Source organism: Jannaschia seosinensis, from assembly GCF_001408515.1.
In the GTDB taxonomy this organism is placed as follows: domain Bacteria; phylum Pseudomonadota; class Alphaproteobacteria; order Rhodobacterales; family Rhodobacteraceae; genus Jannaschia; species Jannaschia seosinensis.
The window spans coordinates 1-56,448 of the sequence record NZ_CYPR01000055.1; the positions used below are offsets into that span (position 1 = coordinate 1).

Genomic DNA, 56,448 nt, shown 5'->3' on the forward strand with positions numbered 1-56,448 from the left:
GTTTTTCTGACGCTTGACGAAGGGCCTGACGTATTGCGGCGCGATAAGTTTCGCTTCATGGCCGAGCGATTCCATCTCCCGCGCCCAGTAACTGGCGCTACCGCAAGCCTCGAACACGACAATGCACGCGGGCTGCTCGAACATGAACCGCCGGAACTGCTCCCGCGTCAGCTTCTTCCGGAACTTCACCTGCCCCGTCATCGAAGCTCCGTGCACTTGGAAAACTCGCTTTGCCAAGTCCACCCCGATCATCGTATCCTTCATCTCGCCGTCCTCCTCGCTGCGTGGCGTTGAACACCACGACCATGGCACATTGCGATGCCGTCTGGGGAGGGCGGCAACCATCCCATCTCCAAAGATGTAGGCCCAGGCGTAGCGGCAGTCCTTCGGTGCCCGCGGGCGCGTCCCCTGTTGGCCAACGCGCGCCTCATCTTGGAACCAGACCTCCAGAGGCTTTTCCTTTGCCTCCTCAGGCAGGGCCGTGCGCACCAGTTCTGGAAAGTTTTTTATATAGCTCCTGGGCGTCTGGATCGCTCTGCGGATGACGCGGCCGCGCCGACAGCTTCACGAAGCCGAGCCGGCGGAGGATCGAGCTCATCGTCCGCTCCGCCACGCGAATGCCAAAGCGGCGCTCCACCACTGCGCACAGATCGACCCGCCGCCAGCGCACAACTCCGTCCATCTCCGGGTCCGGCCCCGCTTCGACGATCGCCGCCAGCTCGCTCATCTGCTCCGTGCTGAGCATGGGCGTCCGGCCCGGAAGAGGACGATCGATGAGACCCGACAGCCCCTCCGCATTATAGCGATGAACCCAGTCGCGCAGGGTCTGCCGATCCATCCCGCAACTCTCTGCCGCCTCCGTCCGTGTCCGCCCGTCGAGCACGAAGGCCAGCGCAAGCATCCGCCGCGACGCCCTTGCGTCCTTCGCCCGCGCCGCCTCGCGCCGTAGGTCCGCCGCCGACAGCTCCCTACGCGTGATCTCCACCCCCATGCTGATCCTCCCTCACATCCCAGAGAGAGTGAATCAGCAACTGACACACCTGGGAAGCCCTCACAGAGTCAAAGCCTCCGGCCGTTGGTATAAGTGCTCCGGACTGAACAGGTCACTCGGCAGCTAGCCTGGTGATAAGGACCGTCACTTCCGGCCGCTTGCCGACCTCATCCTGCGCGATCTTGCGGACGCCCTTGACGATCAGATCCTCGAGCGCCTCATCGTCGTCGGCGACCTTCCGGCTTATCCGGGCGAGGGCACCGGCAAGATGCTCTTCCATCATGTCGGACAGGGAGGCGGAGCCGCGCACCTCTTCGGGGATACCGCGGATATCGACCCAGGTATCCTCAAGCACGTCGCCATCGTCGTCCACCATCACGGCGACCACCACGAGACCGTTCAGCGCGATGCGCAGACGGTCGCGAATGACGCCGTCGAACTGTCCCACCAACGCGGAGCCGTCGAGATAAGTGCGGCCGGTTTCGACATGGCCCACCACTTCCGGCTTGTTGCCGGCCAGGTCCAGCATAGTGCCGTTTGGCGCGACGATCCCGGTCCGGCCGGTCGCTTCGGCCAGCTTGGCGTGCTCGCGCAGGTGCCGGTGTTCGCCATGCATCGGAATGACGACCTGCGGGTTGGTGATCTCGTGGATCCGCTCCAGGTCGGGGCGGTTGGCGTGGCCCGAGACGTGATACAGCCCGTCATCGTCGGTCACGACATCGACGCCCATCTCCGAGAAGTTGTTCATGATCCGGGCGACTTCCTTCTCGTTGCCCGGGATCGTCTTGGAGGAGAACAGGAACGTGTCGCCCTCGCGCATTTCCATGCCGAAATACTTGCCGCGCGAAAGCTGTGCGGAGGCGGCGCGCCGCTCCCCCTGGCTTCCGGTGACGATCAGCATCAGGTTCTCACGCGGGATATCGGCCGCTTCCTCGGGGCTCACGGTCGGCGGGAAGTCGGTCAGGAGCCCCTCCTCCGTCGCGGCCTCGGTCATGCGGCGCATGGCGCGGCCCATCAGGCAGACGGAGCGGCCTGCCGCCTCCCCCGCCTTCGCCAGCGATTGCAGCCGCGCGACGTTCGACGCGAAGGTCGTGGCGACGAAGAGCCCCTTGGACGCGGCCACCAGCGGCCGCAAGTTCGGCGCGACCTGCGCCTCCGACCGGCCGGGATGTCTCGAGAACACGTTGGTCGAATCGCAGATCAGCGCCCGCACGCCCGGCTTCGCCGCCTCGGCCCAGAGGTCGGGGTCGAATGCCTCGCCTACGATGGGCGACGGGTCGAGCTTGAAATCGCCGGAATGGATTACCCGGCCCGCGGGGCTGTCGATGACGAGCGCGGCGGATTCCGGGATGGAGTGGGAGATCGGCAGGAAGCTCACGGAGAACGGTCCCGCCGTCACCGTCTCGGGGAAGGCCGGCGCGGTCCGGACCATTTTCGGGTCCTGCCCCTTTTCGGAAAGCTTGCGGCGCGCGAGATTGGCGGTGAACTTGCGCGCGTGGATCGGCTTCTTCAGCTGCTGGAACAGGTGGCCGACGCCGCCGACGTGGTCCTCGTGGCCGTGGGTGATGAACACCGCCTCCAGCCGGTCGAGATTGTCCTTGAGCCACGAGATGTCGGGCAGGATGACATCCACCCCCGGCGTCGTGTCCATGTCCGGAAAGGCGATGCCCAGATCCACGAGGATCAGGCGCTCGCGCCCCTCCGCGCCATATCCGTAGACATAGGCGTTCATGCCGATTTCGCCCGCGCCCCCGAGGGGCAGATAGATCAGACGGTTGCGTCCGCTCATGTGAAGTCCTTGTTGAATTCGTGAATGACGGTCAGGCCATGCATCGTGAGGTCGTCTTCGAAGGCGTCGAAGAGGCTCTCGGCCTGTTGGAAAAGCGGGGCGAGCCCCCCGGTGGCGATTACTTTCATCGGCCGGTCGCGTTCCGCGCGGATCCGGGCCGAAAGTTCCTTGATGAGGCCGACATAGCCCCAGAATATTCCCGACTGCATGCAGGCGACGGTGTTGGTGCCGACTACGCGCTGCGGCTGGGTGATGTCCACATGCGGCAGCGCGGCCGCGGCCATGTGCAGCGCCTCGAGCGACAGGTTCACCCCGGGCGCGATGGCGCCCCCAACATACGCGCCGTCATGGTCCACGACATCGAATGTAGTGGCCGTGCCGAAATCTACAACGATCAGATCGCCGCCATGCCGATCGAAGGCGCCCGCCGTGTTCACCAGCCGATCGGGCCCGACGGTCGTGCCCGCATCGACACGTGGCGGAACGGGCAAGGCGCAGTCGGGCTTGCCCACGACAAGGGGACGGGTGTCGAAGTAGCGGTCGCACAGGACCCGCAGGTTGAAGACCACGCGCGGCACGGTCGAGGAAATCACGCATTCGCGGATCGTCACGTCGATATCGCGCAGGTTCATCGACGTGCGCAGCCAGGCGTAATATTCGTCGGCGGTGCAATGCGCATTGGTGGCACGGCGCCAGGACGCCACGAAGGTGGTGCCGTCCCAGACGGCGAAGACGGTGTTGGTATTGCCGCAATCGATCGTCAGGAGCATGTCGCCACCCCTTCAAAGAACACATCTCCCGCAGCGACGCGGCGTGGCCCCGCGGAGGTGCCGAGCATCAGGCAGCCATCAGCGTCGAGATCGTCGAACGTGCCCTGCATTGTCTCGGCCATCGTCCGCACCGTGACCGGCGCGTGCAGATTGGCGGCGCGCGCAAGCCAGTCGGCGCGAGTGCGGTCGAAGGGCTGCGCCTCGCGGGCGGCGAAGGCGGGAGCGAGCGCATCGAGCATGGCTTCGGGCGTGACTCGCAGGCCGGTCGCCTCCATCAGGGAGACGGGGCGGAGGGCGTCGGGCTCGACCGCTTCGGGTCGCGGAGCGGCAAGCAGATTGATGCCGACACCCAGGACGAGGACGCCCGGCTCGGGGCATTCGAGGAGGATGCCAGCAAGTTTGCCCCCCTCCAGCAGAACGTCATTGGGCCATTTCAGCGCAAGGCCCTGCACCCCTAGTGCTGTCAGCGTATCGTGAAGCGCCAGCGACGCGGTGAAGCTGCGCAGCGCCATCCGGGCGGGCCCGTCGCCCGGTCGCCAGATCAGCGAGGCGGCGAAATTGCCCGATGGCGTGGACCACGCCCGGCCACGGCGACCGCGCGCGGCACTCTGGCGATGCGCCAGGATCCAGGTCGGCTGCGTGGGGGTACGGCGCAGGGCCTCCGCCGAGGTGCTGTCCACCTCGTCCAGAACGACCCGCGCGATGCCGGCGGGCCAGTCTGTCACACCCCGACCAACGTGATTGCGGCCACGGCCGCCAGCCCCTCGATCCCGAACATGTTGATGACGCCCAGAACCATGATCAGCGCGGAGACGACCATGGCGAACCACTGCACCGGCGGCATGTCACGGTCGAGATGCGTCTCTGCCTCGCCGAAATACACAAGGTAGACGATGCGGAGATAGTAGAACGCCCCGATGACCGTCGCGATGACACCCGCGATGGCAAGCCAGGCGAGCCCCGCCTCGACAGCGGCCTGGAGCACGTAGAGCTTGGCAAAGAAGCCGACCATCGGCGGGATGCCGGCAAGCGAGAACATCAGAACAAGCAGGCAGAGCGCGGCGCCGGGACGGGCCTTCGAGAGTTGATTGAGCGAGGCGATGTCGGTCGTCTCCCTGCCCTCGCGGCGCATCGACAGGATGAAGGCGAAGGTGCCGATGTTCATCACCACGTAGATCGCCATGTACAGGAGCATCGCCTGCACCCCGCCGGCCGTCCCCGCGGCGAGGCCCATCAGCGCGTAGCCCATATGCGCAACTGACGAGTAGGCCATCAGCCGCTTGATGTCGGATTGTCCGATCGCGGCAATCGATCCCACGAACATTGAGGCTAGCGAGAGGAAGGCGACGATCTGCTGCCAGTCGCCGACGATACCGCCAAAGGCGTCGAACACGATTCGCGCGAACATCGCCATGGCCGCGACCTTGGGCGCTGTGGCGAGGAAGGCGGTGACCGGTGTGGGCGAGCCTTCATAGACGTCCGGCGTCCACATGTGGAACGGCGCGGCCGAGACCTTGAAGGCGAGCCCCGAGAGGATGAACACGAGACCGAAGAGCAGGCCGAGCGGCGTCTCGCCCGATGCGGCGAGAATGACACCGCGGAATTCCGTCGTCCCGGCAAAGCCGTAGGTCAGCGAGATGCCGTAGAGCAGCAGACCCGAGCTGAGCGCGCCCAGCACGAAGTATTTGAGCCCGGCCTCCGTCGAGCGGATGCTGTCGCGGCGCATGGAGGCGACGACGTAGAGCGACAGGGACTGAAGCTCCAGCCCCATATAGAGCGTCAGCAGGTTGCCGGAGGCCACCATCACCATCATGCCGATCACGGACAGCGTGATGAGGATCGGATATTCGAACTTCATCAGGCCGGCGCGACGCATGTAATCGTGACCCAGCAACAAGACCGCCGCAGCCGACAGAAGGATCGTCACCTGCGCGAAGCGGGAGAACCCGTCCTTGACGATCATGAACGAGAAGCCGGTGCCGACATCGGGGGAGACGCCGATCCAGAACGCGATGATCGTGAACAGGGCCGCGGTGGTCCACAAAAGCGGCTTCGCCAGCGCATCCTTGCCCGTGTAGACGGCCACGAGCAGGGCGCCCATGGCGTAGATCGCCAGGATGATCTCGGGCAGGATGATTGTCAGGTCGGCGCTCATGGGCACGTCTCTCTCAGTGGTCGGCGCCCGCAACGTCGTGCTGGAGCACGAAGTTCGCGGTGGCGACGTCGTAGGTCTCGGCGAGCAACGCGGTCGTCGGGCCGATGATATCGGTGACGAGGCTCGGATAGACGCCAAGAAGGATGGTGGCGATGACGAGCGGGGCGAAGATCGCCTTCTCCCGTCCATTCATGTCGGTGATGGAGCGCAGGGACTCCTTGATTAGATCGCCGAACACAACCCTGCGATAGAGCCACAGGGCGTAGCCGGCCGACAGGATCACCCCGGTACAGGCCACGAAGGCGACCCAGGTGTTGACCTGGAACACGCCGACGAGGGTCAGGAATTCTCCGACGAAGCCGGACGTGCCGGGCAGGCCGACATTGGCGAGGGTGAACAGCATGAAGACGGCGGCATAGGCGGGCATCCGGTTCACGAGCCCGCCATAGGCGTCGATGTCACGCGTATGCATCCGGTCGTAGATCACCCCCACGCACAGGAACAGCGCGCCGGAGATGAATCCGTGGGAAAGCATCTGGAAGATTGCGCCGTCGATACCCTGCCGGTTGGCGGCGAAGATCCCCATGGTGACGAAGCCCATATGCGCGACCGACGAATAGGCCACGAGCTTCTTCATGTCCTGCTGCATCATCGCCACGAGCGAGGCGTAGACGATGGCGATCGCCGACAGCCACAGGACCAGCGGGCCCATGACCTCGGACCCGATGGGGAACATCGGCAGCGAGAAGCGCAGGAAGCCGTAGCCCCCCATCTTGAGCAGGATCGCCGCCAGAACGACGGAGCCCGCCGTCGGCGCCTGGACGTGCGCATCGGGCAGCCAGGTGTGCACGGGCCACATCGGCATCTTGACGGCGAAGGACGCGAAGAAGGCCAGCCAGAGGACGGTCTGCAACCCGCCCACGATGTTGAGGCCGAGCACCCGCATCGGCACCGACGAGAATTCGTGCGCGAGCAGAGCCGGAATATCCGTCGTTCCCGCGTCGAGATACATCGCGATCATCGCGATCAGCATCAGGACGGAGCCCAGCAGCGTGTAGAGGAAGAACTTGAATGCTGCATAGATCCGGTTCGCCCCGCCCCAGATCCCGATGATCAGGAACATCGGGATCAGACCCGCTTCGAAGAACAGGTAGAACAGGATCAGGTCGAGCGCGCAGAACACGCCGATCATCAATCCCTCAAGCACGAGGAGCGCGATCATGTAATCCTTCACCCGCGTCGTCACCTCCCAGCAGGAGGCGATCACCAGGGGCATGAGGAAGGTCGTCAGCATCACGAACAGGACCGAGATGCCGTCAACGCCCATCTTGTATTGCAGGCCGAGAAGCCAGTCGCGCTCTTCGACGAACTGGAAGCCGGGATCAAGCGGCTCAAACCCGAAGAGCACGAAGAGCGACACGATGAAGGTGAACGTCGTGGCACCCAGAGCCAGCCATTTGGCATTCCGCCGGGCCGCCTCGTCGTCGCCGCGCAGGAAGAGCGCCAGGATCCCGGCCGCGATGAGCGGTGTGAACGTGATGATGGAGAGAAGGTTGGCCATTCTTTAGTTCCCGGCGGCGATCGTCGTCCAGGTGATGAGGATCACGATCCCGATGACCATCGCGAAGGCATAGGTGAAGATGTAGCCCGACTGCGCGCGGTTGAGCCATTTGGTGGCGAAGGGCACGAGCCCCATGGCGAGACCGTTGATCGATCCGTCGATCACCGTCCCGTCGCCGCGCTTCCACAGGAAGGTGCCGAGGCGCTTGGCGGGACGAACGAAGATGGTGTCGTAGATCTCGTCGAAGTACCACTTGTGCAGCAGGAACCGATGCAGCGGTCCCAACTGGCCGACCCACTGGCCCGGCAGAGCGGGCTGCCGGATATAGGCGAGCCAAGCGGCGGCGAAGCCGATGAGCATGGCCACGAAGGGCGAGACCTTGACCCAGACCGGCACGTGATGCGCATCGTCGATGATGTTGTTGTCGGGCCCCATGTAGATCGCGCCCGCGCCGGGCGGCGCGTAGGCCACGGGTTCCGACGTCTCGGCCTCGCCGAGTTCGGTGATGTCGCCTGATCCCTCGCCGTGGCCCGCCGCCTCGGCGACGGTCTCGGTTGCGGGGATGCCGAAGAATTCCTCGATTGCGTGGTCGTCGCCGAAATAGCTGTTGTACCAGACCATGCCCGCGAGGACGGAGCCGACCGCGAGGACGCCGAGCGGCACCGTCATGACGAGCGGGCTCTCATGCGCGTGATCGTGCGTGTGCCTGTCGCCGCGTGGCGTGCCGAAGAAGGTCAGGAACATCAGCCGCCAAGAGTAGAAACTCGTGAGCATGGCCGCGATGACCAGCAGCCAGAACGCCGCCGTGTTGCCCGCGAACGCCACCTCGATCACGGCATCCTTGGACAGGAAGCCCGCGAAGCCGATATGGGTCAACGGAATGCCGACGCCGGTGATGGCGAGCGTGCCGATCATCATCGCCCAGAAGGTCAGCGGGATTTTCTTCCGCAGACCGCCATAGTTCCGCATGTCCTGCTCGTGGTGCATCGCATGGATGACCGAGCCGGCCCCGAGAAACAGCATCGCCTTGAAAAACGCGTGCGTGAACAGGTGAAACATCGCGACCGAATAGGCGCCCAGACCCGCGGCCACGAACATGTAGCCAAGCTGTGAGCAGGTCGAATAGGCGATCACGCGCTTGATATCCGTCTGCACCACGCCGACGGTTGCCGCGAAAAACGCCGTGAGCGCCCCGAGCACGACCACGAAGGTCATCGTCGCATCGGCAAATTCCATGATCGGCGACATGCGGCAGACGAGGAACACGCCCGCCGTGACCATCGTCGCCGCGTGGATCAGGGCCGAAACCGGGGTCGGCCCCTCCATCGCGTCGGGAAGCCAGGTATGCAGGCCGAGTTGCGCCGATTTGCCCATGGCGCCGACGAACAGAAGGAAGGCGATCAGGTTGGCAGCGTTCCAGTCGGTCCACAGGAACCGGATTTGCGTCTCGGCTATGGCGGGAGCGGCGGCGAAAACCTCGTCGAAGCCGATCGAGTCGGTCAAATAGAACAGGCCGAAGATGCCGAGCAGGAAGCCGAAGTCGCCCACGCGATTGACGATGAACGCCTTCATTGCGGCCGCGCCGGCCGACGGCTTGCGCCAGTAGAAGCCGATCAGGAGATAGGAGGCGACACCAACCCCCTCCCATCCGAAGAAGAGCTGCAGCAGGTTGTCGGCCGTCACCAGCGCCAGCATCGCGAAGGTGAAGAAGGACAGGTACGCGAAGAAACGCGGCTTGAAGGTCTCTCCCTCGCGCCATTGCGGATCCTGATCCATGTAACCGAAGGAATAGAGGTGCACGAGCGCCGAGACGGTCGTGATCACCACCAGCATGATCGCCGTCAGCCGGTCCAGGCGGATCGACCAGTCGGTGGCGAGCGATCCGCTCTCGATCCAGGACATGAGGAAGATGCGCTGTGTCACGCCATCATGGGACAGGAAGACGATCCAGGACAGCAGTGCCACAAGAAACAAGATCGCAGTGGCCGTCACGATGGCGGCCTTCTCGCCGATCACGCGCCAGCCGAACCCGCAGATCAGCGCGCCGACGAGAGGGGCGAGGAGAATGATGGGTGTCATGGGTTCAGCCCTTCATCCTGTTGACGTCTTCGACGTCGATGGTGCCGCTGTTGCGGAAGAAGCATACGAGGATGGCCAGCCCGATCGCGGCCTCGGCGGCGGCGACCGTCAGGACGAACAATGTGAAGACCTGCCCCGTCAGATCGCCGAGAAATCCGGAGAAGGCGACGAAGTTGATGTTCACCGCCAGCAAAACAAGCTCGATCGACATCAGGATGATGATGATGTTCTTCCGGTTCAGGAAGATACCGAAGATGCCGATCACGAAGAGCGCGGCGGCCACGGTAAGGTAGTGTTCGAGTCCGATCATCGTCTTCCTTTCGGGGCTGCCACCCGCTTGCGTTCTCTTGCGGCCCGGACGCGGCTCCGCGCGATCCCGGTTAGAGCCCCTGCCCCGGCTTCACGTCGTGCATCTCCATCGCCTTCTCCGGATCGCGCCACATCTGGTGAAGCACGTTCTGCCGCTTGACGTCCTTGCGGTGGCGCAGGGTCAGGGCAATCGCGCCGATCATCGCGACGAGCAGGATCAGGCCGGCGAGCTGGAACATCAGGAAGTACTGGTCGTAAAGCACCAACCCGAGCGAGACGGTGTTGACCGTGGGCGGCACGGGCACGGTGGCGAGACCTTCTGCCATGAGAACGCCCTCGGCCGTTTCCCACACACCGTAGGCGATGGCGAGCTGCATCAGAAGGACGATCGCGATCAGACCGGCCAGCGGCACGTAGCGCGCCATCTCCGCCTTCAGCTCCGCGAAATCCACGTCGAGCATCATCACCACGAACAGGAACAAAACCGCGACCGCACCGACATAGACGATGACGAGCAGCATCGCCACGAACTCCGCCCCGAGCAGGACGAACAGGCCCGCCGTCGACAGGAATGTCAGGATAAGCCACAGCACGGAATGGACCGGATTGCGCGAGACCACGGTGAACAGGCCACCGGTCACGGTGACGATCGCGAAGAGATAGAATGCGAAGTCGAGCACGGTCATGCGTCGTCCCCCAGAGCATCGTCGGCGAGTTGCATCGCCTTGTTCATCGCCGGCAGGCCCGCGAACATTCCCATCAGCCCGATCGCCTCGGCGATCTCCTGGCGCGTCGCGCCCTGCGCGGCGGCCTGACGAACGGTCATGCGAATCTGCGCCTCGGCCTGCGCACCGAGCATGGTCAGCGCGGCCAGCGTCAACAACATCTTGGTCTTGGCGTCCAGCCCCTCGGGGCTGACCCCCTTGCCGGCGAACTGCTCCATCATGTCGGCGGGCATGGTCGGCCAGAGCTTTTCGAACCCCTGGGGCGTGAAGTTCTCCAGCGCCGGGTTCATCGTCTTGGCCATGTCCTGCATGTGGGTCATCCAGGCGGCGAAGGGATTGGCGGGATCGGTCATCTGTAGGGCGCGTCCAGTTCGATATTACGCGCCAGAACGGCCTCCCAGCGGTCGCCGTTATCGAGAAGCTTCTCCTTGTCGAAGAGCAACTCCTCGCGGGTTTCGGTGGCGAATTCGAAATTCGGGCCCTCGACGATGGCATCGACCGGGCAGGCCTCCTGACAGAAGCCGCAATAGATGCATTTCGTCATGTCGATGTCGTAGCGCGTCGTCCGGCGGGATCCGTCCTCGCGCGGTTCGGCATCGATGGTGATGGCCTGAGCCGGGCAGATCGCCTCGCACAGTTTGCAGGCGATGCACCGCTCCTCGCCGTTGGGGTAGCGGCGCAGGGCATGTTCCCCGCGGAAACGGGGCGATTGCGGCCCCTTTTCGTGCGGATAGTTCAGCGTCGCCTTGGGCGCGAAGAAGTATTTCAGGCCCAGTTTCAGCCCTGCGAACATATCCGTCAGCAGGAAATACTTGACCGAGCGGGTCCAGTCGATCTGCGTCATATCAAATCCCCAGCATCGTCCAGCGGGCCCAGAACCCGCCGAGAACCTCAAAGCGCGCGAGGAAGGCCACGATCACCACCCAGCCGAGCGAAAGCGGCAGGAAGACCTTCCAGCCGATCCGCATGAGCTGATCGTAGCGGAAGCGCGGGACCACGGCCTTCACCAGCGCGAAGAGGAAGAAGAAAAAGGCCATCTTCGCCACCATCCACAGCGGCGAATCCGGAATGAACGGGATCGGCGACAGCCAGCCCCCGAAGAACAGCAGACTCGTCACCGCGCAAAGAAGGAAGATCGCGATGTATTCGCCGGCCATGAACAGCAGGAACGGCGTCGAGGAATATTCCACCTGATATCCGGCGACGAGCTCCGATTCGGCCTCGGGCAGGTCGAAGGGCGCGCGATTCGTCTCGGCCAGACAAGAGATGAAGAACAGGAACACCATCGGGAAGTGCGGCAGCCAATACCAGCCGAAGAAGCCCCATCCAGTATCCTGCGCGCGCACGATGTCACCGAAGTTGAGCGATCCCGTCGACAGGATCACGCCGATGATGACGAGGCCGATCGAGACCTCGTAGGAAATCATCTGCGCCGCCGAGCGGAGCGACCCGAGGAAGGGATATTTCGAGTTCGACGCCCAGCCGCCCATGATCACGCCGTAGACCTCGAGCGAAGAGACGGCGAAGACATAGAGGATGGCCACGTTGATATCGGCCAGAACCCAGGTGTCGCCGAACGGGATCACCGCCCAGGCCACCATCGCCAGAACGAAGGAGACGAGCGGCGCCAGCAGGAACACAAACCGGTCCGCACCCGCCGGGATCACGATTTCCTTGACGACGTATTTCAGCGCGTCGGCCACCGATTGCAGCAGGCCGAAGGGCCCGACGACGTTCGGACCCCGCCGCATCTGCACGGCTGCCCAGACTTTCCGGTCGCCATAGACCAGAAAAAGCAGCGAGATCATCACGAACGCCACGACCGCAAGGCATTGCGCCAGGATCAGCAGGGTGATGCCCAAAGGGGATGCCAGAAATTCCGCCATGTCGCGTCCTGTTCACGTCCTCATACGGTCGGGATGCCCCGCGCGCGACAGTCCTCGACCGCCACATCGGCATCGATCGTCCTCAGGCCACGGGGGGTCGAGGACGAGACGGTGTAAACCGCATCCGCGCTCCAAACGCCACCCCGTTCCTCGACCTGCGTGCGTACTTGTCGCGCAAAAGCAAATCCGCGGTCATGCGCGTAGCCCGATACGGCGCATTCCGCATATTCCAGAACGTCCCGGCGGTCGCGCGCACCCTTCATCTCGACGACGACTCGGATCAGGTCCTCCGCCAGAAACCGCGCCTCGACGACTCCGCCGTAGTACGGGTCGGGCGCAACGCGTCCCGGCCGCTCCTCGCCGATGCAGGCCCCGAGGAGCAAAAGCACCACCAGCGGCGCGCAGCGGCGCATCCGGTCACTCCGCCGCGATCGGCTGCTCCGCACGGACCTTCGCGAGTTGTGACAGCTCCGCCATGAGTTGCGAGGCGCGGGCGATCGGGTTGCTCAGGTAGAAATCGCGCACCGCCAGCCCGAAATCGCCCGACTCGAGTCGCGGCAATTCGCCCGCCGGCGCGAAGTCGTTGACCGGCAGCGCATCGAGTTCGGCCAGATGCGGCGCCGCCTCGACCAATGCGCGACGCAGTTGCGGCAGACTGTCATAGGGAAGCTGATATCCCGCCTCGGCCGACAAAGCGCGCAGGATGGCCCAGTTCTCCTTGGCCTCGCCGGGCGCGAAGGATGCGCGCAGGGCGAGCTGCGGACGGCCTTCGGTGTTGACGAACAGGCCCTGCTCCTCGGTCCAGGCCGCGCCGGGCAGGATGACGTCGGCGCGATGCGCCCCGCGGTCGCCGTGGCTGCCCTGGTAGATGACGAAGGGCCCATCGGGAATGTCGATCTCGTCGGCCCCGAGGTTGTAGATCACGTCCGCCGAGAGCGCGGCATCGATCCCGCCCTCGTTATACGCCCCCGCATCCATCGCGCCGACACGTCCGGCCGCGTTGTGCAGAATCAGCAGCCCTGCATTCGTTCGCTCCGCCAAGGTGCGGGCATGGGCCAGAACCGCGGCACCGTCCTCGCCGACTAGCGCGCCGACGCCCAGGATCACCAGCGACGGAACCTCGACGTCGTCCGACGACACTCCCTTGCCCATGAGATCGGTCAGCGCGTCACGCCCGGTGCCCACATGCGTGTGATCGTAGGTCAGATCGACCTCTTTCCCGATCAGCGACACATCCGCACCGCGCAGCCACGCCTTGCGGATGCGCGCGTTCAGGACGGGCATCTCGACCGCCGGATTCGTTCCGATCAGAATGATGCGCTTCGCCGTGTCGATATCCTCGATCGCTGCGGTTCCGGCATAACCTGCGCGCTCCGTCGGCAGCTTGGCACCGTCGGTCCGGCATTCGGTCACGCCGCCCATCGCATCCATCAGGTTGCGCAGGGCGAATGCCGCCTCGGTCGGGGCGAGATCCCCGACGAGGCCCGCGACCTTGCGATCCCGCATTGCACCGGCGGCGGCATCGAGCGCCTCGGGCCAACTCGCCGGGCGCAGCTTGCCGTTCTCGCGGATATACGGCCGGTCCAGCCGCTGGCGCCGCAGACCGTCCCAGACAAAGCGGGTCTTGTCGCTGATCCACTCCTCGTTGGTGCCGTCGTGGTTGCGCGGAAGGATGCGCATGACCTCGCGTCCCTTCGTATCCACCCGGATGCTGGAGCCGAGGGCGTCCATCACGTCGACCGTCTCGGTCTTGGTCAATTCCCAGGGCCGGGCGGTGAAGGCATAGGGCTTGGAGACCAGCGCGCCCACGGGGCACAGGTCGATGATGTTGCCCTGCAGGTTCGATTTCAGCGTCTCGCCCAGATAGGACGTGATCTCGCTGTCCTCCCCGCGCCCGGTCTGGCCCATCTGGGACACGCCCGCCACCTCGGTGGTGAAGCGCACGCAACGGGTGCACGAGATGCAGCGGGTCATGTGCGTCTCGATCAGCGGCCCGAGATGGAGGTCGACCGCGGCGCGCTTGGGTTCGCGGTAGCGCGAGAAATCCACGCCATAGGCCATGGCCTGATCCTGCAGGTCGCATTCCCCGCCCTGATCGCAGATCGGACAGTCAAGCGGATGGTTGATGAGCAGAAACTCCATCACCCCCTCGCGGGCCTTCTTGACCATGGGAGAGTTCGTCTTGACCTGCGGCGGCTCGCCATCCTTGCCGGGGCGCAGATCGCGGACCTGCATTGCGCAGGATGCGGCGGGCTTGGGCGGGCCGCCCACGACCTCCACGAGGCACATGCGGCAATTGCCGGCGATCGACAGGCGCTCGTGGTAGCAGAAACGAGGGATCTCGATCCCCGCCTGCTCACAAGCCTGGATCAGCGTCATCTCGGCGGGCACCTCGATTTCGGTGCCGTCGATTACGATTGTCTTGAGGTCGGCCATGGGGCTCGCTCCGGTCGTCTGTCAGCGCGTTCGGATCTCATCTAGCCCGTGCGCGTGCCGGAAGCCAGCACCCCGGGCATTGATCGGGGCGACGGATCAGCGCGGCGCGAGAAGGCGACCGACCTGCGTGTCGCCCGCGACCTCGCGGCGGCCGACCGCGCAATGCGCCGCCACGTCCCCGCGCGGCGCCCCCATCCGCGCCAGCCGGTCACGGGCGATGGCCTCCAGCCGGTCCTTTTCGGCGTCGTCGTCGATAAAAGCGTCGATCTCGGCGGCACTGTAACCCATCTCCGCCGCAGCCCCCCGAAGCGCCAGCAGGTAGCGCAGGCCGCGGATCCGGCGCGGCCCGATATCGGGACAGACTTCGGATATCTCGTAGGCGATGCCGACGTTGATCAGCCCCTCGGTGATCCCCCGCTCCTGCGCCAGATCGGCAGCGGCGGGCAAAGCCAGAGCGGAGAGGAGAGCGGCAAGGCGAATGGAAGACATCTGACATTCCCGTCATAGGTGCGTGCCGACACAGGTCGGCCCCCAAGACGCGACATTCAATATCGCCCACGCACCTGACGGCTGGTCACCCGATATCAGCGCGTCACGCACTGTCCCGAAAGGACGATCGCACCACGCTGATCGACGGCGATCTGTCCAAGCGGCCGGTCGGGCCCCACGAACCACGCGATGTCCGAACCGCCGAACCGCTCGAGGCAGAAGGCAATCGCCTGTGTGCGACCGGCTTCGACGGCCAAACCGAAGTTCTGCCCGACGGGTGTCACCGCGGTAAAAGCGCGCGGATCGTCGTCATCCGCGCGAATCCGCGTGCGAAACTGCATCCCGTCGATCGTGGTCGGCGTTCCCCGCAGGCCCCCGCCCCCGCGAAACGGAGAGGTCACGGCCGAAGACAGGCTGGCCAGCCGGTCGCAACCAGCCAGCGCCACAATCAGGCCGAGAGCCATCGGCAGGGCGATCTTCATGCGTGTGCCTCCTCAAGGCCGGACGGATGCGGCCGCAATGTCGCGCGCGCGGCGCCGGCAGACAAGAGGCGGACCCGGATGACGTCGATCACCGCGTTCTGGTCATTCCGCCGCGACCGGCACCACCTTCGGGCGCTTGTGCTTGATGCGGTCCTCAATCTCGTCGCGGAAATGGCGGATCAGGCCCTGGATCGGCCATGCCGCGGCGTCACCCAAGGCGCAGATCGTGTGCCCCTCGACCTGCTTCGTCACGTCGAGAAGCATGTCGATCTCCTCGACCTCCGCCTCGCCGCGCACAAGCCGGTCCATCACCCGCATCATCCAGCCGGTCCCCTCGCGACAGGGTGTACACTGCCCGCAGCTTTCGTGCTTGTAGAAGGCCGCAAGCCGCCAGACCGCCTTGATGACATCGGTGGAGTTATCCATCACGATCACGGCGGCGGTGCCGAGGCCGGATTTCTGCTCCCGCAGATAGTCGAAATCCATGATCGCCTGCCGCATCTCGCTGCCGGGAATCATCGGCACGGACGATCCGCCGGGAATCACCGCCTTGAGATTGTCCCAGCCGCCGCGGATGCCGCCGCAATGCTTCTCGATCAACTCCTCGAAGGTGATCGACATCGCCTCTTCGACCACACAGGGCCGGTTCACGTGACCGGAAATCGCGAAGAGCTTGGTGCCGGCATTGTTCGGGCGCCCGAAGCCCGCGAACCACTCGGCCCCACGGCGCAGGATGGTCGGCACGACCGCGATGCTCTCGACGTTGTTGACCGTGGTGGGGCAGCCATAGAGCCCCGCGCCCGCCGGGAATGGCGGCTTCATGCGGGGCATGCCCTTCTTGCCCTCGAGGCTCTCGATCAGGGCGGTTTCCTCGCCGCAGATATACGCGCCGGCGCCATGCGTCAGATAGAGATCGAAATCCCAGCCCGACTTCGCGGCGTTTTTTCCCAGAAGCCCCGCGTCGTAGGCCTCGTCGATGGCGTTCTGCAGCGCTTCCTTCTCGCGGATGTATTCGCCGCGGATGTAGATGTAGCAGGCATGCGCCCCCATCGCAAAGGAGGCGATCAGGCACCCCTCGATCAGCGTGTGCGGATCGTGGCGCATGATCTCCCGGTCCTTGCAGGTGCCGGGCTCGGATTCGTCGGCATTGACCACCAGATAGGCAGGACGGCCATCGCTTTCCTTGGGCATGAAGGACCATTTGAGCCCGGTCGGGAATCCCGCGCCGCCGCGCCCGCGCAGACCGGAATCCTTCATGATCTGCACGATCTTGTCGCGGCCCAGCCCGATCAGATCCTTGGTGCCGTCCCATTGGCCGCGCGCCTGCGCACCCTTCAGCGAGCGGTCCTTCATCCCGTAGATGTTGGTGAAGATCCGGTCCTTGTCCTGCAGCATGTTCGTCACTCCTTGTCGCGGCGCAGCCGCCAGATCGTCACCGTCTCCCAGATCGCCCAGCCCATCACGGCCAGCATGGCAATCTCGAACAGGCCCATCCATCGTCCCGGCACCGCATAATACGCACCGATCGCCTCGCCGAGCACGAAGATCAACGCCCCCGCGATGAGGACGATGGCCACCCGGCGGGACCGGAGAGCAAGGGCGATATCTTGGTCGGAGGGCACCTTCATTCCGGTGCCCTTCAACAGAGAGGAGGCCGGGCCGTCAAGCGGCCCCACCGTCGCAGGGGGTCAATGCAGGTTCCTGTCATCGCCCTGCCCGGCCGCGTTCGTATCGTCGCCCGAGGCCAGCGCGCGCGCCTGCGCGACCCAATCGTCGCGGCTGACACGGCCCTTGAAGCCTTCGAGATGCCGGTCCACCCAAGCGACTTCATCCTCGCTCCAGTTGGCGATCTGATCGAAATGCCAGATCCCCAACTCGTTGCATTCCGTCTCCAGCTTCGGTCCGATCCCCTTGATGCGCTTGAGATCGTCGGCCTGTCCGTTGCGGGGGGCGTCGAGCGTGACGGGTTTCTGCCCGGGCCCGTCGGTCACGGTTTCGGCAGCGGGCGCAACGGGATCACCGGCCGGGGTGGCGCGGTCGCCGGCGGCGGTGCGCGTCGCAGGCTCCGACAATTCGCTGTCGGAGGCGCGCTTTTCCCCCTCACCCGACTCGGCGGCCCGGATCATCTCCGCATCGGATGCGGGCAACCCCGTATCGTCGTTCCCGCCATAGGGCGTGTGGGTTGCGTCCGTGGCGCTCGCGTCTCGCGCGGCATCGGCGGCGCGAATGGAGGTGGGCGAAGTCGGCGTCACAGGCGCACCCGTTCCGCGCAGCGCGTCGTCAGGCGCCACCGCACGCGTCTCGGGCGCGACCGGATCGTCCGGCCCCCGCGTCGCGTCGGGTATGTCGTCGGCCAGCGCGGCGGGCGGCGCCTTGTCGGAGGCGGGCCCCTCGCCGACCGGCGTGCCGGTCATTGCCTGCGAGGTCGCGCCGGTGGCCCCGCCACCGGCGGCTGCGCCCCCTCCGGCAACAGTCGGCGGAACCGTGCTGCCGGATGTACGCGCGCCGTCCGTGGCCGACGCGGGCCGCTCCACGGGCTTGGAGCGGTCACTGTCCTGCCCGTCCGACCCGATCATGCCGATCAGCAGCAGAAGCAGGGCAAAGATCACGATCCCGCCCAGCAGAGACCAGAAGAAGCCCCAGCCGATCAGCAGGAACAGAATGAAAGCGACCGCACCTCCGCCGCCGGCATAGGCCCAGCGGTTGCGATGCGCGGTCTCGGCAAAGTCGGCCATGACGTATCTCCCCATATCGTCCGGGGTGAACCGTCCGTGGCCTCCCCTTGATCCTTACCGGGAAGACTAGCTCTCTTCCCCTTCGAAAAGCACCTTAGCTTGTTTGACCCATTCGTCACGCGTCACGCGACCCTTGACGCCTTCGAGTTGCGCATCCACCCACGCCGCTTCGCGGTCCGACCACGAGGCAATCTGGTCGAAATGCCAGAACCCCAAGTCGTTCAACGTATTTGCCAGCTTCGGGCCGATACCGTTGATGCGCGTCAGATCGTCCGCCACCCCGCCATGCGGCGCATTAAGCGCCGCGGGCTTGATCGCATCAGCCGGGACGGCCAGCGATTCGGGCGCGGTCTCGGTTCCTTCGGGCTCGCCATCCGAGTCGGTGGTGCCGGTCACGACAGGGTCCCGCGATCCGGCGTGGAAGTCGCCTTCGCCCTTCTTCTCGGGCGCAACCTCGCCTTCGTCCGGCCGGCCCTTCGCGTCGCCCTCCGATCCGCGCACATTGGCATAACCGTCCGACGAATCGCCCCGCTCGCGTGGGGCCGGCTCGTCGTCGAGTGTGCGCCCGCCGGGCCGCCCATCGGGGCCGTCGGGCTGTCGTCCTGCCTCGCGGGCTGCCGTCTCCGGATGCGGATCGGCCTGTTCGGCGCCCCGCCACGGGGTGCGAAGCGGAACCTCGGTGCCATCGATCCGCTTCAGCGTGTCGCCGATCTCGGTGGCGAGCGAAACGGAGGCATTGGATTCGTGGTCGCGGTCCGTCGCCTGATCGGTCAGCGCGGTCAGGCCGCCTTCCGGCTCCGAGGCCCAGCGGTCGTTCTGCGGGCCGGGCGTGGGCACCTCGCCCGCGCGCATCCGCTCCAGCAGGTCGCCCAAGCCCTCTGCGGTCAGGTCCTCGTAGTAATCCTTGCCGATCTGCGCCATCGGCGCGTTCGAGCAGGCCCCAAGACATTCCACCTCTTCCCAAGAGAGCATGCCGTCCCCGGATATCTCATGCGGACGCGCCGCGATCTTCTCCTTGCACACCGCCACCAGATCCTCGGAGCCGCGCAGCATGCAGGGTGTCGTCCCGCAAATCTGGATATGCGCGGCCCGCCCCACGGGCTGAAGCTGGAACATGAAGTAGAACGTCGCGACCTCGAGCGCGCGGATATAGGCGAGGCCCAGCATTTCCGCGATATGCTCGATCGCCGGACGCGTGAGCCAGCCCTCCTGCTCCTGCGCGCGCCACAAAAGCGCGATGATCGCCGAGGCCTGCCGCCCCTCGGGATATTTCGTCATCTGCGCCTCGGCCCAGGCCTGATTGGCGGGGCTGAAGGCGAAGGTTTCGGGCTGATCTCGGTGGAGGCGGCGAAGCATCGGACGAATCTCGTTATATCTGGCTGAAAAGGGGGCGGCGCCTGATCGGCAGGCTCTCGAAACATGACCGTACCACGGGCGGTTCGGCACGCGCGCTCAATGCGGCATCCGAACCGGGCAAGTCGCTACCTCCGAACGGGATGACGATCGTCATGTCCCGCGCGGTGGCCGGCATGAAAGCGGGCCACGCAGCGGCCCGCCCGCAAGGAGCATCCGGCATCACCGGTCAATCTCTCCGAACACCACGTCGAGCGTTCCGATGATCGCGGCGACGTCGGCCAACTGGTGGCCCTTGGACACATGATCCATCGCCTGAAGATGCCTGTAGCCCGGTGCGCTGATCTTGGCGCGGTACGGTTTGTTCGAGCCGTCGGAGACCAGATAGATGCCGAACTCGCCCTTGGGATTTTCGGTCGCGGCATAGACCTCGCCCGCCGGAACGTGGAACCCTTCAGTATAGAGCTTGAAGTGATGGATCAGCGCCTCCATCGACGTTTTCATGTCGCTCCGCGAGGGCGGCGTGACCTTGCCGCGCGCCAGAATGTCCCCCTGCCCCGCCGGCTCGCGCAGCTTGGCCACGGCCTGCCGCATGATCGACACCGACTGGCGCATCTCCTCCATCCGCACGAGATAGCGGTCGTAGCAGTCGCCGTTCCGGCCCGTGGGAATCTGGAACTCGAACTCGTTGTAGAGCTCATAGGGCTGCGCCCGGCGCAGATCGTAGGCCAAGCCCGAGCCGCGCGCCATGACGCCGGTGAAGGCCCAATCCATCACCTCCTGCTCCGAGACGATGCCGATATCGACGTTGCGCTGCTTGAAGATACGGTTCTCGGTCAGCAGTTCGTCGATGTCGTCGAGGACCGACGGCACGTGGTCGCACCAAGCCTCGATCTCGTCGAGAAGACCCGCCGGCAGGTCCTGATGAACACCGCCGGGGCGGAAGTAGGCCATGTGCATGCGCCCGCCCGAGGCCGCCTCGCAAAAGACCATCAGCTTCTCACGCTCCTCGAAGCCCCAGAGCGGCGGCGTCAGCGCGCCCACATCCATCGCCTGCGTCGTGACGTTGAGCATGTGCGACAGGATCCGCCCGATCTCGCAAAACAGGATGCGGATCAGCGAGGCCCGGCGCGGCACTTCGACCCCGGCCAGCCGCTCGATCGCGAGGCACCACGTATGCTCCTGGTTCATCGGCGCGGTGTAATCGAGCCGGTCCATGTAGGGCAGGTTCTGCAGGTAGGTGCGGCTCTCCATCAGCTTCTCGGTCCCGCGATGCAGCAGGCCGATATGCGGATCGCACCGCTCCACGATCTCGCCGTCAAGCTCCAGCACCAGACGCAGCACGCCATGCGCCGCCGGGTGCTGGGGGCCGAAGTTGATGTTGAAGTTGCGGATTTTCTGCTCGCCGGTTCGGGCGTCTTCATATCCGCGCGGGTTCAGATCGCCGTCCATCATGTCGTGCTCCGCGTTTTCGGTTCACTGAATGCGAGGATCCAGATCAGGATGAGCGCCCCGAGCGGAATGATCGCCACGAGAGAGATCCAGGAGGAATAGCCGAACTTCGGCAAGAGCTTCCAGAACGGAACGACCACAAGCGCCAGCATCACGATCAGGAACAGCAGGCCGGGCACACCCATCATGCCCACATTGTCCGTCATCATCATCTACTTGCCCTCGCCTTTCTCGTCGCCGGGAAGCACGTATTCCGCACCCTCCCACGGAGACATGAAGTCGAACTGGCGGTATTCCTGCGTCAGGTTCACCGGCTCGTAGACGACGCGCTTCTGCACTTCGTCGTAACGCACCTCGGTATAGCCCGTCGTCGGGAAATCCTTGCGCAGCGGATGACCGCGGAATCCATAATCCGTCAGGATGCGCCGCAGGTCGGGATGCCCGGAGAACAGGATGCCGAACATGTCGAACACTTCCCGCTCGAACCAGTTGGCCGCCGGATAGACCGGCACGATCGAGGGGACGATCTCCTCCTCACGCACGAAGGTCTTCACGCGAATCCGCTGGTTTCTGTACATCGACAGCCAGTGATAGACGACGCAGAAGCGCCGCTCGTCGCCCGGATAGTCGATCGCGGTGATGTCGATCAGCGTGGTGAAGCGGCATTGCTCGTCGGTCTTCAGGAATTCCGCCAGCGCAGGCAGATCCGAAGGCGACGCTTCGATCGTCAGCTCGTCGCGCACGATATGATGCCCCGAGACAAGCTCGGGCTGGCGCAACTCGATATGGGCGGCAAGTTCTTCGAGTTGTTCGTTCATCGCACCAGGGTCCCCGTCCGCCGGATCTTTCGCTGCAATTGCAGCAGCCCGTAAAGCAGCGCCTCCGCCGTCGGCGGGCAGCCCGGCACGTACAGGTCTACCGGCACGATCCGGTCGCAGCCGCGCACCACGGAATAGCTGTAGTGATAATAGCCGCCGCCATTCGCGCAGGATCCCATCGACAGGACGTAACGCGGCTCGGGCATCTGGTCGTAGACCTTGCGCAAGGCCGGCGCCATCTTGTTGGTCAGCGTCCCGGCAACGATCATCAGGTCCGACTGGCGGGGGGATGCGCGGGGCGCCGTGCCGAACCGCTCCATGTCATAGCGCGGCATGGCGGTGTGCATCATCTCGACCGCGCAGCAGGCCAGCCCGAACGTCATCCAGTGCAGCGAGCCGGTGCGCGCCCAGTTGATGATGTCCTCGGTGGAGGTCAGCAGGAAGCCCTTGTCCTGCAACTCTCTGTTGAGAAGCTGCGTTCCATGCTCCTTGTCCGCCCCGGCCGTGTTCATTCCGGTTTGCACGCCCATGATGTCCTCCTGGCAGGTGCCGCCGCGGGCCGGTACGCTCGCGGCCTCACTCCTGCAACGCATCTAGACGCGCCCGGGCCGGATATCAACGCGACGATCCGCGCGTCGTCGCCTGCGGCGGGAGCCGTGGAGCAGGTCTTGATCAGAGCCTGCGCATACGGGCGCGGATCGCCACGAGATGCCCTTAGATCGTGTGAGGGCGCCACAACAGATCGATCACGGCCCAAAGCACGTCACAAAATTGCGGGCGCTGACGATACGCCCGCGCCTCCCCCGCGCGGAATTCTCGCCGAAAGAATGACCAAAGCTTTGGAGCACAGACGTCGCCACATCAGCGAGACAGCCAAGATCACTCAGCCCCCGAAAGGACCGCGCGCCATCTCAAGCCTCTGGCCTCACTCCCAGTCGAGCGCGCCCTTCTTCCATTCGTAGGCGAAGCCCACCGTCAGGACCGTCAGGAAAACCATCATCGACCAGAACGCCGCATCCGTCAGACCGGCGAAGCTGACCGCCCAGGGAAACAGGAACGCGATCTCGAGGTCAAAGATGATGAACAGGATGGCGACGAGGTAGAAACGCACGTCGAACTTCATGCGTGCGTCGTCGAACGCGTTGAACCCGCATTCATAGGCCGACACCTTCTCCGGATCGGGCGCGCGCACCGCGATCAGCGCCGCCGCCGCGATCAGCACGAGGCCGAGACCCACGGCCACGCCAAGGAAGATCATGATCGGCAGGTATTCGATCAGCAGGAATTCCATCGCGGCCTCCGCATTTCGTGCCCTTCGGGTTCTAGGAGGATGCGCCGGGGCGGTCAACGACCCAAGGCGGACGCGGCCCTCAGGGAATGTCGATCCGCCGGATCCCCATCAGCGTCATCTTGACCCATGCGCCGTCGCGGCCCGACCCGTCGAGCCGGCACCACGTCTCCGCCACGTCGCAGACGTCGATACGCCCCCCCTCGCCGGGTTGCAGCTCTCCGACCGTCTCGTAATCCGTTCCGGGCCCCGCCCGCAGATTGACGATCCCGGGCGTGACGTTGCGAAATGCCTGCGTGGTGGAGAACATGCGCGGCACCATCGTCACCACGTCCGGCACCACCACGCCGGGCACCGGGAGGACCGGGGTCTGCAAGATGTCCGGGGTGCGCTCCAGCCGCGTCCCCGTCTCGATGCCCGCGCGGAGGCTCTCCGGCGCGTCCTCCAAATCGGGTGCCGGATCGGGCGCGGGGCCTGGCAGGACCTGCTCGAAGATCGGCGCTTCCGGCAGGATCGGCTCCGCCTCCGGGCCACGTCCGACCACGTTTGACATGCCGCTCATCTGGACCCAGCCCCATTTCGTGTCCGTCGAGACGAGGCACCATTCCGCCCCCTCCACACAGCGGCCCAGTTCCGCCTCCTCTCCCGGCACGAGGCGCCCCAGAACCCGGAACGTCGTTCCCGGCCCGTCATGCAGAGCCGCGGAAAAGATGTCGTCGTTGCGTACGCTCTGCGCCGCCGCGGGCACGGCGAACAGGCAAGCGAGAAACAGGAGAAGCAGTCGGGTCATGGAATTCCTTGATCGGAGGTGCGGCGGATGCCCCTTGATCCTGGCCGCCCCGCCCGGACAGGCAAGGCGGACAGGGTGTTATCCGATCACAGCATCCGCAGGAGCGCCACCGACGGCTCTCCCGTGACCGGCAGGCCGCGCGCGCGCTGGAAGGCTTCGATGGCGCGGCGGCTGTTCGGTCCGATCACGCCGTCGTCGCCCCCGGTATCGTATCCGGCCGCCGTCAGACCTCGCTGCAACTGCACCCGCTGCGATTTGACCATGCCGTAGCGATCCGGCCCGAACTCGGCGCGCAACGGCCCCGCCCCGGCGATCCGCTGCGCCAGATACCCCACGCCCAAGGCATAGGCGTCGGAATTGTTGTAACGCTTGATGATCCCGAAATTCGGCCCCGTCCGGAAGGACGGCCCGCCCGGATCCGGCGTCAGGTCGCCGCCCGCCGCCTCGTCGGCCCAAGCGCTCCCGCGTCGCCAACCCGCATCGCGCAGATAGGCCGCCGCCGAAGCCAGCGCATCGGCCGGATCCTCCGACCAGATGTCGCGCCGCCCGTCGCCGTCGAAATCGACCGCGGACTGCAGGTACGAGGTCGGGATGAACTGGGTGTGCCCCATCGCACCCGCCCAGGATCCGGTCATCCGGTCGGGCGTCGTATCGCCCGATTGCAGGATGCGCAGCGCCGCAACCAGCTGCTGCTCGAAGAAGCGGCCCCTCCGCCCGTCATAGGCGAGCGTCGAGACGGCGCTGATGACAGGAATCTCGCCGCGCCGCGTGCCGTAATTGCTCTCCACGCCCCAGATGGCCGTGACGATCTCGGCGGGCACGCCATACCGCGCCTCGATCGCCTCGAGCGTCGGGCGCCACCGCGCGAATGCGGCCCGGCCGTCGCGCACCTTGGTCTCGTTGGCGACGATGTTGAGGTAATCCTCGAAGGAACGGCGAAACTCCGTCTGGTTCCGGTCGCGCGCCACTACGCCGGGCACGAAGCCCTGCCCCCTGAACGCGCGGTCGAACGTCTCGGCACGGATCCCCTGGCTCAGCGCACGGCCCCGGAATCCCGCGACCCAGTCCGACCAGCCCGCCGTCGCCCGCGGGATCAGGTCCGGGTCCTGGGCCCGCATCCCCGGCCGGGCCGAGGTCGAGGGCGCATCGGCACAGGCCGAAAGTGGTGCGGCGGCCAGCATCAACGTAAACGTGCGGCGCGAGATGACGGAGGAGAACATGCCCGGATACCCTTCTGATGAGGAATTGCCGCCAGACTACGCGACGCGGCCGGATCGACAAGCACAAGCGCACCCGCCGGCGGCGTTCCGTCGCGCCCGCCGTCCCGAACCCCGCCCGCAGCCTACGCCGTCACTCCGTCCAGCGCGGCTTGCGTTTGTCGAAGAACGCACCGACGCCTTCTGCCGCTTCGTCGCCCTCCCATCGGGCGGCCAGCGCGGCGATACTGTCCTCAATGGCGGCATCGTCGATCACCGGGCCCAACCGCCGGGCCAGCCGCTTCGCATCCGCAACCGCCCCCGGCGCGCAGGACAGGTAGGGCGCCACCTCCGCCTCCACCGCCGCGTCCAGCTCCGCCTCGGGCACCGCGCGCGCCAGAACGCCCAGACGCACCGCCTCCGCGGCATCGAACCGGCGCGCCGACATGAAGACCCGCCGCGCCACGCCCTCGCCCAGGCGTGCGATCACGTAGGGCCCGATCGTCGCGGGAATCAGTCCCAGCCGCGTCTCGGTCAGGCCGAACATGGCCGCCTCGGCCCCGATGGCCACATCCGCGACACAGCAAAGGCCGACGCCGCCGCCAAAGGCCGCACCATTCACGCGCGCGATCAGCGGGACCGGCATTTCGTTGAGCGCGCGCAGCATGTAGGCCAGCCGCCGCCCCTCCCGCGTCCGACCCTCGGCATCCGCGTCGAACTGCGCCCGCATCCAGCGCAGGTCCCCACCCGCACAGAACGACCGCCCCGCTCCGGTCAGCACCACGACCCGCGCATCCGGCGCGGCGGCGAAGGCGGTCAACTCGTCCATCATCGCCGCCGACATGGCATTGTGCGTCTCGGGCAGGTTCAACGCCACCGTCGCCACGCCGCGCCCGTCACGCGTCACCTCGATCGTCTCCATCACGCCTCCCATTCCGGCACGGGCCGCCCCGCCGCCTCCCAGTCAACCGACACTATCCGCCGCAAAACGTTCGCGCACCGATGCCATCCACGCCCGGCGCATGCGCAACCCGTGTCAGCCACCGCGCATCGCCCGCGCCATCGCCGCCGCCTCGGCCACGATCGCGGCATCGAGGCCCGTTGCATGCCCGTTCGCCTCCAGATGCGCCATCAGCCGCTCCGTCGCGACATTGCCCGCCGCACCCGGGGCGTAGGGACAGCCGCCCAAGCCCCCCACAGCGGCATCGAAGACGCGCAATCCGCGCGCCAGCGCCACGTCCACGTTGTCGAGCGCCCGGCCCGACGTGTCGTGGAAATGTCCGGCCAAAGCCGCGGCATCCGCCTCACCCAGAACGGCGTCGAGCATCGCGTCCACCGCCTCCGGCGTCCCCCGCCCGATCGTGTCGCCAAGGCTGATCTCGTAGCAGCCAAGCGCCCGCAGCGACGCCACCACCCGCGCCACATCCGAAGGCGGCACCACACCGTCAAACGGGCAATCCGTCACGCAGGACACGTAGCCCCGGACCGCCATCCCGTCGGCCTTCGCGGCCTTGGCCACGACGGCGAACCGCTCCAGGCTCTCCGTGATCGACGCGTTGAGGTTCGCCTTCGAAAACCCCTCAGAGGCCGAGGCGAAGATCGCCACCTCGTCGGCGCCCGCATCCCGCGCGCCCTCATAACCGCGCAGGTTCGGGGCGAGCGCGGCATACCGCACGCCCGGCGCACGCGCGATCCCGGCCATGACCTCGGCGCCGTCAGCCATCTGCGGAACCCATTTCGGGCTCACGAAGCTGGCCGCCTCGATCCGCCGGAACCCCGCGCGCGACAACGTGTCGATCAGGGCGATCTTGTCGGCCGCCGGTATTTGGCGCTGCTCGTTCTGCAGACCGTCCCTTGGGCCGACCTCGAAGATTTCGACGTATTCGCTCATGCCGGCACCTCGTAGAATTCCCTGTCGTAGAGCCCTTCTTCCACCGGAAAGGCCGGCCGCGCCTCGCAGCGGGCAAGCCAGTCAACCATCGCGCCGCGCGCACCGACGCGGTGGAACCGGCGGGCCATGATCGCGGCCTGCGCCACCGCGATGTCGGCGGCCGAGAACTCCGCGAGGAGCCAGCCCGTCGTCCCCTCCCGCGCAAGCCGCATCTCGACCGCATCGAAGCACTTGCCCACCCGCGCCGCCTCCAGCTTGCACACGACCGGCGAGCGCATGGCCGCATCGCGCAGCATCAGGTGCTGCTGTGTCAGGGCTGCTGCGTGCTGGCTCATCGTCTCGGCGAAATGCAGCCAGATCAGGAAATCCGCCCGCTCGGCCTCGGCGGCCCCGCGCCCCAGCCGGGCATCGGGAAATCGCTCGCAGAGCAGCTCGATGATCGCCCCCGTCTCCCAGTAGGCCCGCCCGTCCATCTCCAGCGCGGGCACGCGCCCCACCGGGTTCAGCGCGAGGTATTCCGCGCTCCGCAGCGTCTTGTCGAACGGCCAGACACGAACCTCGTGCTCCAGCCTGAGTTCGCGGAGCAGCCACAGCACCCGCTGCGACCGCGATTGCGGAACGTGGTGAAGGACGATCTCAGACATCCGGCTTCCTTTTCCGCTTCGAAAACACGCCAAGACGGACCGGAGGCTGCCCCCTCGCCTCGATGCCGCCGGTCAAACGTCCAGCCGGATCAGCGCGGCGCCCGCCTCGACCTGCGCGCCCGCCTCGGTGAGAACCTCCGCCACAACCCCGTCATGCGGCGCACGCAGCGTGTGCTCCATCTTCATCGCCTCCAGCACGGCCAGCCGGTCGCCCGTGGCGACCTCGGCTCCGGCTTCGACGAAGACCGCCTTCACCAGGCCCGGCATCGGCGCCACGACCACGCCGTCCGACGCCCCGGCCGCAGAGGCCACCGAGAGCGGGTCCGGCACCTCGAACGTATGCGCATCGCCCCAGAACACGGTGACAGAGCCCTCGCCCGCCGCGACCTCGGCCGCGACGCGCGCGCCGTCCACGCGCCAGCCATCGGCCGCCCGCGCAATCTCGTGGCGGGCCTCATCGACTTCCACCGCATAGCACCCGCCGCCCAATCCGGTGACCCGCGCCGAAACATCCTCGCCGCGCCAGGACAGCCGCGCCGTCCAGACGAGCGGCGCCCAGAGGTGGAACCCCTCGGCCGCGACGTTGCCCGTCAGGCCCAGCGCTCCGACCGCGGCCAGCGCCCTTACCGAGGTGGGCGGGTCCATCCGCGCGGTCAGCGCCGCGACATCGCGATCGATCAGCCCGGTATCCACCTCGCCCGCCGCAAAGCCCTCATGCCCGGCCAGCGCGCGCAGGAAGGCGAGGTTCGTCACCGTCCCCGCAACCTGCGTCTGCGACAGCGCCCGATCCAGCGCCCGCAGGGCCGCACGTCGCGTTGGCCCATGCACGATCAGCTTGGCGATCATTGGGTCGTACCAAGGCGAGATCACATCCCCCGCGCGCACGCCGGTTTCGGCACGCGCGCCTTCGGGAAACCGCAAGTGGGTCAGCGTTCCGGTCTGCGGCAGGAACCCATTCGCCGCATCCTCGGCATAGAGGCGGGCCTCGAAAGAATGTCCGGTGATCGACAGATCCTCCTGCCGCGCAGGGAGGTCCTCACCGGCGGCCACGCGAAGCTGCCACTCCACCAGATCGATCCCGGTGATCGCTTCGGTCACCGGATGCTCAACCTGAAGCCTCGTGTTCATTTCCATGAAGAAGAACCGGTCGGGGCGGAGCCCGTCGGTCGCGTCCACGATGAACTCGACCGTTCCGGCGCCGGAATAGCCGATCGCCTCGGCGGCGCGCACGGCGGCCTGCCCCATCGCGTCGCGCATCTCGGGTGTCATGCCCGGGGCGGGCGCCTCCTCGATCACCTTCTGGTGGCGACGCTGGAGCGAGCAATCCCGCTCGAAGAGATGGACGGCGCGCGTTCCGTCGCCGAAAACCTGCACCTCGATATGGCGGGGCGTGGCGACGAATTTCTCGATGAGGACGGCCTCGTTGCCGAAGGCCTTGGCCGCCTCCGAACGCGCCGCGTTCAGCGCATCGGCGAAATCGGCTTCGGCATCGACGCGCCGCATGCCCTTGCCGCCGCCGCCGGCGACGGCCTTGATGAGAACCGGCCACCCGATCTTCGCGGCCTCCTGCGCCAGGCGGACATCGGCCTGATCGACGCCGTGGTACCCCGGCACGACGGGCACCCCGGCCTCTTCCATCGCCTTCTTGGCCGCATCCTTGAGGCCCATGGCCCGGATCGCGTCGGCCGAGGGGCCGATAAAGGTCAGCCCGGCCGCCGTGACCGCCTCGACGAAGTCGGGATTCTCGCTGAGGAACCCGTAGCCCGGGTGGATCGCCTGCGCCCCGGTGGCGTGCGCGGCCGCGATGATGGCGTCGCCGCGCAGGTAGCTTTCGGCGGGCGCGGCGCCGCCCAGCGACACCGCCTCGTCGGCCATCGCCACGTGCCGCGCATCGCGGTCCACGTCGGAATGCACCGCCACGGTCGACACGCCGAGCCGCCGGCACGTATCGATCACGCGGCAGGCGATCTCGCCCCTGTTGGCGATAAGGATCTTGGCGAACATCAGGAAATCTCCATCACGTCTTTAACGGCCTGCGGCAGGGGCCATGCCTCCGGGTCGCCGCCCTCGGCGGCAAGTTCGGGATGCAGGCGCAGATCCAGCGACGCGAGCGCCGCATCGGTCGCCTTCTGCACGCGCGCGATCTGCGTCTCCAGAATCGCGGGGCCGTCCGGATCTGGCGCATCGCGCCCGCGCCCCGCCGCCAGACCCGCGGCCCCGATCAGCACGCTGACCGCGAGGCCCGCAGGCGTGGCGCGCATCGCCAGAAGCGTCCCCTGCGCCGCGAGCGTCAGGACCAGGCCCATCCCCTGTCGCGCCTCGCGGTCGGACGGGACCTCACCGTCGGCGTCGAACTGGGCGCGCGCCGCGTCGATCTCGGCCGTCACGATCCGGCGCAGCGTCTGGCGCAGACCCGTCCGATCCACGTCGGCACGCCCGGACCAGACGACCAGACGCGGCACGCCCTCGTGCGCCGCGGCCACGAAAGCGGCGAAGTCGAAAATCGTCTCGTAATAATCCGGTCGGTCGTCGGGATGGATCAGCCAGACCGACACCTCGGATCCCGTCAATCCGCCCGACGCGACCCGCGGAACGCGCGTCGGGCCGGGGCGCGGCCCCCAAGGCGGAACGGCGGCGTTCACGGCTTGGTCCCGCCGGATGCAGCCCCGCCGCGCAGGGTCAGGCCGACCGCGCGCACCTGGCTCCGGGCGATATGCGGGCAAAGCCGTCGCATCGTCACATCCGGAACACGCCGAAGCGCGTCTCCTCCACGGGCGCGTTCAACGCCGCCCGCAGCGACAGCGCCAGCACGTCGCGGCTCTTGCGCGGATCGACGACTCCGTCATCCCAAAGCCGGGCGGAGGCATAGAGCGGATGCGATTGCCGGGCGAACATCTCCTCGGTGGGACGCTTGAAGGCGGCCTCCTCCTCGGGCGACCATTCCTGGCCCGCCCGCTCCATCGCGTCGCGCTTGACGGTGGCCAGAACGCCGGCCGCCTGCGCGCCGCCCATGACCGAGATGCGCGAATTGGGCCACGTCCACAGGAAACGCGGCTGATAGGCGCGCCCGGACATGCCGTAATTGCCCGCCCCGAAACTGCCGCCCACCAGCATCGTCACCTTGGGTACGGAGGTCGTGGCCACCGCCGTCACCATCTTGGCGCCGTGTCGGGCGATGCCCTCGTTCTCGTATTTGCGACCGACCATAAAGCCCGTGATGTTCTGCAGGAACACCAGCGGGATCGCGCGCTGCGAACACAGCTCGACGAAATGCGCGCCCTTCTGCGCGGCCTCGGAAAACAGGACTCCGTTGTTGGCGACGATCCCGACCGGCATCCCCCGCACATGCGCGAACCCGGTCACCAGCGTCTCGCCGAACCGCGCCTTGAACTCGTCGAAGCGCGATCCGTCGACCAGCCGGGCGATCACCTCCCGGATGTCATAGGGCGTCGAAAGGCTCGCCGGAACGACGTCCAGAATCTCCTCGGGATCGTAAAGGGGCGGATCGGAATCATCCGATTCCAGTATGTTACGAGAATTACCCATGGGTAATCCGAGGCTGCGCACCGCGTCGCGGGCAAGGGCCAATGCATGCGCATCGTCCTCCGCCAGATAATCCGCCACCCCCGACAGACGCGTATGCACGTCGCCGCCACCCAGATCCTCGGCCGTCACGACCTCGCCCGTCGCAGCCTTCACCAAAGGCGGCCCGGCAAGGAAGATCGTCCCCTGCTCGCGCACGATGATCGACACGTCCGACATGGCGGGCACATAGGCGCCGCCCGCCGTGCACGACCCCATGACCACGGCGATCTGCGCGATGCCCTTGGCCGACATCCGGGCCTGGTTGTAAAAGATGCGCCCGAAATGGTCGCGGTCCGGAAACACCTCGTCCTGATTGGGCAGGTTCGCCCCGCCGCTATCGACGAGGTAGATGCAGGGCAGTCGGCACTCCTCGGCGATCTCCTGGGCGCGCAGGTGCTTCTTGACGGTGACGGGATAGTAGGTGCCGCCCTTTACCGTCGCGTCGTTGCACACGACCATGACCTGCCGCCCGTGGACGACGCCGATCCCCGCGATCGCACCGCCGCCGGGCGCCGCACCGTCATACATGCCGTGGCCCGCGAAGGCGCCGACCTCCAGAAAGGGCGAGCCGGGATCGAGCAGGTTCGCCACCCGTTCGCGCGGCAGCATCTTGCCGCGGGAGAGGTGACGGGCGCGTGCCTTCTCGCCACCGCCCGCCGCCGCGGCCTCGGCCGCCTCACGGATATCTGCCAACGCGCCGAGATGCGCCTCGCGGTTGGCGCGCGCCTCCTCGGAATTGGGGATGAGGGCGGACGTGAGCTTCATGGAGCCCCCCTTGATGTGTTGCGCTGTGTCATCGGTTCATCCCCTCGGGTGTGGTCATCGACGAGGGCACGATACGGCGTGACGCCATGTTGCGCGTCAGACCCGATCCGGCAAAAGGTCGGGGCATGAGGCCGTCGGGACGGGTCCGGAAGACCGATATGCAACGGATCGTCGTATTCTTCGACAAGCCGGTGAGGCCCGAAACAGGCAGTTTGCCCCGGAGAGAGTTCGGCGTAGGGACCCCCATCCGTTTCGCCGCGCCCTGTCGAAGCCTCGCCGTACAAGGCCGCCACATGCCAGGCCTCAACTTGATCCTCAATCGACCTGCGCCGCTCCGCCTGCCGATCGAGGTTCACATAAAAAACCGGTCCCGCATTCCGGACACAAGTCGGCGGAGCTATAAGCCCGATATCTGATCCCGTTCGGTTCATTCGCTCAAATCCTTTTTCACCTGTTCCAGTTCCCGGTCGAGGAAAAAGGAGATGAGCGAGCGGATGATGACCAGCAGCCCGAGGAAGACGAGATCGATCATCGCGAGGCTGAGCGCGGTGTGGATGATGTCGGACACGATCAGCAGCTCGAGCCCGCCCAGAATATAGCGTCCGAGCTCTACCCGCTCGCCGTTGACGATGCGCACGCGCTGCATGCTGTCGCGGGTGATCTCGGCGTGCAGGAAGCCTACGATGAAACGGACGGCACCGATCACGAGGATCAGACAGGCGAAGACGTCGATTGTGACCACGCCCCATTCGAGCGCGGTCACCAACCAGTCCAGCTGCTCGTGCAGGAAGCTTGCCTCGCGCTCGTAGGCCAGCCAGCCTTCGAGGGTGTCCCTGTGCTCCATTCAGCGCGGCCCCAGCACGTCGTGAACGACATCGGCAACGGCGGTGATGGCACGCAAGCGCGCCGTCTCCGCCAGAAGCTCGCAGACCGCACCCGCGCTCACCTCCTCGGAAAGGTGCGTCATCAGATCGCGCTCAAGGTCGCCGTCGGCGCAGGCGCCGGTGCCGTCTTCCTTGAGATACAGCCTGTAGGCCTCCACGAGGCGATTGCCCTCCGCCTCCGGCAGCCGCGCCGCGGCGGCATCGACCATGTCCGCGGAGAAGGTTCCCGCGACGGCGGCAGCGCGTTCGCTCAAGGTCTGGCTGGCCTGCACGACGCAGGCGGTTGCGGGGGCCGTGTCGCAACGCGCCAGCGCCTCGCGCAAGCAGGCCTGCTCCGCGCCGGCGGTGCCGGCCGTTTCGATGACGCAGGCGGCGGGATCGTCCTGCGCGAGCGCGGGCACGGGCAGAAGGAGAGCGAGGAGCGCGAGCACCCTCACCCCATCGCTCCCATCAATTCCCGACCCACCAACATGCGGCGGATTTCGGATGTGCCCGCCCCGATCTCCATCAGCTTCGCGTCGCGGAAGATGCGGCTGACCGGCGTGTCGTTCATGAAGCCCGCGCCGCCCATGGCCTGCACCGCCTGATGGGCCTGCTTCATCGCCTCCTCGGACGCGTAGAGCACACAGGCGGCGGCGTCCTGTCGGGTCACCTGTCCGCGGTCACAGGCCTTGGCAACCTCATAGACATAGGCCCGCGCGGAATTCATCGCCGTGTACATGTCGGCAATCTTGCCCTGCATGAGCTGGAACGAGCCGATGGGCGATCCGAACTGCTTGCGCTCGGCGAGGTAGGGCATCACCTCGTCGAGACAGGCCGCCATGATGCCGGTGCCGATGCCCGACAGGACCACGCGCTCGTAATCGAGGCCGGACATGAGGACGCGCACGCCGCCGCCTTCCTGCCCCAGCACGTTTTCGAACGGAACCTCGACATCCTCGAAAACCAGTTCCGCGGTGTTCGAGCCGCGCATGCCGAGCTTGTCGAAATGCGGCGAGGCGGAGAAGCCCGCCATCGACCGCTCGATTAGAAAGGCGGTAATGCCCTTCGAACCGGCATCGGGATCGGTCTTGGCATAGACCACCAACGTCTCTGCGTCGGGTCCGTTGGTAATCCAGTACTTGGTGCCGTTGAGGATGTAGCGGTCGTTGCGCTTCTCGGCGCGCAGCTTCATCCCGACGACGTCCGACCCCGCCCCCGCCTCGGACATGGCCAGCGCGCCGACATGCTCGCCGGAGATCAGGCCTGGCAGATATTTCGCCTTCTGCTCCGCATTGCCGTTCAGCGCGATCTGGTTGACACAGAGATTGCTGTGGGCGCCGTAGCTCAGCGAGACGGAGGCGGAGGCGCGGGCGATCTCCTCGATGGCGACGGTATGCGCGAGATAGCCCATTCCCGCACCGCCATCGGCCTCGGGCACCGTGATGCCGAGGAGGCCCAGCTCGCCCATCTCGGTCCACAATTCCCGCGGGAAATCGTTGTCGCGGTCGATCTGCGCGGCCATCGGCTTGACGCGATCCTGCGCCCAGCGATGGACCATCTCGCGCAGCGCCGCGACGTCCTCGCCCAGATCGAAGTTCATGCTCGCGTTGAACATCCGCTTCCCCTCCCAGGAATTGAACAAGCGTTCAATAGATAGCGTGTGGCCGCGCCGCCGTCCAGCGGGTGCGCGCCTCAATCAGGTTAGGCTCGAAGGTCCGCCGCCAGCAAGGGCGACCTCGTGCGCGAGATTCCGTCCGGGTCCCGCATGATTTGTCTTGTCGAGGTCAGGGCATGTGCGGGCCGATCGGGCAGCCGCAGCGTCTTGGCCGGCATTGCCTCCGAGCCGGTCCATGAGAGCCGCGCCGAAGCCGGAGACAGGGGATTACACCGCAAGCAACCGCCGGTGCCCCCAGATGCGGCGGTTTCGCCCGAAACGGCGGGACCAAAGGCCGCTGCGAGATGGATCCTGCCGGCCGCGGCACGCTTCGAGCGAAGCGGCACGTCCGGCCGAGACCCGTCGGCTTCAGAGCCCGACCACCTGCAGCGCGGTTTCGAGCTGCGAATAATCCTGCAGCAGCGCATCGGGCCGCAGATCGGCGACATTGCCCGCGCCCGGTCCGAAGGTGACGAGGATGCAGGGCAAGCCCGCCTCATGCGCCGTTTCCCGATCGGTTTCGGTATCGCCGATCATCGCGGCGCGCGACATGTCGCCGCCCGCCTCGCGCACCGCCTCGATCAGATGGTCGGGATGCGGCTTGCGCACCTCCAGTCGGTCGGCGCCGACGAGGCTGTCGAACAGGTCGCTTGCATCGAGGGCATCCATCAGCTTCCGCGCCAGCCCCTCGGGCTTGTTGGTGCAGATGCCAACGGCATCACCCGCCGCGCGCAGGCGGCGCACCGCGTCGAGCGCGCCGGGATAGAAGACCGTGTGCGTGCAAATGTCGCGCTCATAAGCGTCGAGCAGCGGCTGGTAGCCGGCGTCGACCTGCGCCTCGTCCACCTCGCCCTTGCGCGAGAAACCCAGCCGCAGCATCGCCCGCCCGCCCCGGAGGGCCGTCGCCCGATCCTCGTCGGCCTGCGGGTCGAGGCGGATATCGTGGCCGAGTTCGGCAAAGGCAGCATTGGCCGCCGCTATGAGATCCTGCGATGTGTCGCACAGGGTCCCGTCGAGGTCGAAGATCACGCATCGTTTCATCTGGGCATCCTTTTGCGGTAGCCGGGTTGCGGCAGGTCCCCGTGCGGGTAGAACGGCGGACGACTGAGGGAAAGGGCCACCATGCCGACAGCTTTGATCGTTCTCGCCGCCGGGCGCGGTAGCCGGATGCTGTCGGACCGGGCCAAGGTTCTGCACGAGGTGGCCCATGCGCCGCTTCTGGCGCATGCGCTCCGGGCAGGGGAAAGCATCGCGCCCGAGCGGACGGTGATCGTCGCGGGCCATGACGGCGACGCGGTCGTGGCCGCCGCGCGCGCGCATGATCCCGGCGCCGTCGTGGTGCGCCAGACGGAGCAGCTCGGGACAGCGCATGCCGTCGCGCAAGCGCGCGATGCGCTGGCCGGATTCGAGGGCGACGTGATCGTTCTTTATGGCGATACGCCCTTCATCCGGCCCGCGACGCTCGAGTCGATGCTGGCTGCGCGGACGGCCGGCGCCGACGTCGTCGTCCTCGGCTTCGAGGCCGCCGATCCGGGCCGCTATGGCCGTCTGGTGGCACAGGGCGACCGGCTGGAGCGGATCGTGGAGGCTAAGGACGCCTCGGCCGAGGAATTGTCGATCCGGCTGTGCAATTCCGGTGTGATCGCCGCCGATGCAGGTGTTCTCTTCAGCCTGCTCGACCAGGTCGGGTGCGACAACGCGGCCGGGGAATATTACCTCACGGACATCATCGCGCTGGCCCGTGCAGGCCGCATGTCGGCGCGGCTCGTCACCTGCCCCGAGGCGGAAACGATGGGTGTGAACACGCGCGCAGACCTTGCCGCCGCCGAGGCCGCTTTCCAGCGGCGCATGCGCGACGAGGTGATGGCGACGGGCGCCACCCTGACCGCGCCCGAGACGGTATTTTTCGCCCACGATACGATTGTCGGTCATGACGTCGTGATCGAGCCGAACGTCGTGTTCGGCCCCGGCGTGACGCTCGAGGATGGCGCGGTGATCCGCGCCTTCAGCCATCTGGAAGGATGCCGCGTCGCGGGCGCCTGCGTGGTGGGGCCCTATGCGCGCCTGCGCCCCGGTACCGAACTTGCGCGCGGCGCGCGGGTCGGAAACTTCGTCGAGGTGAAGGCCGCGCGGATCGCCGCGGGCGCGAAACTCAACCACCTGAGCTATGTCGGCGATGCCGATGTGGGCGCGCGCGCCAATATCGGCGCCGGGACGATCACCTGCAACTATGACGGCGTCTTCAAACACCGGACCGAGATCGGCGCGGAAGCCTTCATCGGATCGAATACCGCACTGGTCGCGCCGGTCCGTGTGGGCGCGGGGGCCATGACCGGGTCGGGCAGCGTGGTGACCGAGGACGTGCCGGACGGGGCGCTGGCACTGGGCCGGGCGAAGCAGATCAACAAGGACGGCCTTGCGGCGCGGCTGATGGCCCGTCTGCGGATGGCCAAGACGCGGGAGCGCAACTGACATGTGCGGCATCATCGGAATTCTGGGCAATCACCAAGCCGCGCCCATCATGGTCGAGGCGCTCAAGCGGCTGGAATATCGCGGCTACGACAGCGCCGGCATCGCAACGGTCAATGACGGTGCGCTGGACCGGCGGCGGGCCGTGGGCAAGCTGGTAAACCTGGCCGACTTGCTGGTGACCGATCCGCTGCAGGGCTTTGCGGGGATCGGGCATACCCGCTGGGCCACCCATGGCGCGCCGAGCGTGTCGAACGCGCACCCGCACCGCGCAGGCCGCGTGGCTGTGGTGCATAATGGCATAATCGAGAACTTCCGCGAGTTGCGCGCCGAACTCGACGGCCCGTGGGAGAGCGAGACCGACACCGAGACGGTCGTGCGCTTGTGCGAACGGTTTCTGGACGAGGGACTGACGCCCGAAGCCGCCGCCTTCGCCACGATCAACCGGCTGGAGGGGGCCTACGCGCTCTGCTTCCTGTTCGAAGGACAGCCCGATCTGCTGGTCTGCGCCCGGGCCGGGTCGCCTTTGGCCATCGGACACGGGTCCGGCGAAATGTATGTCGGCTCGGATGCCATCGCCCTGGGTCCGCTGACCGACCGGCTGACCTACCTGGAAGAGGGAGATCGTGCGGTCGTGACGCGTGCGGGCGTCCGCATCTTTGATGCCGAGGGGCAGCAGACGCACCGCGAAATGCGGCGTATCGCCGTCGACGCGGCTCGGATCGAGAAGGCCGGACACCGGCATTTCATGGCCAAGGAGATCCATGAACAGCCGCAGACCCTGTCGGACGTTCTGGCCGCCTATCTCGACGGCGACCGCGTGGCGCCGCCGGTCGATCACGACTTCGCCGCCGCCGACCGGGTGGTGATGGTGGCCTGCGGAACCGCGAATTTCGCGTGCTCGGTCGCCAAGTACTGGTTCGAGGGGCTGGCGCGGATGCCGGTCGATGTCGATATCGCGTCGGAATATCGCTACCGCGAGGGTCCCGTCAGCCCTGCCTCCACCGCGCTTTTCGTCAGCCAGTCCGGCGAGACGGCGGACACGCTGGCCGCACTGCGTTACGCGCGTGGCAAGGCGGCGGCGATCGTGTCGGTCGTCAACGTTACCACCTCGTCTATCGCGCGCGAAAGTGACGTGGCACTGCCGATCCTCGCAGGCGTCGAGGTCGGCGTGGCATCGACGAAAGCCTTCGTGAATCAGCTCGCGGTGCTGCTTTGCCTCGCGATCCGCGCGGGAGTGCAGCGCGGCGTGATCGACTCTGAACGGGAAGCGGCGCTGGTAGCGGGCTTGCGGCGCCTGCCGGGCCTGATGTCGCAGGCAATGGCCATTGAGACGCGCTGTGAAGAACTGGCCTCGCGGCTGGCAGAAGCATCGGATGTGCTGTTTCTCGGCCGCGGGCTGATGTTCCCGATGGCGCATGAAGGCGCTCTGAAGCTCAAGGAGATCAGCTACATCCACGCCGAAGCCTATGCGTCGGGTGAACTCAAGCACGGGCCGATTGCCTTGGTGGATCGGACGCTTCCGGTGGTGGTGCTGGCGCCGACGGATGCGCTCTTCGACAAGACCGTCAGCAACATGCAGGAAGTCATGGCGCGCGAGGGACAGGTCCTTCTGGTGACGGATTCCGAGGGCGCCGCCCGCGCATCCGAGGGCGTCTGGCAGACTCTCGTGATGCCCGCGATCGACCCGCTGATGGCGCCAATCCTCTATGCCGTACCGGCACAGCTGCTGGCCTATCATACGGCTGTCCACAAAGGCACCGATGTCGACCAGCCGAGGAACCTCGCCAAGTCCGTTACCGTCGAATAGGATGGAAAGCCGGCGCGCCCGACAGACAATGGTTCGTGGCGGATCTATTGCCCAGAGCAAAGTATGGATCGCTCGCGAAGTGTCGCCGACAGTACTGCATTAGCGATCGAACTGTGACTGCCGCGGGCGCGGACCTGATGGGGCCCCGCCTGTGAGACATCTCGGGCGGGCGCGCGGTCGGCCGACAGGTATTCGGCAGGGCCGTGTGTTGGCACGAGTCAGACGCATCTACAGAACGCTCAGACTGCAAACACATTCTTTGCCGAACCTGGCCAGTCCGCACGCTCCGATATTTCCGCCGCATCCCGAGCGAAACGGGCTTCGTCTTCTTTCGTCGCCATACCTGAATACACGCCGCGCCGCCCCTCTGCCGCGACCTCGTCGGAGAGAACAGGAATGCCTTCAAAGGCGGAAACGATCGCGGCAAGTGCGGCGGCTTGCGCATGAAGCGCCTCGGTCGCGGCCGCCGTGTTTTCGAAGATGACGGCGTTGGCCTGCGTCTCGTCGCCGAGTGCGGCGGTCGAGGCATCGATCTCGGAAATGGTGCAGGCCTGCTGCTTGGCCGACAGCGCGATGCCATCCATGCGTTCGGCGGTCCGGTCCACCCCCTCGGAGATATCGGCCAACGCCGCCCCGAGATCGTCGACCAGCTTTCCGCCATTGTCGACCTGACGAGCGCTGTCGGCAATGAGGTCGGATATGTTGCGTGCCGCCGCCGCGGACCGTCTGGCGAGATCGCGCACCTCGGTTGCGACGACGGCGAACCCCTTGCCCGCCTCCCCCGCCCGCGCAGCTTCGACCCCGGCATTAAGCGACAGCAGGTTCGTCTGGAATGCGATGTCGTCGATGAGATGCGTGATCTTGGAAATTTCGGCGGACGCGTCGCGGATTCCATGCATCGCCGCAACCGTCCGTTCCAGAACCACGTGGCTGGCCCGAACGCGTTCGCGCATCTCGCAGATATTGCCGTTGGCGAGTTCGGCCGTGTCGGCGGTCTCTCCCACGGCGGATGAAAGGGCACTGGTGGCGGCGGCCGTCTCTTCGAGGGAGGCGGCGTTACGCTCCGTCCGATCGGACAGATCCGCGGCCGCACTTGCCAGTTCGGCGGCGGAATGGTCGATGGTGCGGCTGCTGCGGTCAATGCGGCCGATGACTGTCGCGAGGCTTTCGGCAGTGGCGTTCACGGTTTCGCGCATGACCTCGAAGATCCCGGCGCCGGATCCGGTCATGCGATGGTCAAGCTGCCCCGCCGCCAGTGCCTCAAGCGCAGTGCGCACCTCGTTGAGATTGCGTTCGGTCACCTCGCCGATGCGGTTGAGACCGCCGCAGATATCCGCGATGGCGCCTTCCTTGCCCTCGGGGTCGAGACGCTGGCCGAAATCACCCTCGGCACAGGCGACGACAACGGCAGAGATCTCCTCTACCACCGCATTTTCCTTCGCAAGCTGCGCCTCGCGGAGAGCCAGACTCTCGGCGGCGGTCCTCTCCTTTTCCTCAGACCGGATCCGCTCGTACTCCGCGGCCTCGTGTTCGGCCGCGCGGCGTGCCGTCTCGCGCTCGTCGGCCGCTTCCTTTTCGCGGGCAAGGACGCGATCGCGAAAGCGCGCGATGGCAGCCGCCACATCGGTGACCTCGGTATAGCGGACATTCGCCATACCGGCATCCGCCCGCCCTTCCGCTAGTGAACAGATCACCTGCGCAGTCTGATGCCACGGCTCGCGGAGGCGCCGCGCGACGCGGACCGAAAAGAGCAGCGCAGCCACCAATGTCGCGAGGACGAGACCGATGCAGACGTAAAGCAGACGCCGGTTCGTGGCCGCGATTTCGGCCTTGCGGGCGGTGACCTCGTCTTCGATCGCGACGACGGCATCGTCGAGACGCGGTTCGATATCCGCGAGGAAGGAAACCACGTCGCGTCGGGCCGCACGCTCCTGCCGATACGTCGTCGCGTAGCGCCACATGGCGATCTGGTAACTCTCGAGCGCGGAGAGGGCCTCCTCGCGCCGCATGGAGGAAGGAAATTCCGCCGACGGCCGTGCGCGAAACGCGTCGATGACGGCGTTGAGACGCTCGAGATGGATGGGATTGCCGGTCAGGAAGAAGTCGTTCTGATGAACCTGCATTTCCAGGGTCAGCCGCCGCAGGATCGGCGCGCTGCCTCGGCTCAGCGGGCGCTCGGCCGCTTCGATCGCCTCGCGGACCTCCCCCTCCAGGCCGCCACTTCGATCAAGGCCAAGTGTCTCGTTCCGGTCCAGCAGCACGCCGAAGGCCGAACCGTAACGTTGCAGCGGCTCGCGCAACGCGGCGAGACTGTCGGTAGCCCTGCTTTCCAGCCCGGCGATGCGAGACTCGATCTCGTCGACCTGCGCCGTGAGGCGCTTGAGGACCTCGGCATGCCGCTCGGCCTCGGCCATGTCATGGGTGAGCAGAAAGTTCATTTCGGCCCGCTTGGCCGCCATGAACTGCGCCTCCAGGGCGTCGGTGCCGGCATGCAACTCCTCCCACCGGGCGATTTCCGCAGCGGCCTGCGCATCCAGGTGGGCCTTGAGGAGAAACGCCGCGGCAACGATCACCAGCGTGCCGAGTGGCAAGAAAACAAGCTTGCGGATGTCGTGGGCAATCGAATGTACGGCCATGGGAATCTCGTATTGACGGTAGACCGACTCGTAGCGGCGAAAGCTGAACGGTTTCTTACTGATACGCGTCTGCTCACAGGTTGCCGCAGAAGCCGGGCGCCCTCTTCACGACATCCTATGGATCTCGGCCATGAGCATCCGGAAACGGCGTCAGGTGCTAGGTCTGCAAGCTAAGGCCGGCACGGCGGCGCCCGCTCCGTTACGTCGGTTCCTGAGACGGATCGGCATTCCTGCTGGGCAAAACCATGGGCGTGCCAGACCTGCCTGACCCGCGCCGCCCTCACCGCATAGCCCTGCCAAATCCGGGCCGCTTGCGCCTCCCTGCGCACGTCGCTATCGCGGCACCGGTCCCGGAGGAGAGACATGGCGCGTCTAGTGATGAAATTCGGCGGCACTTCCGTCGCCAATCTCGACCGTATACGCCGGGTGGCCAAGCGCGTGGGCGTGGAGGTCGCCAGAGGCTACGACGTGATCGTCGTCGTCTCGGCCATGTCTGGCAAGACCAACGAATTGGTGGGTTGGGTCGGCGAGGCCGGAGGCGCGCTGCATGACGCGCGCGAATACGATGCCGTGGTCTCCTCGGGCGAGAATGTTACGGCGGGGCTTCTGGCGCTGACGCTTCAGGGGAACGGGATTGACGCCCGCTCGTGGCAGGGCTGGCAGGTGCCGTTGCGCACCAATGCCGCCCATTCGAGCGCCCGGATCGCGGAGATTCCGACCGCCAACCTCGATGCAAAATTTGCCGACGGCATGAAGGTGGCCGTGGTGGCGGGATTCCAGGGAATCAGCCCCGAGGGCCGGATCACCACACTGGGCCGGGGCGGGTCGGACACGACCGCCGTGGCCTTTGCGGCCGCCTTCGGTGCGGAGCGTTGCGACATCTATACCGACGTGGACGGCGTCTACACGACCGATCCGCGCATCACGTCGAAGGCACGCAAGCTGGACCTCATCGCCTTCGAGGAGATGCTGGAACTTGCCTCTCTGGGGGCCAAGGTGCTGCAGACGCGGTCGGTGGAGCTTGCCATGCGGTACCGGGTTCGGCTGCGCGTGCTGTCGAGTTTCGAGGAAATGGACGAGAACGCAGGGACGCTGGTCTGTGCCGAGGAGGACATCGTGGAAAGCAACGTGGTTGCGGGCGTGGCGTTCAGCCGCGACGAGGCGAAGATGACGCTGGTCAGCGTGGCCGACCGGCCGGGCGTATCGGCGGCGATCTTCGGGCCTCTGGCCGAGGCGGGCGTGAATGTCGACATGATCGTACAGAACATCGCCGAGGACGGCCGGACGGACATGACGTTCTCGCTGCCGGTCGATCAGGTGTCGCGCGCGCAGGTGGCGATGGAGGCGGCCAAGGCCGACGGGACGGTCAACTTCCACGACCTGATCGCCGACGAGGGTGTCTCGAAGGTCTCGGTCGTGGGGATCGGGATGCGGTCGCATGCCGGCGTGGCCGCGCGGATGTTCAAGGCCCTATCCGACGAGGGGGTGAACATCAAGGTAATCACCACGTCGGAGATCAAGATCTCCGTCCTGATCGATCGCAAATACATGGAGCTGGCCGTGCAGGCGCTGCACGATGCGTTCGAACTCGAGGTGGCGCGCGCCTGATCCCTTCGGGACGCGAACCGGGCCAGGCGTTTCTCCTCCTCGATTTGATCCTCGCTGTTCCGGCATCGCCCGCGGGGCGGTAACGCGGCGCATGGCCACCGTCAGACTTGTTTCTTGTCGAGGCTGGGGCCACGATCAGCTCCCGCTCGGGCTGATCGCAACCCGAGGCCGACCTCACGCCGCCGATTGCCGCGCATCAGACGGACTCTCCGCGCCTGACCCGGATCATCGCCTCTCCCCATCCGTGCACGGCTCCGCTATGGGGGTGCCGGACGAGGATGGGGGCCGCGATCGTGCCAGCGCCGAACGACAGTGACAGCCGACGGCTCCTGCGGCGGCTTCAGGCCGTCATGGCCGAGGAGGCGCAAGGGCAGGAGCGCCTCGACCGCATCGTGGAACTCGTCGCCACCTCGATGTCGACCGAGGTCTGCTCGATCTACCTGCACCGCGACGTTGAGACGCTGGAGCTTTGCGCGACGCGGGGGCTCAACGCGGAATCGGTGCATGTGACGCGGATGCGCGTGGGCGAAGGCCTCGTGGGCCGGGTCGCGCGCCGCCGCGCGCCGCTCAACACCGCCGATGCGCCCGGAACGCGCGGCTTCCGCTACATGCCCGAGACCGGCGAGGAGGTCTTCTCCAGCTTCCTCGGCGTGCCGGTGCAGCGGCTGGGCGAGCGGCTCGGCGTGCTGGTGGTGCAATCGAAGGACGCGCGCGAATTCACCGAGGACGAGGTTTACGCGCTCGAGGTCGTGGCCATGGTCCTCGCCGAGATGACCGAGCTCGGTGCCTTCACCGGTGAGGGCGAGGCCCTGCGCCCCCGCCACAAGGAGCAGGTGCTCCTGCGCGGCGTCACCGGACAGGAGGGCGCGGCCGAAGGGGTCGTCCACCTGCACGACCCGCGCGTGGTCATCACAAATCCCGTCTCCGACGATCCCGAGGGCGAGATGCTGCGGCTTCACGGGGCCGTGGACGAGCTGCGTATTTCGGTGGACCGGATGCTGTCCGCCGCATCGGGCGACCGTGCGCAGACCGAGGTGATCGAGGCGTTCCGCATGTTCGCCTATTCGCGCTCGTGGCTGCGCCGGATGGAGGACGACATCAATGCCGGCCTGACCGCCGAGGCCGCCGTGGAAAAGGAGCAGACGGCCACCCGCGCGCGCATGAACGGCGCGGAGCCTTATCTGCGCGACCGTCTGGCCGATCTCGACGATCTGTCGAACCGGCTGTTGCAGATGCTGACGGGCCAGGGTCCCGACCGGGCCGTCCTGCCGGACAATGCCGTTCTGGTCGCGCGCAATATCGGTCCGGGGGAATTGCTCGATTACGGGCGGCGGCTCAAGGGCGTCGTGCTGGAGGAAGGATCCGTCGGCAGCCACGCAGCGATCATCGCGCGGGCCTGGGCCATTCCGCTGGTGCTTCAGGCGCGCGGCGTGACGATCGAGGCGCTGTCGGGCGATCCGATCCTGGTGGATGGCGATCAGGGTGTCGCGCATCTGCGCCCCGACGAAATGGTGCGCTCCGCCTTCCGCGAGAAGCTCGCCATGGCCGAGCGGGACCAGCAGCGTTACGCCTCGATCCGCGAACGGCCCTGCGTGACGCGCGACGGCGCCCGGATCGCGTTGTTGATGAATGCGGGACTGATGGCCGACCTGCCGTCGCTCGTCTCCTCGGGGGCGGAAGGCGTGGGGCTGTTCCGCACGGAGCTGCAGTTTCTTACCCGAAACAAGGTGCCCCGGCGCGGCGAACTGGCCAGCCTCTATGCCCGCGTGCTCGACGCCGCCAACGGCAAGGCCGTGACGTTCCGGACGCTCGACATCGGATCGGACAAGGTGCTGCCCTACATGAAGGCGACCGAGGAGCCGAACCCGGCGCTTGGCTGGCGGGCGATCCGGGTGGGGCTCGACAAGACGGGCGTGATGCGGATGCAGCTTCAGGCGCTGCTGCGGGCGGCGAATGGCCGGCCGATGGACATCATGTTCCCGTTCATCGCGCAGCTCGAGGAATTCCTGGAGGCCCGCGCCCATCTGACGCGCGAGATTCACCGCGAGACGTCGCTCGGCCACGTCCTGCCGGCCACGATCCGGGTGGGCGCAATGCTGGAGACGCCGTCGATGGCATTCGCGCCGCGCACGTTCTTCGAGGCGGCGGACTTCATCTCCATCGGCGGCAACGACCTCAAGCAGTTCTTCTTCGCCGCCGACCGCGAGAACGAGCGCGTGCGCCGGCGCTACGACACGCTCAACGTCAGCTATCTGTCGCTGATCGAGCAGATTGTCGGACGCTGCGACGAGACCAAAACGCCCCTGTCCTTTTGCGGGGAGGATGCCGGCCGCCCCGTCGAGGCCTTGTGCTTCGCGGCAATGGGCCTGCGCTCCCTGTCGATGCGGCCGGCGAGCATCGGGCCGGTAAAGAACATCCTGCTGAAATCCGACCTGTCCGAAGTTCGTACCGTGATCAACGCCGCCCGCGAGGCGGGAGAGCAATCGGTGCGCGGCGCGGTGATGGAATATCTGCGCGGCCGCTAGCGCACCGTTTCCTGCGCCAGCCGCAGGCGCGCGACAATTTCATGCGCGTCCGCCTCTCGTTGATCGCGCAATGCCGCGCGGACGAAGGCGAGGTGATCGGCCACGGCCTCGCGCGCGGCGTCGGGGTCGCGCATCTGGATCGCGGTGTTAATCGCCCGATGCTGGTCGAGAAGGGCGGCGCGGGTCGTGTGCTGCCGGAACATCACAGCACGATTGTAGAACACGCCCTCCCGCAGCAGGTCGATCATCGAGCGCATCATGTGAAGCATGACGACGTTGTGGCTCGCCTCGACGATGGCCATGTGGAACTCGGCGTCGAGCCGGGCCTCTTCGGCGGCGTCGGGGCCCTCATGCGCGGCCTCCATCCGCCGAAAGATCGCGGCGATCAGCGCGAGATCCGTGTCGGAGCCCTGACGCGCGGCGCGGGCGGCGGCGATCCCCTCCATGTCTTGCCGAAACGAGATGTAGTCGAGCAGCGCATCCTCGTGGCGCGCAAACAGCCGCGTCAGCGCAGGCGAGACGGCGTGGCCCAGAACGTCGGACACGAAGATCCCCGCCCCCGCCCGCGTCTCTAGCAGCCCCTGCGCCTGAAGCTCCGCCACCGCCTCGCGCAGGCTGGGACGGGAGACGCCCAGCCGTTCGGATAATTCCCGCTCCGGCGGCAACCGGTCACCGGCCCGCAAAACCCCCTGCAGGATCAGATGCTCGATCTGCCGCACGACGGCGGCGGCAAGCCTTTCGGAGGTGATCTTCTGGAACGGCATCGGGTCTCCGCGCGGAAATCGTCGGGAAGATAAGGCCATGGCGGAGGATGGGCCAGATGCGATGACACCCGGCCGCGCATCCGTCAGCCGCGCGCGGTAAGGCCGAGCAGCGCGCGCGCCTGCTCCGGCGTGGCGACGGGCCGATCGTGACGCTGCGCCACCTCGACCGTCCGGCGCACGAGTGCGGCGTTCGACGGGGCAAGCGTGTCGCGATCCAGCCGCACGTTATCCTCCAGCCCGGTTCGCGCATGGCCGCCCGCGGCAATGGCCCATTCGTTGAGCTCGAGCTGGTGTCGCCCGATCCCGGCGGCGCACCACGGCGCATCCCCGAAGAGGTGCCGCTTGGTGGTGAGCATCGCGTCGAAGGCCACGCGGTCAGCCGGCATGGCGTTCCGCACGCCCATCACGAACTGGCAATAGGGCCTTTGCGGCAGGCGTCCATCCGCATGCAGCGCGGCCGCCTGAAACAGATGCGAAAGATCGAAACACTCGATTTCCGGCACCACCCCGTGGGCGGCCATCTCGGCGGAGAGCCAATCGACCAGGTCCGGCGGATTCTCGTAAACGCGCGTCGGAAAGTTGTTCGACCCGACCGAGAGCGAGCACATGTCCGGCCGCAACGGGATCATCCCGCCCCGCTCGCGCCCCGCCCCCGACCGCCCGCCGGTCGAAAGCTGCACGATCACGCCGGGGCAATGGCGCTCCAGCCCCTCCTTGAGGGCGGCGAAGCGGTCGGGATCCGATGTCGGCGTCTCGTCGTCATTGCGGACATGGGCGTGGATGATGGACGCGCCGGCCTCGAAGGCCTCGTGGCTGGATTCGATCTGTTCGGCCACGGTGACGGGCACGGCCGGGTTGTCGGATTTGCGCGGCACCGAGCCCGTGATGGCACAGCAGATGATGACCGGATCAGACATCGAGAAACACCGTCTCGTTGTCGCCCTGCAGGTAAATATCCATATGAAACCCCTCCGGCGTGGTGCGCGCGATCATCGTCCCGGCCCGCTCACCCGCAAGCCGCAGGACCGAATCGGCGGCGTTCGCCTCCGCCTCGTCGTCGAAATAGGCGCGGGTATGCAGGCCGAGATTGATGCCCCGCGCGACGATCCAGAGCGACAGATGCGGCGCCTGTCCGTCGACCGCGCCCGGCTTGATCGTGTCGAAGCGGAATGCCCCCGTCCCACCGTCGGACGGTTGCCGCCCCCAGCCGGTGAAGCCGTTCGAGGGGCCATGATTTCCCTGCCCGTCCGCCTGCCAGACCTCGATCAGCGCGTCGCATAACGGGGCGCCCTCGCCGTCGAACACCGCGCCGGTAAAGGCGATGCGCCGCCCCGCCGGCTCTCCCGTCACCATGACGGAGCCGGGATCGACGCCGCCATACATGTCCTCCAGCCCCGCGAAGGACGGCACGCAGCCGATGTGAACGTAAGGCCCGGCCGTTTGCGACGCAGATTCCTTCAACACCATTCAGGTCCCCTCCATCCGGTTCTCGAAGATCGTCGCGTCCCGCCCGCGCAGGACGATGTCGAAGCGGTAGGCGCGGATATCCATCGGCACCGTCGCTTCCATGTCCAGCCGCGCGACCAGCCGGTCCACGGCATCCGCGCGCGGGATCGACTGCACGATCGGACAGAGCGGAATGTGCGGATCGCCCTCGAAATACATCTGCGTGATCAGGCGCTGCGCGAAGCCGTCGCCGAAGACCGAGAAGTGGATATGCGCCGGCCGCCAATCGTTCCCGCCATTGGGCCAGGGATAGGGGCCCGGCGCGACCGTCCGGAAGGCATAGGCCCCGTCCGGTCCGGTCACGCAACGCCCGCAGCCGCCGAAATTCGGGTCGAGCGGGGCAAGATAGCCGTCCTTCTTGTGGCGGTAGCGGCCGCCCGCATTGGCCTGCCAGATCTCGATGAGCTTGCCCGGCACCGGGCGCCCCCCTTCATCCAGAAGGCGTCCGTGGACCACAATGCGCGCGCCCTGCGCCGTCTCACCGGGGCGGGCGTAATTGATCAGGAGATCGGCATCGTCCGGCCCGATGCCGTCCTGCCCGAAAACCGGCCCCGTCAGCTCGCTCGCTGTATGGTCGAAACGCAACGGTGCATGCCGCGGTGCGCGCAGAACCGAGGAGCGATAGGCCGGGGCCAGCGCCGGGGGGTGCCAGTCACGGTCGCGGGGGGCGATTTCGGGAAGGGTCACATCACATCTCCAGCGGCAGGCCGACGTAATTCTCCGCCATGCTGCGCGAAGCAGCCTCGGATTGCCGGATATACTCGAATTCCGCGCGCTGCATCTTCTTCTCGAAGGGCGAATGTTCGGGAAACTGGTGCATGAGCATCGAAAGTTGCCACGAAAACCGCTCCGCCTTCCAGACCCGCGCGAGGGCGATCTCGGAGTAACGGTCGATCAGGTCCGTCTCCCCCGAGCGATAGCGCCGGACAAGCCCGCGCGCCAGCACGCGCACATCGCCAACGGCGAGGTTCAATCCCTTGGCACCCGTCGGCGGCACGATGTGGGCGGCGTCCCCCACGAGGAAAAGGTTCCCGTAGCGCATCGGCTCGGCCACGAAGGAGCGCAGGGGCGCGATGGATTTCTCGAAGGACGGGCCGGTCTGCAGCTCCGCAGCGGTTTCGGGACCGATCCGGCGGCACAACTCCTTCCAGAAGCGGTCGTCGGACCAGTCATCCACATCGTCCGACAGGTCGCATTGTATGTAGTAGCGCGACCGCGTCGCGGATCGCATCGAACAGAGTGCGAAGCCGCGTTCGTGATTGGCATAGATCAGCTCGTGGCTGACCGGCGGTCGTTCGGTCAGCACACCGAGCCAGCCGAAGGGATAGACCCGCTCGAACGTCCGCAGCACGTCCGCGGGAATGGCCTTGCGGGAGACGCCGCGAAACCCGTCGCAGCCGGCGATGTAGTCGCACTCGATCCGCACGGACCGCCCCTCGTGGCGCAGATGAACGACCGGGCGGCGCTCCTTCAGGTCGGTCGGGACCACGTCGTCCACCCCGAACAGGAAGGTCTGCCCGTCCGCGACACGCTGCGCGAAAAGATCCTTGGTGACCTCGGTCTGGCCGTAGACCATCACCGTCTTCCCCGTCAGCCCGGCAAGATCGATTCGGTGGCGATCGCCGTCGAAGGCGAGATCGAAGCCGGAATGGGGCAGCCCCTCCGCCATCATGCGCGCGCCCGCCCCGGCCTCGACCAGCGCGTCGACGGTTCCCTGCTCCAGCACGCCGGCCCGGATACGCGCCTCGATATGGGTGCGGGTCTGGCGGTCGACGACGATGGAGGAGATGCCCTCCTGGGCAAGCATCTGCGATAGGAGCAGACCGGCAGGCCCTGCCCCGATGATGCAGATTTCGGTGGTCAGGGTGCGGGTCACGGGCGTCTCCGGCTCGGAAAATGTGCAAAGCGGCGCGGGGGCATGGCCGGGCATTCGCCCGCAAAGGCGGCAAAGGTCATCTCGGCGATCCTGAGTTCGGCCGACACGGGCCTCTTCCCGGCGCGTTCGGCCACAATCTGTCTCCCGTCGCGCCGGCGCGCAATGGACAGCCGGCATCGATCATTGCACTATCCGACCATGACGGACCGAAAACCCGGATACGCCGCGGCACGGTCGGTGCCGACTTATGAGCTCTACGGAGAATTGCTGTCGGGCATTTCCGGCGATCCCGTCCATCACGAGGCGATCCGCGACCGCAGCCGTCGTCACGGCTGGACGATCCAGGCCCACCGGCACGAGAACCTCGCCCAGATTTTCGTCTTTCACAGCGCTGGCGTGACCTTCCGCGCAGGCGAGCTGGAGCACCGGACGACCGGCGCTGTTGCCCTGCTGGTGCCTGCCGGTCTGCCCCACGCCTTCCGCTTCGACGAGGGCGTCGCGGGCGATGTCGTCAGCCTGCCCTTGTCGGCGTTGCGGCCGGAAATTCGGGACATGGTCGCAGGCGGCAGCCCGTTTCTCCATCCGGGCGGATCGCCCGCCTTCGATGGCCTCGCCCAGATGGTCGCACAGATCGCGCGGCTCTTTCGGGACTACGGGCCCGGTCGCGCGGCCCTTCTGCGCAGCCTCGCCGAAGCCGCGATCCTCTATTTCGGCGTCGACCAGCCGGCGGTCGGAATTGCCGGACCGGACGCGGCAGCAGGGGACCGGACGCGGGACGAGCATCGCGCCTCGGAGTTCTGCACCCGCGTCGAGGAGGCGTTCGCGCAGGATTTGAGCGTCGGTGATTATGCGGCGCTTCTGGACATTTCGCCCACACATCTGACGCGCCTGTGCCGCCACCATCTGGGGATCTCGCCGGCCCGGCTGATCACACAGCGGCGCATGCTGGAAGCGAAGCGCCTGCTGCGCTTCACCCAGCACGGCGTCGCGGCCATCGGGCTCCGCTGCGGCTACAAGGACGCCGCCTACTTCGTCCGCGCCTTCACACGGGAAATCGGGCGCTCACCCGGTCGCTGGCGGGATGAAGCGCGCGGCTGACAGCGGGCGACGGTGCGGGAGGTGTGGCGAAAGGCGAGAAGGATTTGAAGGGATTGTAACGCCAGCCAGTCCAACGTCCGCCTCGTCCAGATCAGCGGCATCGCCCCCGACATGCGCAAGACCATGATATGGGCGATGGGAATGGTCCTCCGATTTATGTCGGCATCCCGGCGGCGCGACCGCCAAAGGTTCCGCACAAGTGCCACGCCGGAGACTACAGGGCCCCTTCCATGCAGGGACCACAAAAGAACGCGCCGGAATTGAAAACGGCCGCACGCCCCCACAGGCGAACGGCCGCTTCCAATTTCTCACCTGCGACTGCTCAGGTGAGGCCCCGGCCAAGTGGCGGGGCCTCCTCCACAAGCGAAGTCGCAATCAGGTGGTCGGCGTGATCACGATCTCGACACGGCGGTTGAGCTGCTTGCCCGCCGCGGTCTGGTTCGACGCGATCGGCTGGCTCTCTCCGCGGCCGATCGGCACCACGCGGCCCGAGGAGACGCCCTGCTCGAGCAGCACTCCGGCCACAGCACGGGCGCGGCGCTCGGACAGATCCTGGTTATAGGCCGCGGAGCCGTCGCTGTCGGTATGACCGATGACCTGCACGGTGGTGTTGGGATATTGCTGCAGGTTGCGGGCCAGCGCGCGGATGTCGCCCTGCAGGTCGGGCCGCAGGTTGGCGCTGTCGGTGCCGAACAGGATGTCCTGCGGCATCGTCACGATAAGCTGCGAACCGGTGTTGTTGATGCTAATGCGGTCGTCGCCCAGCTGCGCGCGAAGGTCGGCGGCCTGACGGTCGAGCCGCTGGCCGATGCCCGCACCGACGAGTCCGCCGATCGCGGCGCCGGCGGCGATTTCGTCCCTCCGGCTGCCTTCGCCCAGAATGGCACCGGCGGCCGCGCCGACGCCCGCGCCGATCAGCGCACCGTTACGCGTGCGGTTCGGTTCGCCCGGCGGCGACTGGACGCAGCCGGCGAGGATGGTGGCGGCGGCAAGGCCGGCGATGAGGGGGGTCCTGATGGTCATGTCTCGTGTCTTCCCGGTGTTGGTTGCGCCATGGGCGCGCGGTCTGGCGGATTTGCGAGCGCAGAGAGATCACGCCCGGTCCACCCGTTCCACCCCTCGCGCATCCGGCCTGGCCCTTGCGCGGGGCTCCGCCGCAGATGAAGCGCACGGGCGGCGATAGGCAATAGCAGTCGCGTGAAAAGCTTAATTCACTCCACTGCGGTTCGCCCGCTCTCCCAAGCCAGAAGCGCGCGCTTGACCGGCAAACCCCAATGGTAGCCCCCAAGCCCCCCCGACTTGCGCAAGGCGCGATGACAGGGGATCAGCCAACTCACTGGATTGCGGCCGACGGCCGTGCCCACGGCGCGGACGGCCTTGGGATTGGCGATGGCCGAGGCGATTTCGCCATAGGTCGTCACGTGACCGGAGGGGATGCGCATCAACGCCTCCCACACCTTGATCTGGAACGGCGCACCGATCAGGTGCAGGCGGGCCTCACCCTCCAGCCGGCCCAGCGCCTCGACGAAGGGCGCGATGGCGGCGCGGTCCTCGTGGTGGGTCGCCTCGGGCCAGCGCGCGGCCATGTCCTCGAGCGCCGCCGCCCGCCCCGTCTCGGCCGCGAAGGCCAACCCGCAGATCCCGCGGTCCGTCCCCATGACCAGCATCTCGCCGAACGGCCCGTCGAACCAGCCATGCCGGATCGTCAGACCGGCGCCGTTTTTGGCATAATCGCCCGGCGACATTGCCTCCCACCGGATGAACAGATCGTGAAGCCGTCCGGTCCCCGACAGACCGGTCTCCATGGCCGTCTCCAGCGTCGAGAACCGCTCCGCCAGCAGCACCTTGGCATGGCCGAGCGTCAGGTATTGCGCGAACCGTTTCGGGCTGACCCCGGCCCAGGCCGAAAAGACCCGCTGGAAATGGGCGGGGCTGAGGTTCATCTCGGCCGCCAGCGCCTCGAGCGAGGGCGGCGCGTCGGCCCGCGCATCGATCGCCGCGATGGCGCGGCGCATCAGCGCGTAATGATAGCGGCTTTCGGTCTCGGCCACGGGAGGTTCGACGGACATCTGCGCAATTCCTTTCCGGGCCGACCCTATCTGCGCCCCACGCCCCGCGCGACCCGGAAGCTGCGGGATCGGCGTCTTGCCCCCCATGTCGCCACGCGCCAAAAGGTGCCTCATGGCCAAGCTCCCTCCACCCCTGCCCTACAACACGCAGCGCGAAATCTTCGCCCGCTTCCAGGCCGCCGAACCCGAGCCGAAGGGCGAGCTGGAACACGTCAATGCCTACACGCTCGTCGTGGCCGTCGCGCTTTCGGCACAGGCCACCGATGCCGGCGTCAACAAGGCCACACGCGGTCTTTTCGCCGTCGCGGACACGCCGCAGAAAATGCTCGATCTCGGGCTGGAAGGGCTGACGGAGCACATCAGGACCATCGGCCTTTACCGCAACAAGGCCAAGAACGTCATCGCGCTCAGCCGCATCCTCGTCGAGGAGCATGGCGGCGAGGTCCCCTCGTCGCGCGCCGCGCTTCAGGCGCTACCGGGTGTGGGGCGCAAGACCGCGAATGTCGTGCTCAACATGTGGTGGGGTCATCCGGCGCAGGCCGTCGACACGCACATCTTCCGCGTCGGCAACCGCACCCGCATCGCACCCGGACGCGACGTCGACGCCGTCGAGCGCGCCATCGAGGACAACGTGCCCGCCGAATACCAGCGCCACGCCCATCACTGGCTGATCCTGCACGGCCGCTACACCTGCATCGCCCGTCGCCCGAAATGCGGCGCCTGCCTGATCGCCGATCTCTGTCCCTACGAAGACAAGACGGTCTGAGTCCGTCTCTGCTTCCCCAATACCTCACGGCGGTCCGGCGGTGTGAACCCCCCGGCGCCCGCCACAAACGCAAAGGCCGCCCCATGACCCAGACCTACGACGTGATCGGCATCGGCAACGCCATCGTCGACGTCATCTCGCACGCCCCCGACATGTTCCTCGGGCAGATGGGGATCGAGAAGGGCATCATGCAGCTCGTGGAGCGCGAACGCGCCGAACTGCTCTATTCCGCCATGTCCGACCGGATCGAGACGCCGGGCGGGTCGGTCGCGAACACGCTGGCGGGGATCGGCGCGCTCGGCCTGTCGACGGCGTTCATCGGCAAGGTCAACGACGACGCGCTCGGCCGCTTCTACGCCGAGACGATGGCCGCCTCCGGCACGGCCTTCCCGAACCCGCCGCGCCCCGCCGACCTGCCGACCTCCCGCTCGATGATCTTCGTCTCTCCCGACGGCGAGCGGTCGATGAACACGTATCTCGGCGCGGGTGCGGATCTGGGACATGCCGACGTGCCGGACGTGTTCGGCGGCGGCGGGATCCTGTTCCTCGAAGGCTATCTCTTCGACAAGGACGAGGGAAAGACCGCCTTCGCGGAGGCCGCCGCCCGGATGAAGGCCGCCGGCGGGCGATCCGCCATCACGATCTCCGACCCCTTCTGTGCCGAACGCCACCGCGACGATTTCCAGCGCCTGATCGCCGAGGACATGGACATCGCCATCGGCAATGCCGTCGAGTGGATGACGCTCTACAAGACGGACAATCTCGACCGCGCAATGGGCATGGCCGCAGAGGTCTGCGAAACCGTGGTCTGCACCCGCTCGGGCGACGATGTCTGGGTCCGGTCCGGCGAAACCCGTGTGGTTGCGCCGGTCACGCGCGCGCAGGTGGTCGATGCGACCGGCGCGGGCGATCAGTTCGCCGCCGGCTTCCTCTTCGGGCTGGCCCGCGGGCACGATCTGGAGGTTTCGGCGCGCATGGGCGTCGTCTGCGCCCGCGAGGTGATCGGCCATGTCGGCCCCCGCCCCGTCGTGGACCTGACCGCGTTGTTCAAGGCCGAAGGTCTTGCCTGACGCCCCCCGACGGCGTGGACCGGCCCCGGCACGCGAGATTCCGCAACCACCCTGAACCTCCACGGCGGACACGCGTGGAGGGCCTCCTCACCAATGCGGCGGGCGCTGATCGGCGAGCGGAACCGTGCCGCCGGAGGATTCCGCCTCCGCCGCCCGCTCCATCAGAAGGCGGACCCGGCGCTCCAAGACGGCGATCTGGTCGGCCTGCCGCACGACCACGTCCGACAGGTCCTCGATCGTCCGGGTCAGGTGAGCGATGCGTTCTTCGAGATGTTCCATGAGGGTCTCCTGACTGGTTTTGCGCCCGGCGCGCGGACGCCCGGCGGGACACGTGGCTTGTGCGCCCGGGGCGCGGGCACTAAGGACGCGGGCGACGAAAAGGACCCGCGCATGGCAAAGAAAGACAAGCCCCGCCGCCCCAAGGCGCAGACGCCGAAGGGCTTCCGCGACTATTTCGGCGCCGAAATGACCGCGCGCAAGGCCATGCTCGACGCGATCGCCGAGGTCTATGCGCTCTATGGATTCGAGCCGCTGGAAAGCTCCGCCGTCGAGACGGTCGAATCCCTCGGCAAGTTCCTCCCCGATGTCGACCGCCCGAACGAGGGGGTCTTCGCGTGGCAGGAGGGCGACGAGGACGGCGACTGGCTGGCGCTGCGCTACGACCTGACGGCACCGCTCGCCCGCGTCTACGCCCAGCACCGCAACGACCTGCCCACCCCCTACCGCCGCTACGCCATGGGCCCCGTGTGGCGCAACGAAAAGCCGGGGCCGGGGCGCTTCCGGCAGTTCTACCAATGCGACGCGGATACGGTCGGAACCGCCAGCGTCGCGGCGGATGCCGAAATGTGCGCGATGCTATGCGATACGCTTGAGCGGGTGGGCATCGCGCGCGGCGAATATAAGGTTCGGGTGAATAACCGAAAGGTTCTGAATGGAGTCTTGGAAGCCGCTGGACTTTGGAATCCAAAAGAGCCTGAAAAAGACGCAGAACGCCGCGGGATAGTCATGCGAGCTATCGACAAGTTCGATCGCTTGGGTCGTGACGGTGTCCTTGCAATTCTCCGCGAAGGGCGGCTTGACGAAAGCGGCGACTACACGCCCGGGGCCAATCTTTCTTTTGAGCAACGCGAGAGGATAATGGTCCTCTTCGGCGATACAAATCATGCGGACAACTTCGCTGCCCTCGATTTCTTTGCAGAGAAGTCTGAAACAGGAAAGCGAGGAGTTGAGGAGCTAAAGGAAATTCACGATTTGCTGCGTGAACAAGGCTACGGCCCCGACCGCATCATCATCGACCCATCCGTCGTCCGTGGCCTTGGCTACTATACCGGCCCGGTCTTCGAGGCCGAACTGACCTTCGAGATCGCCGACGAGAAGGGACGCCCGCGCCAGTTCGGCTCCGTCGCCGGCGGTGGACGCTACGACGATCTGGTCACGCGCTTCACCGGACAGCAGGTGCCCGCCACCGGCGTGTCGATCGGCGTGGACCGTCTGCTTGCCGCGCTGGCCGCCAAGGGGCGGATCGACCGCACCCCGTACGGC

At 66.6% G+C, this 56,448-nt stretch carries 53 protein-coding genes and 2 pseudogenes (1 of these 55 only partly in view); 8 read left to right on the forward strand and 47 right to left on the reverse strand.

Translation table 11 applies throughout. The features are described from left to right. The 38 genes and pseudogenes from JSE7799_RS04675 to JSE7799_RS04860 all read right to left on the reverse strand — a co-directional run. Positions 1-264: pseudogene (locus JSE7799_RS04675) on the reverse strand (IS110 family RNA-guided transposase); the annotation flags it as partial. Positions 265-351: 87 nt separating this feature from the next. Further along, positions 352-991: pseudogene (locus JSE7799_RS04680) on the reverse strand (IS630 family transposase); the annotation flags it as partial. 112 nt (positions 992-1,103) lie between these two features. Then, positions 1,104-2,780, reverse strand: a complete 1,677-nt coding sequence (locus JSE7799_RS04685; RefSeq protein WP_055662577.1) for a ribonuclease J — start codon at positions 2,778-2,780, stop codon at positions 1,104-1,106. Next, positions 2,777-3,550: a type III pantothenate kinase gene (locus JSE7799_RS04690; RefSeq protein ID WP_055662578.1), complete on the reverse strand. Its 774-nt coding sequence runs from the start codon at positions 3,548-3,550 to the stop codon at positions 2,777-2,779. The genes JSE7799_RS04685 and JSE7799_RS04690 overlap by 4 nt, the downstream gene beginning before the upstream one ends. Continuing rightward, the gene (locus JSE7799_RS04695) at positions 3,541-4,275 is read right to left on the reverse strand and encodes a biotin--[acetyl-CoA-carboxylase] ligase (protein WP_055662579.1); all 735 of its coding nucleotides are present in this window, start codon (positions 4,273-4,275) and stop codon (positions 3,541-3,543) included. The genes JSE7799_RS04690 and JSE7799_RS04695 overlap by 10 nt, the downstream gene beginning before the upstream one ends. Further along, positions 4,272-5,705, reverse strand: a complete 1,434-nt coding sequence (gene nuoN, locus JSE7799_RS04700; protein ID WP_055662580.1) for an NADH-quinone oxidoreductase subunit NuoN — start codon at positions 5,703-5,705, stop codon at positions 4,272-4,274. Before nuoN ends, JSE7799_RS04695 begins: the two co-directional genes overlap by 4 nt. Positions 5,706-5,718: 13 nt before the next feature. Next, entirely contained in the window at positions 5,719-7,266 is a 1,548-nt protein-coding gene (locus JSE7799_RS04705; protein WP_055662581.1) for an NADH-quinone oxidoreductase subunit M, read from the reverse strand. 3 nt (positions 7,267-7,269) lie between these two features. Beyond that, positions 7,270-9,345 (reverse strand): NADH-quinone oxidoreductase subunit L, encoded by a 2,076-nt coding sequence (gene nuoL / locus JSE7799_RS04710; protein WP_055662582.1) that lies wholly within the window; start codon positions 9,343-9,345, stop codon positions 7,270-7,272. A 4-nt stretch (positions 9,346-9,349) separates the two neighbouring features. Next, positions 9,350-9,655 (reverse strand): NADH-quinone oxidoreductase subunit NuoK, encoded by a 306-nt coding sequence (nuoK, locus tag JSE7799_RS04715; protein ID WP_055662583.1) that lies wholly within the window; start codon positions 9,653-9,655, stop codon positions 9,350-9,352. A 70-nt stretch (positions 9,656-9,725) separates the two neighbouring features. Beyond that, positions 9,726-10,340, reverse strand: a complete 615-nt coding sequence (locus JSE7799_RS04720) for an NADH-quinone oxidoreductase subunit J (RefSeq protein ID WP_055662584.1) — start codon at positions 10,338-10,340, stop codon at positions 9,726-9,728. Continuing rightward, a complete protein-coding gene (locus JSE7799_RS04725) occupies positions 10,337-10,732 on the reverse strand; it encodes a carboxymuconolactone decarboxylase family protein (RefSeq protein ID WP_055662585.1) in 396 nt (131 codons plus the stop codon). Before JSE7799_RS04725 ends, JSE7799_RS04720 begins: the two co-directional genes overlap by 4 nt. Then, positions 10,729-11,223 carry an NADH-quinone oxidoreductase subunit NuoI gene (gene nuoI / locus JSE7799_RS04730; RefSeq protein ID WP_055662586.1) on the reverse strand — a complete coding sequence of 165 codons (495 nt, stop codon included), beginning with the start codon at positions 11,221-11,223 and terminating at the stop codon, positions 10,729-10,731. The genes JSE7799_RS04725 and nuoI overlap by 4 nt, the downstream gene beginning before the upstream one ends. 1 nt (position 11,224) lies before the next feature. Beyond that, positions 11,225-12,265 carry an NADH-quinone oxidoreductase subunit NuoH gene (gene nuoH, locus JSE7799_RS04735; RefSeq protein WP_055662587.1) on the reverse strand — a complete coding sequence of 347 codons (1,041 nt, stop codon included), beginning with the start codon at positions 12,263-12,265 and terminating at the stop codon, positions 11,225-11,227. Positions 12,266-12,285: 20 nt separating this feature from the next. Further along, positions 12,286-12,678, reverse strand: coding sequence for a YNQ4 family lipoprotein (locus JSE7799_RS04740; RefSeq protein ID WP_055662588.1), 393 nt, complete (start codon positions 12,676-12,678; stop codon positions 12,286-12,288). A 4-nt stretch (positions 12,679-12,682) separates the two neighbouring features. Further along, a complete protein-coding gene (gene nuoG, locus JSE7799_RS04745) occupies positions 12,683-14,701 on the reverse strand; it encodes an NADH-quinone oxidoreductase subunit NuoG (protein WP_055662589.1) in 2,019 nt (672 codons plus the stop codon). Positions 14,702-14,797: 96 nt separating this feature from the next. Next, complete coding sequence (locus tag JSE7799_RS04750; RefSeq protein WP_055662590.1) at positions 14,798-15,190, reverse strand: DUF5333 domain-containing protein; 393 nt, start codon at positions 15,188-15,190, stop codon at positions 14,798-14,800. Positions 15,191-15,285: 95 nt separating this feature from the next. Further along, positions 15,286-15,672 carry a hypothetical protein gene (locus JSE7799_RS04755; RefSeq protein ID WP_055662591.1) on the reverse strand — a complete coding sequence of 129 codons (387 nt, stop codon included), beginning with the start codon at positions 15,670-15,672 and terminating at the stop codon, positions 15,286-15,288. A gap of 102 nt (positions 15,673-15,774) precedes the next feature. After that, positions 15,775-17,067: an NADH-quinone oxidoreductase subunit NuoF gene (gene nuoF, locus JSE7799_RS04760; protein ID WP_055662592.1), complete on the reverse strand. Its 1,293-nt coding sequence runs from the start codon at positions 17,065-17,067 to the stop codon at positions 15,775-15,777. Between the two features lie 5 nt (positions 17,068-17,072). After that, entirely contained in the window at positions 17,073-17,300 is a 228-nt protein-coding gene (locus JSE7799_RS04765; protein WP_144431560.1) for a DUF5337 family protein, read from the reverse strand. A 60-nt stretch (positions 17,301-17,360) separates the two neighbouring features. Beyond that, positions 17,361-18,407: a helix-hairpin-helix domain-containing protein gene (locus tag JSE7799_RS04770; protein ID WP_055662594.1), complete on the reverse strand. Its 1,047-nt coding sequence runs from the start codon at positions 18,405-18,407 to the stop codon at positions 17,361-17,363. A gap of 66 nt (positions 18,408-18,473) precedes the next feature. Further along, positions 18,474-19,763 carry an NADH-quinone oxidoreductase subunit E gene (locus JSE7799_RS04775; RefSeq protein WP_055662595.1) on the reverse strand — a complete coding sequence of 430 codons (1,290 nt, stop codon included), beginning with the start codon at positions 19,761-19,763 and terminating at the stop codon, positions 18,474-18,476. Between the two features lie 219 nt (positions 19,764-19,982). Further along, positions 19,983-21,215, reverse strand: a complete 1,233-nt coding sequence (locus tag JSE7799_RS04780; protein WP_055662596.1) for an NADH-quinone oxidoreductase subunit D — start codon at positions 21,213-21,215, stop codon at positions 19,983-19,985. Continuing rightward, complete coding sequence (locus JSE7799_RS04785) at positions 21,212-21,421, reverse strand: hypothetical protein (RefSeq protein ID WP_245624802.1); 210 nt, start codon at positions 21,419-21,421, stop codon at positions 21,212-21,214. The genes JSE7799_RS04780 and JSE7799_RS04785 overlap by 4 nt, the downstream gene beginning before the upstream one ends. Before the next feature lie 3 nt (positions 21,422-21,424). Then, positions 21,425-22,030, reverse strand: a complete 606-nt coding sequence (locus JSE7799_RS04790; protein ID WP_055662597.1) for an NADH-quinone oxidoreductase subunit C — start codon at positions 22,028-22,030, stop codon at positions 21,425-21,427. Continuing rightward, a complete protein-coding gene (locus JSE7799_RS04795; RefSeq protein WP_055662598.1) occupies positions 22,027-22,560 on the reverse strand; it encodes a NuoB/complex I 20 kDa subunit family protein in 534 nt (177 codons plus the stop codon). The genes JSE7799_RS04790 and JSE7799_RS04795 overlap by 4 nt, the downstream gene beginning before the upstream one ends. Before the next feature lie 395 nt (positions 22,561-22,955). After that, on the reverse strand, positions 22,956-23,321 hold the full coding sequence (locus tag JSE7799_RS04800) for an NADH-quinone oxidoreductase subunit A (RefSeq protein ID WP_055662599.1): 366 nt from the start codon (positions 23,319-23,321) through the stop codon (positions 22,956-22,958). Between the two features lie 79 nt (positions 23,322-23,400). After that, positions 23,401-24,108 carry an SH3 domain-containing protein gene (locus JSE7799_RS04805; RefSeq protein ID WP_055662600.1) on the reverse strand — a complete coding sequence of 236 codons (708 nt, stop codon included), beginning with the start codon at positions 24,106-24,108 and terminating at the stop codon, positions 23,401-23,403. Positions 24,109-24,194: 86 nt separating this feature from the next. Continuing rightward, entirely contained in the window at positions 24,195-25,328 is a 1,134-nt protein-coding gene (locus JSE7799_RS04810; protein WP_055662601.1) for a lytic murein transglycosylase, read from the reverse strand. Positions 25,329-25,458: 130 nt separating this feature from the next. Beyond that, the gene (locus JSE7799_RS04815; RefSeq protein WP_144431561.1) at positions 25,459-26,229 is read right to left on the reverse strand and encodes a crotonase/enoyl-CoA hydratase family protein; all 771 of its coding nucleotides are present in this window, start codon (positions 26,227-26,229) and stop codon (positions 25,459-25,461) included. 111 nt (positions 26,230-26,340) lie between these two features. Continuing rightward, positions 26,341-27,195 carry a hydroxymethylglutaryl-CoA lyase gene (locus tag JSE7799_RS04820; RefSeq protein ID WP_055662603.1) on the reverse strand — a complete coding sequence of 285 codons (855 nt, stop codon included), beginning with the start codon at positions 27,193-27,195 and terminating at the stop codon, positions 26,341-26,343. Next, positions 27,192-27,839 (reverse strand): glutathione S-transferase family protein, encoded by a 648-nt coding sequence (locus JSE7799_RS04825; protein ID WP_055662604.1) that lies wholly within the window; start codon positions 27,837-27,839, stop codon positions 27,192-27,194. The genes JSE7799_RS04820 and JSE7799_RS04825 overlap by 4 nt, the downstream gene beginning before the upstream one ends. A 72-nt stretch (positions 27,840-27,911) precedes the next feature. Then, positions 27,912-29,843 (reverse strand): acetyl-CoA carboxylase biotin carboxylase subunit, encoded by a 1,932-nt coding sequence (locus tag JSE7799_RS04830; RefSeq protein ID WP_055662605.1) that lies wholly within the window; start codon positions 29,841-29,843, stop codon positions 27,912-27,914. Then, positions 29,843-30,481: a hypothetical protein gene (locus tag JSE7799_RS04835; protein ID WP_055662606.1), complete on the reverse strand. Its 639-nt coding sequence runs from the start codon at positions 30,479-30,481 to the stop codon at positions 29,843-29,845. The genes JSE7799_RS04830 and JSE7799_RS04835 overlap by 1 nt, the downstream gene beginning before the upstream one ends. 94 nt (positions 30,482-30,575) lie before the next feature. Further along, positions 30,576-32,189: a carboxyl transferase domain-containing protein gene (locus tag JSE7799_RS04840; protein WP_055662607.1), complete on the reverse strand. Its 1,614-nt coding sequence runs from the start codon at positions 32,187-32,189 to the stop codon at positions 30,576-30,578. Between the two features lie 427 nt (positions 32,190-32,616). Then, a complete protein-coding gene (locus tag JSE7799_RS04845) occupies positions 32,617-33,033 on the reverse strand; it encodes a DUF1622 domain-containing protein (RefSeq protein ID WP_055662608.1) in 417 nt (138 codons plus the stop codon). After that, positions 33,034-33,510 (reverse strand): hypothetical protein, encoded by a 477-nt coding sequence (locus tag JSE7799_RS04850; RefSeq protein WP_144431562.1) that lies wholly within the window; start codon positions 33,508-33,510, stop codon positions 33,034-33,036. Next, positions 33,507-34,670, reverse strand: coding sequence for an isovaleryl-CoA dehydrogenase (locus JSE7799_RS04855; protein WP_055662610.1), 1,164 nt, complete (start codon positions 34,668-34,670; stop codon positions 33,507-33,509). The genes JSE7799_RS04850 and JSE7799_RS04855 overlap by 4 nt, the downstream gene beginning before the upstream one ends. Before the next feature lie 408 nt (positions 34,671-35,078). Continuing rightward, positions 35,079-35,750: an HAD-IA family hydrolase gene (locus tag JSE7799_RS04860; RefSeq protein WP_055662611.1), complete on the reverse strand. Its 672-nt coding sequence runs from the start codon at positions 35,748-35,750 to the stop codon at positions 35,079-35,081. Between the two features lie 81 nt (positions 35,751-35,831). Between JSE7799_RS04860 and glmU the strand changes: the two genes are divergently transcribed. After that, positions 35,832-37,181 carry a bifunctional UDP-N-acetylglucosamine diphosphorylase/glucosamine-1-phosphate N-acetyltransferase GlmU gene (gene glmU / locus JSE7799_RS04865; RefSeq protein ID WP_055662612.1) on the forward strand — a complete coding sequence of 450 codons (1,350 nt, stop codon included), beginning with the start codon at positions 35,832-35,834 and terminating at the stop codon, positions 37,179-37,181. Between the two features lies 1 nt (position 37,182). Beyond that, positions 37,183-38,988, forward strand: coding sequence for a glutamine--fructose-6-phosphate transaminase (isomerizing) (gene glmS / locus JSE7799_RS04870; protein ID WP_055662613.1), 1,806 nt, complete (start codon positions 37,183-37,185; stop codon positions 38,986-38,988). A 239-nt stretch (positions 38,989-39,227) separates the two neighbouring features. On the opposite strand, the gene JSE7799_RS04875 is transcribed toward glmS, so the two are convergent. Further along, a complete protein-coding gene (locus JSE7799_RS04875) occupies positions 39,228-41,624 on the reverse strand; it encodes a methyl-accepting chemotaxis protein (RefSeq protein ID WP_055662614.1) in 2,397 nt (798 codons plus the stop codon). Between the two features lie 363 nt (positions 41,625-41,987). Between JSE7799_RS04875 and JSE7799_RS04880 the strand changes: the two genes are divergently transcribed. Together JSE7799_RS04880 and JSE7799_RS04885 are read left to right on the forward strand one after the other, a co-directional pair. Then, complete coding sequence (locus tag JSE7799_RS04880) at positions 41,988-43,232, forward strand: aspartate kinase (RefSeq protein WP_055662615.1); 1,245 nt, start codon at positions 41,988-41,990, stop codon at positions 43,230-43,232. Between the two features lie 278 nt (positions 43,233-43,510). Further along, on the forward strand, positions 43,511-45,757 hold the full coding sequence (locus JSE7799_RS04885; protein WP_055662616.1) for a putative PEP-binding protein: 2,247 nt from the start codon (positions 43,511-43,513) through the stop codon (positions 45,755-45,757). On the opposite strand, the gene JSE7799_RS04890 is transcribed toward JSE7799_RS04885, so the two are convergent. The 5 genes from JSE7799_RS04890 to pobA form a co-directional block, all read right to left on the reverse strand. After that, entirely contained in the window at positions 45,754-46,521 is a 768-nt protein-coding gene (locus JSE7799_RS04890) for a FadR/GntR family transcriptional regulator (protein WP_055662617.1), read from the reverse strand. The genes JSE7799_RS04885 and JSE7799_RS04890 overlap by 4 nt on opposite strands. An 83-nt stretch (positions 46,522-46,604) precedes the next feature. After that, complete coding sequence (locus JSE7799_RS04895) at positions 46,605-47,438, reverse strand: 3-oxoadipate:acetyl-CoA acetyltransferase (protein ID WP_055662618.1); 834 nt, start codon at positions 47,436-47,438, stop codon at positions 46,605-46,607. Further along, positions 47,431-47,982, reverse strand: a complete 552-nt coding sequence (gene pcaG / locus JSE7799_RS04900; RefSeq protein WP_245624803.1) for a protocatechuate 3,4-dioxygenase subunit alpha — start codon at positions 47,980-47,982, stop codon at positions 47,431-47,433. Before pcaG ends, JSE7799_RS04895 begins: the two co-directional genes overlap by 8 nt. Before the next feature lie 6 nt (positions 47,983-47,988). Then, positions 47,989-48,714, reverse strand: a complete 726-nt coding sequence (pcaH, locus tag JSE7799_RS04905) for a protocatechuate 3,4-dioxygenase subunit beta (protein WP_055662620.1) — start codon at positions 48,712-48,714, stop codon at positions 47,989-47,991. A gap of 1 nt (position 48,715) precedes the next feature. Further along, complete coding sequence (gene pobA / locus JSE7799_RS04910) at positions 48,716-49,903, reverse strand: 4-hydroxybenzoate 3-monooxygenase (RefSeq protein ID WP_275934884.1); 1,188 nt, start codon at positions 49,901-49,903, stop codon at positions 48,716-48,718. 198 nt (positions 49,904-50,101) lie between these two features. Between pobA and JSE7799_RS04915 the strand changes: the two genes are divergently transcribed. Further along, positions 50,102-51,001 (forward strand): helix-turn-helix domain-containing protein, encoded by a 900-nt coding sequence (locus JSE7799_RS04915; protein WP_186201842.1) that lies wholly within the window; start codon positions 50,102-50,104, stop codon positions 50,999-51,001. Between the two features lie 375 nt (positions 51,002-51,376). Here the strand turns inward: JSE7799_RS04915 and JSE7799_RS04920 are convergent, their stop codons facing one another. Together JSE7799_RS04920 and JSE7799_RS04925 are read right to left on the reverse strand one after the other, a co-directional pair. Further along, complete coding sequence (locus tag JSE7799_RS04920; protein ID WP_055662622.1) at positions 51,377-52,024, reverse strand: YiaD family glycine zipper/OmpA-like lipoprotein; 648 nt, start codon at positions 52,022-52,024, stop codon at positions 51,377-51,379. A 188-nt stretch (positions 52,025-52,212) separates the two neighbouring features. Then, positions 52,213-53,070: a methylated-DNA--[protein]-cysteine S-methyltransferase gene (locus JSE7799_RS04925; RefSeq protein WP_055662623.1), complete on the reverse strand. Its 858-nt coding sequence runs from the start codon at positions 53,068-53,070 to the stop codon at positions 52,213-52,215. A 112-nt stretch (positions 53,071-53,182) separates the two neighbouring features. Here JSE7799_RS04925 and nth point away from each other — a divergent pair, with 112 nt between their 5' ends. Beyond that, positions 53,183-53,836, forward strand: a complete 654-nt coding sequence (gene nth / locus JSE7799_RS04930) for an endonuclease III (RefSeq protein ID WP_055662624.1) — start codon at positions 53,183-53,185, stop codon at positions 53,834-53,836. Between the two features lie 83 nt (positions 53,837-53,919). Continuing rightward, positions 53,920-54,906, forward strand: coding sequence for an adenosine kinase (locus JSE7799_RS04935; protein WP_055662625.1), 987 nt, complete (start codon positions 53,920-53,922; stop codon positions 54,904-54,906). An 87-nt stretch (positions 54,907-54,993) separates the two neighbouring features. Here JSE7799_RS04935 and JSE7799_RS04940 read toward each other — a convergent pair whose 3' ends face one another. Continuing rightward, positions 54,994-55,185, reverse strand: a complete 192-nt coding sequence (locus JSE7799_RS04940) for a SlyX family protein (RefSeq protein ID WP_055662626.1) — start codon at positions 55,183-55,185, stop codon at positions 54,994-54,996. Between the two features lie 111 nt (positions 55,186-55,296). Between JSE7799_RS04940 and hisS the strand changes: the two genes are divergently transcribed. After that, on the forward strand, positions 55,297-56,448 hold the 5' portion of the coding sequence (gene hisS, locus JSE7799_RS04945; RefSeq protein WP_055662627.1) for a histidine--tRNA ligase. It continues 333 nt past the right edge of the window; 1,152 of the gene's 1,485 nt are visible here — the first part of the coding sequence; its start codon is at positions 55,297-55,299; its stop codon lies beyond the right edge, outside the window.

Excerpts from the sequence above, each read along its gene's own strand:
- JSE7799_RS04685 (WP_055662577.1), bottom strand. The coding sequence starts at position 2,780 with ATGAGCGGACGCAACCGTCTGATCTATCTGCCCCTCGGGGGCGCGGGC.
- JSE7799_RS04690 (WP_055662578.1), bottom strand. The coding sequence starts at position 3,550 with ATGCTCCTGACGATCGATTGCGGCAATACCAACACCGTCTTCGCCGTC.
- nuoN (WP_055662580.1), bottom strand. The coding sequence starts at position 5,705 with ATGAGCGCCGACCTGACAATCATCCTGCCCGAGATCATCCTGGCGATC.
- JSE7799_RS04705 (WP_055662581.1), bottom strand. The coding sequence starts at position 7,266 with ATGGCCAACCTTCTCTCCATCATCACGTTCACACCGCTCATCGCGGCC.
- nuoL (WP_055662582.1), bottom strand. The coding sequence starts at position 9,345 with ATGACACCCATCATTCTCCTCGCCCCTCTCGTCGGCGCGCTGATCTGC.
- nuoK (WP_055662583.1), bottom strand. The coding sequence starts at position 9,655 with ATGATCGGACTCGAACACTACCTTACCGTGGCCGCCGCGCTCTTCGTG.
- JSE7799_RS04720 (WP_055662584.1), bottom strand. The coding sequence starts at position 10,340 with ATGACCGTGCTCGACTTCGCATTCTATCTCTTCGCGATCGTCACCGTG.
- JSE7799_RS04725 (WP_055662585.1), bottom strand. The coding sequence starts at position 10,732 with ATGACCGATCCCGCCAATCCCTTCGCCGCCTGGATGACCCACATGCAG.
- nuoI (WP_055662586.1), bottom strand. The coding sequence starts at position 11,223 with ATGACGCAGATCGACTGGACCCGCTCGGTCAAGTATTTCCTGCTGACG.
- nuoH (WP_055662587.1), bottom strand. The coding sequence starts at position 12,265 with ATGGCGGAATTTCTGGCATCCCCTTTGGGCATCACCCTGCTGATCCTG.
- JSE7799_RS04740 (WP_055662588.1), bottom strand. The coding sequence starts at position 12,678 with ATGCGCCGCTGCGCGCCGCTGGTGGTGCTTTTGCTCCTCGGGGCCTGC.
- nuoG (WP_055662589.1), bottom strand. The coding sequence starts at position 14,701 with ATGGCCGACCTCAAGACAATCGTAATCGACGGCACCGAAATCGAGGTG.
- JSE7799_RS04750 (WP_055662590.1), bottom strand. The coding sequence starts at position 15,190 with ATGTCTTCCATTCGCCTTGCCGCTCTCCTCTCCGCTCTGGCTTTGCCC.
- JSE7799_RS04755 (WP_055662591.1), bottom strand. The coding sequence starts at position 15,672 with ATGAAGATCGCCCTGCCGATGGCTCTCGGCCTGATTGTGGCGCTGGCT.
- nuoF (WP_055662592.1), bottom strand. The coding sequence starts at position 17,067 with ATGCTGCAGGACAAGGACCGGATCTTCACCAACATCTACGGGATGAAG.
- JSE7799_RS04765 (WP_144431560.1), bottom strand. The coding sequence starts at position 17,300 with ATGAAGGTGCCCTCCGACCAAGATATCGCCCTTGCTCTCCGGTCCCGC.
- JSE7799_RS04770 (WP_055662594.1), bottom strand. The coding sequence starts at position 18,407 with ATGGCCGACTTTGCCGAGACCGCGCATCGCAACCGCTGGGCCTATGCC.
- JSE7799_RS04775 (WP_055662595.1), bottom strand. The coding sequence starts at position 19,763 with ATGCTTCGCCGCCTCCACCGAGATCAGCCCGAAACCTTCGCCTTCAGC.
- JSE7799_RS04780 (WP_055662596.1), bottom strand. The coding sequence starts at position 21,215 with ATGATGGACGGCGATCTGAACCCGCGCGGATATGAAGACGCCCGAACC.
- JSE7799_RS04785 (WP_245624802.1), bottom strand. The coding sequence starts at position 21,421 with ATGATGACGGACAATGTGGGCATGATGGGTGTGCCCGGCCTGCTGTTC.
- JSE7799_RS04790 (WP_055662597.1), bottom strand. The coding sequence starts at position 22,030 with ATGAACGAACAACTCGAAGAACTTGCCGCCCATATCGAGTTGCGCCAG.
- JSE7799_RS04795 (WP_055662598.1), bottom strand. The coding sequence starts at position 22,560 with ATGGGCGTGCAAACCGGAATGAACACGGCCGGGGCGGACAAGGAGCAT.
- JSE7799_RS04800 (WP_055662599.1), bottom strand. The coding sequence starts at position 23,321 with ATGGAATTCCTGCTGATCGAATACCTGCCGATCATGATCTTCCTTGGC.
- JSE7799_RS04805 (WP_055662600.1), bottom strand. The coding sequence starts at position 24,108 with ATGACCCGACTGCTTCTCCTGTTTCTCGCTTGCCTGTTCGCCGTGCCC.
- JSE7799_RS04810 (WP_055662601.1), bottom strand. The coding sequence starts at position 25,328 with ATGTTCTCCTCCGTCATCTCGCGCCGCACGTTTACGTTGATGCTGGCC.
- JSE7799_RS04820 (WP_055662603.1), bottom strand. The coding sequence starts at position 27,195 with ATGAGCGAATACGTCGAAATCTTCGAGGTCGGCCCAAGGGACGGTCTG.
- JSE7799_RS04825 (WP_055662604.1), bottom strand. The coding sequence starts at position 27,839 with ATGTCTGAGATCGTCCTTCACCACGTTCCGCAATCGCGGTCGCAGCGG.
- JSE7799_RS04830 (WP_055662605.1), bottom strand. The coding sequence starts at position 29,843 with ATGTTCGCCAAGATCCTTATCGCCAACAGGGGCGAGATCGCCTGCCGC.
- JSE7799_RS04840 (WP_055662607.1), bottom strand. The coding sequence starts at position 32,189 with ATGAAGCTCACGTCCGCCCTCATCCCCAATTCCGAGGAGGCGCGCGCC.
- JSE7799_RS04845 (WP_055662608.1), bottom strand. The coding sequence starts at position 33,033 with ATGGAGCACAGGGACACCCTCGAAGGCTGGCTGGCCTACGAGCGCGAG.
- JSE7799_RS04855 (WP_055662610.1), bottom strand. The coding sequence starts at position 34,670 with ATGTTCAACGCGAGCATGAACTTCGATCTGGGCGAGGACGTCGCGGCG.
- JSE7799_RS04860 (WP_055662611.1), bottom strand. The coding sequence starts at position 35,750 with ATGAAACGATGCGTGATCTTCGACCTCGACGGGACCCTGTGCGACACA.
- glmU (WP_055662612.1), top strand. The coding sequence starts at position 35,832 with ATGCCGACAGCTTTGATCGTTCTCGCCGCCGGGCGCGGTAGCCGGATG.
- glmS (WP_055662613.1), top strand. The coding sequence starts at position 37,183 with ATGTGCGGCATCATCGGAATTCTGGGCAATCACCAAGCCGCGCCCATC.
- JSE7799_RS04875 (WP_055662614.1), bottom strand. The coding sequence starts at position 41,624 with ATGGCCGTACATTCGATTGCCCACGACATCCGCAAGCTTGTTTTCTTG.
- JSE7799_RS04880 (WP_055662615.1), top strand. The coding sequence starts at position 41,988 with ATGGCGCGTCTAGTGATGAAATTCGGCGGCACTTCCGTCGCCAATCTC.
- JSE7799_RS04885 (WP_055662616.1), top strand. The coding sequence starts at position 43,511 with ATGGGGGCCGCGATCGTGCCAGCGCCGAACGACAGTGACAGCCGACGG.
- JSE7799_RS04890 (WP_055662617.1), bottom strand. The coding sequence starts at position 46,521 with ATGCCGTTCCAGAAGATCACCTCCGAAAGGCTTGCCGCCGCCGTCGTG.
- JSE7799_RS04895 (WP_055662618.1), bottom strand. The coding sequence starts at position 47,438 with ATGTCTGATCCGGTCATCATCTGCTGTGCCATCACGGGCTCGGTGCCG.
- JSE7799_RS04915 (WP_186201842.1), top strand. The coding sequence starts at position 50,102 with ATGACGGACCGAAAACCCGGATACGCCGCGGCACGGTCGGTGCCGACT.
- JSE7799_RS04920 (WP_055662622.1), bottom strand. The coding sequence starts at position 52,024 with ATGACCATCAGGACCCCCCTCATCGCCGGCCTTGCCGCCGCCACCATC.
- JSE7799_RS04925 (WP_055662623.1), bottom strand. The coding sequence starts at position 53,070 with ATGTCCGTCGAACCTCCCGTGGCCGAGACCGAAAGCCGCTATCATTAC.
- nth (WP_055662624.1), top strand. The coding sequence starts at position 53,183 with ATGGCCAAGCTCCCTCCACCCCTGCCCTACAACACGCAGCGCGAAATC.
- JSE7799_RS04935 (WP_055662625.1), top strand. The coding sequence starts at position 53,920 with ATGACCCAGACCTACGACGTGATCGGCATCGGCAACGCCATCGTCGAC.
- JSE7799_RS04940 (WP_055662626.1), bottom strand. The coding sequence starts at position 55,185 with ATGGAACATCTCGAAGAACGCATCGCTCACCTGACCCGGACGATCGAG.